General features: G+C 67.7%; 53 protein-coding genes, 3 pseudogenes and 2 riboswitches (1 of these 58 cut by a window edge). Of the genes and pseudogenes, 42 read left to right on the top strand and 14 right to left on the bottom strand.

What is annotated here, in order from left to right; translation table 11 throughout:
* From BM249_RS12045 to BM249_RS12015, 6 genes are all read left to right on the top strand, one after another.
* Nucleotides 1-114 carry the 3' end of a response regulator transcription factor gene (locus tag BM249_RS12045; RefSeq protein ID WP_091972178.1) on the top strand. It extends 636 nt beyond the left edge of the window, so 114 of the gene's 750 nt are visible here — the last part of the coding sequence; its start codon lies off the left edge, out of view; its stop codon occupies nt 112-114.
* Nucleotides 111-1,439, top strand: a complete 1,329-nt coding sequence (locus tag BM249_RS12040) for an ATP-binding protein (RefSeq protein ID WP_056355122.1) — start codon at nt 111-113, stop codon at nt 1,437-1,439. Before BM249_RS12045 ends, BM249_RS12040 begins: the two co-directional genes overlap by 4 nt.
* Nucleotides 1,440-1,538: 99 nt before the next feature.
* The gene (locus tag BM249_RS12035) at nt 1,539-1,796 is read left to right on the top strand and encodes a hypothetical protein (protein ID WP_056355125.1); all 258 of its coding nucleotides are present in this window, start codon (nt 1,539-1,541) and stop codon (nt 1,794-1,796) included.
* Nucleotides 1,797-2,538: 742 nt separating this feature from the next.
* Nucleotides 2,539-4,257: an efflux RND transporter periplasmic adaptor subunit gene (locus BM249_RS12025; protein ID WP_056355134.1), complete on the top strand. Its 1,719-nt coding sequence runs from the start codon at nt 2,539-2,541 to the stop codon at nt 4,255-4,257.
* A gap of 13 nt (nt 4,258-4,270) precedes the next feature.
* The gene (locus BM249_RS12020) at nt 4,271-7,411 is read left to right on the top strand and encodes an efflux RND transporter permease subunit (protein ID WP_056355137.1); all 3,141 of its coding nucleotides are present in this window, start codon (nt 4,271-4,273) and stop codon (nt 7,409-7,411) included.
* Nucleotides 7,412-7,447: 36 nt separating this feature from the next.
* Nucleotides 7,448-7,807, top strand: a complete 360-nt coding sequence (locus BM249_RS12015) for a hypothetical protein (protein WP_056355141.1) — start codon at nt 7,448-7,450, stop codon at nt 7,805-7,807.
* Between the two features lie 169 nt (nt 7,808-7,976).
* Here BM249_RS12015 and BM249_RS21690 read toward each other — a convergent pair whose 3' ends face one another.
* Nucleotides 7,977-8,216, bottom strand: coding sequence for a hypothetical protein (locus BM249_RS21690; protein ID WP_056355143.1), 240 nt, complete (start codon nt 8,214-8,216; stop codon nt 7,977-7,979).
* A gap of 196 nt (nt 8,217-8,412) precedes the next feature.
* Between BM249_RS21690 and BM249_RS21315 the strand changes: the two genes are divergently transcribed.
* Nucleotides 8,413-8,712, top strand: coding sequence for a hypothetical protein (locus BM249_RS21315; RefSeq protein ID WP_143103754.1), 300 nt, complete (start codon nt 8,413-8,415; stop codon nt 8,710-8,712).
* Nucleotides 8,713-8,959: 247 nt separating this feature from the next.
* On the opposite strand, the gene BM249_RS12005 is transcribed toward BM249_RS21315, so the two are convergent.
* The 3 genes from BM249_RS12005 to BM249_RS21305 all read right to left on the bottom strand — a co-directional run bounded on the left by BM249_RS12005 (nt 8,960) and on the right by BM249_RS21305 (nt 11,346).
* Nucleotides 8,960-9,682: a hypothetical protein gene (locus tag BM249_RS12005; RefSeq protein WP_056355145.1), complete on the bottom strand. Its 723-nt coding sequence runs from the start codon at nt 9,680-9,682 to the stop codon at nt 8,960-8,962.
* A 600-nt stretch (nt 9,683-10,282) separates the two neighbouring features.
* A complete protein-coding gene (locus tag BM249_RS21310; RefSeq protein ID WP_143103753.1) occupies nt 10,283-10,831 on the bottom strand; it encodes a hypothetical protein in 549 nt (182 codons plus the stop codon).
* 14 nt (nt 10,832-10,845) lie between these two features.
* Nucleotides 10,846-11,346 carry a hypothetical protein gene (locus BM249_RS21305; protein WP_143103752.1) on the bottom strand — a complete coding sequence of 167 codons (501 nt, stop codon included), beginning with the start codon at nt 11,344-11,346 and terminating at the stop codon, nt 10,846-10,848.
* 325 nt (nt 11,347-11,671) lie between these two features.
* Between BM249_RS21305 and BM249_RS21300 the strand changes: the two genes are divergently transcribed.
* The 4 genes from BM249_RS21300 (at nt 11,672) to BM249_RS11990 (ending at nt 17,013) form a co-directional block, all read left to right on the top strand.
* Entirely contained in the window at nt 11,672-12,082 is a 411-nt protein-coding gene (locus BM249_RS21300; protein WP_143103751.1) for a hypothetical protein, read from the top strand.
* 433 nt (nt 12,083-12,515) lie between these two features.
* On the top strand, nt 12,516-13,112 hold the full coding sequence (locus BM249_RS12000) for a hypothetical protein (RefSeq protein ID WP_244528723.1): 597 nt from the start codon (nt 12,516-12,518) through the stop codon (nt 13,110-13,112).
* A 272-nt stretch (nt 13,113-13,384) separates the two neighbouring features.
* A complete protein-coding gene (locus BM249_RS11995) occupies nt 13,385-15,076 on the top strand; it encodes a hypothetical protein (protein ID WP_244528722.1) in 1,692 nt (563 codons plus the stop codon).
* An 11-nt stretch (nt 15,077-15,087) separates the two neighbouring features.
* Nucleotides 15,088-17,013, top strand: coding sequence for a hypothetical protein (locus tag BM249_RS11990; protein WP_091972172.1), 1,926 nt, complete (start codon nt 15,088-15,090; stop codon nt 17,011-17,013).
* A 219-nt stretch (nt 17,014-17,232) separates the two neighbouring features.
* Here the strand turns inward: BM249_RS11990 and BM249_RS11985 are convergent, their stop codons facing one another.
* The gene (locus BM249_RS11985) at nt 17,233-17,967 is read right to left on the bottom strand and encodes an IS5 family transposase (protein WP_244528727.1); all 735 of its coding nucleotides are present in this window, start codon (nt 17,965-17,967) and stop codon (nt 17,233-17,235) included.
* A gap of 635 nt (nt 17,968-18,602) precedes the next feature.
* Here BM249_RS11985 and BM249_RS11980 point away from each other — a divergent pair.
* Complete coding sequence (locus BM249_RS11980) at nt 18,603-19,841, top strand: hypothetical protein (protein ID WP_143103750.1); 1,239 nt, start codon at nt 18,603-18,605, stop codon at nt 19,839-19,841.
* 606 nt (nt 19,842-20,447) lie between these two features.
* Here the strand turns inward: BM249_RS11980 and BM249_RS11975 are convergent.
* On the bottom strand, nt 20,448-20,804 hold the full coding sequence (locus BM249_RS11975; protein ID WP_091972165.1) for a hypothetical protein: 357 nt from the start codon (nt 20,802-20,804) through the stop codon (nt 20,448-20,450).
* A 163-nt stretch (nt 20,805-20,967) separates the two neighbouring features.
* On the opposite strand from BM249_RS11975, the gene BM249_RS11970 reads away from it, so the two are divergent.
* Nucleotides 20,968-21,351 carry a hypothetical protein gene (locus tag BM249_RS11970; RefSeq protein ID WP_143103749.1) on the top strand — a complete coding sequence of 128 codons (384 nt, stop codon included), beginning with the start codon at nt 20,968-20,970 and terminating at the stop codon, nt 21,349-21,351.
* Nucleotides 21,352-21,528: 177 nt separating this feature from the next.
* Complete coding sequence (locus BM249_RS11965) at nt 21,529-21,843, top strand: hypothetical protein (protein WP_091972161.1); 315 nt, start codon at nt 21,529-21,531, stop codon at nt 21,841-21,843.
* A 52-nt stretch (nt 21,844-21,895) separates the two neighbouring features.
* On the opposite strand, the gene BM249_RS11960 is transcribed toward BM249_RS11965, so the two are convergent.
* Nucleotides 21,896-22,429: a hypothetical protein gene (locus BM249_RS11960; RefSeq protein ID WP_091972159.1), complete on the bottom strand. Its 534-nt coding sequence runs from the start codon at nt 22,427-22,429 to the stop codon at nt 21,896-21,898.
* Nucleotides 22,430-22,494: 65 nt separating this feature from the next.
* Complete coding sequence (locus tag BM249_RS11955) at nt 22,495-23,307, bottom strand: hypothetical protein (protein ID WP_143103748.1); 813 nt, start codon at nt 23,305-23,307, stop codon at nt 22,495-22,497.
* Nucleotides 23,308-23,539: 232 nt separating this feature from the next.
* Between BM249_RS11955 and BM249_RS11950 the strand changes: the two genes are divergently transcribed.
* From BM249_RS11950 to BM249_RS11910, 9 genes are all read left to right on the top strand, one after another.
* Nucleotides 23,540-23,785, top strand: coding sequence for a hypothetical protein (locus BM249_RS11950; protein WP_091972155.1), 246 nt, complete (start codon nt 23,540-23,542; stop codon nt 23,783-23,785).
* Nucleotides 23,782-24,126: a hypothetical protein gene (locus tag BM249_RS11945; RefSeq protein WP_210348358.1), complete on the top strand. Its 345-nt coding sequence runs from the start codon at nt 23,782-23,784 to the stop codon at nt 24,124-24,126. The genes BM249_RS11950 and BM249_RS11945 overlap by 4 nt, the downstream gene beginning before the upstream one ends.
* An 11-nt stretch (nt 24,127-24,137) precedes the next feature.
* The gene (locus BM249_RS11940; protein ID WP_091972153.1) at nt 24,138-24,680 is read left to right on the top strand and encodes a hypothetical protein; all 543 of its coding nucleotides are present in this window, start codon (nt 24,138-24,140) and stop codon (nt 24,678-24,680) included.
* A gap of 11 nt (nt 24,681-24,691) precedes the next feature.
* Nucleotides 24,692-25,411 carry a hypothetical protein gene (locus tag BM249_RS11935; RefSeq protein WP_091972151.1) on the top strand — a complete coding sequence of 240 codons (720 nt, stop codon included), beginning with the start codon at nt 24,692-24,694 and terminating at the stop codon, nt 25,409-25,411.
* A 105-nt stretch (nt 25,412-25,516) separates the two neighbouring features.
* Nucleotides 25,517-26,413 carry a hypothetical protein gene (locus tag BM249_RS11930; RefSeq protein ID WP_091972149.1) on the top strand — a complete coding sequence of 299 codons (897 nt, stop codon included), beginning with the start codon at nt 25,517-25,519 and terminating at the stop codon, nt 26,411-26,413.
* A 93-nt stretch (nt 26,414-26,506) separates the two neighbouring features.
* Complete coding sequence (locus BM249_RS11925) at nt 26,507-26,833, top strand: hypothetical protein (RefSeq protein ID WP_091972148.1); 327 nt, start codon at nt 26,507-26,509, stop codon at nt 26,831-26,833.
* On the top strand, nt 26,833-27,126 hold the full coding sequence (locus BM249_RS11920; protein WP_244528721.1) for a hypothetical protein: 294 nt from the start codon (nt 26,833-26,835) through the stop codon (nt 27,124-27,126). The genes BM249_RS11925 and BM249_RS11920 overlap by 1 nt, the downstream gene beginning before the upstream one ends.
* A gap of 88 nt (nt 27,127-27,214) precedes the next feature.
* Complete coding sequence (locus BM249_RS11915; protein ID WP_143103747.1) at nt 27,215-27,622, top strand: hypothetical protein; 408 nt, start codon at nt 27,215-27,217, stop codon at nt 27,620-27,622.
* Nucleotides 27,623-27,672: 50 nt separating this feature from the next.
* Entirely contained in the window at nt 27,673-28,338 is a 666-nt protein-coding gene (locus BM249_RS11910; protein ID WP_091972144.1) for a hypothetical protein, read from the top strand.
* Between the two features lie 39 nt (nt 28,339-28,377).
* Here BM249_RS11910 and BM249_RS11905 read toward each other — a convergent pair whose 3' ends face one another.
* Nucleotides 28,378-28,956, bottom strand: coding sequence for a metallophosphoesterase (locus BM249_RS11905; protein WP_091972142.1), 579 nt, complete (start codon nt 28,954-28,956; stop codon nt 28,378-28,380).
* 179 nt (nt 28,957-29,135) lie between these two features.
* The gene (locus BM249_RS11900; protein ID WP_244528720.1) at nt 29,136-30,677 is read right to left on the bottom strand and encodes an integrase family protein; all 1,542 of its coding nucleotides are present in this window, start codon (nt 30,675-30,677) and stop codon (nt 29,136-29,138) included.
* A 315-nt stretch (nt 30,678-30,992) separates the two neighbouring features.
* On the opposite strand from BM249_RS11900, the pseudogene BM249_RS21980 reads away from it, so the two are divergent.
* Nucleotides 30,993-31,665, top strand: a pseudogene (locus BM249_RS21980) (integrase core domain-containing protein); the annotation flags it as partial.
* On the opposite strand, the gene BM249_RS11890 reads toward BM249_RS21980, so the two are convergent.
* The gene (locus BM249_RS11890) at nt 31,636-31,860 is read right to left on the bottom strand and encodes a hypothetical protein (RefSeq protein WP_091972138.1); all 225 of its coding nucleotides are present in this window, start codon (nt 31,858-31,860) and stop codon (nt 31,636-31,638) included. The pseudogene BM249_RS21980 and the gene BM249_RS11890 sit on opposite strands and share 30 nt — an antisense overlap.
* A gap of 523 nt (nt 31,861-32,383) precedes the next feature.
* Nucleotides 32,384-32,583, top strand: a riboswitch (cobalamin riboswitch).
* Between the two features lie 110 nt (nt 32,584-32,693).
* Between BM249_RS11890 and BM249_RS11885 the strand changes: the two genes are divergently transcribed.
* From BM249_RS11885 to BM249_RS11855, 7 genes are all read left to right on the top strand, one after another.
* Nucleotides 32,694-34,673, top strand: coding sequence for a TonB-dependent receptor plug domain-containing protein (locus BM249_RS11885; RefSeq protein WP_091972137.1), 1,980 nt, complete (start codon nt 32,694-32,696; stop codon nt 34,671-34,673).
* 41 nt (nt 34,674-34,714) lie between these two features.
* Nucleotides 34,715-35,533, top strand: coding sequence for an ABC transporter substrate-binding protein (locus tag BM249_RS11880; RefSeq protein WP_091972136.1), 819 nt, complete (start codon nt 34,715-34,717; stop codon nt 35,531-35,533).
* Nucleotides 35,530-36,546, top strand: a complete 1,017-nt coding sequence (locus tag BM249_RS11875; protein WP_091972135.1) for a FecCD family ABC transporter permease — start codon at nt 35,530-35,532, stop codon at nt 36,544-36,546. Before BM249_RS11880 ends, BM249_RS11875 begins: the two co-directional genes overlap by 4 nt.
* Nucleotides 36,543-37,358: an ABC transporter ATP-binding protein gene (locus tag BM249_RS11870; RefSeq protein WP_091972132.1), complete on the top strand. Its 816-nt coding sequence runs from the start codon at nt 36,543-36,545 to the stop codon at nt 37,356-37,358. The genes BM249_RS11875 and BM249_RS11870 overlap by 4 nt, the downstream gene beginning before the upstream one ends.
* Complete coding sequence (locus tag BM249_RS11865) at nt 37,333-38,295, top strand: DUF6925 family protein (protein ID WP_091972130.1); 963 nt, start codon at nt 37,333-37,335, stop codon at nt 38,293-38,295. The genes BM249_RS11870 and BM249_RS11865 overlap by 26 nt, the downstream gene beginning before the upstream one ends.
* A gap of 35 nt (nt 38,296-38,330) precedes the next feature.
* Nucleotides 38,331-38,852, top strand: coding sequence for an AAA family ATPase (locus BM249_RS11860; RefSeq protein WP_244528719.1), 522 nt, complete (start codon nt 38,331-38,333; stop codon nt 38,850-38,852).
* Nucleotides 38,853-38,936: 84 nt separating this feature from the next.
* A riboswitch (cobalamin riboswitch) is annotated at nt 38,937-39,136 on the top strand.
* 189 nt (nt 39,137-39,325) lie between these two features.
* On the top strand, nt 39,326-41,395 hold the full coding sequence (locus tag BM249_RS11855; protein ID WP_091972246.1) for a TonB-dependent receptor: 2,070 nt from the start codon (nt 39,326-39,328) through the stop codon (nt 41,393-41,395).
* A gap of 104 nt (nt 41,396-41,499) precedes the next feature.
* Here BM249_RS11855 and BM249_RS21975 read toward each other — a convergent pair.
* Nucleotides 41,500-41,691, bottom strand: a pseudogene (locus tag BM249_RS21975) (IS481 family transposase); the annotation flags it as partial.
* Nucleotides 41,692-42,207: 516 nt separating this feature from the next.
* Between BM249_RS21975 and BM249_RS11850 the strand changes: the two are divergent.
* From BM249_RS11850 to BM249_RS11820, 8 genes are all read left to right on the top strand, one after another.
* A complete protein-coding gene (locus BM249_RS11850) occupies nt 42,208-43,674 on the top strand; it encodes a helix-turn-helix transcriptional regulator (protein ID WP_091972128.1) in 1,467 nt (488 codons plus the stop codon).
* Between the two features lie 90 nt (nt 43,675-43,764).
* Complete coding sequence (locus BM249_RS21290) at nt 43,765-43,926, top strand: CsbD family protein (protein WP_143103745.1); 162 nt, start codon at nt 43,765-43,767, stop codon at nt 43,924-43,926.
* A 68-nt stretch (nt 43,927-43,994) separates the two neighbouring features.
* The gene (locus tag BM249_RS11845; protein ID WP_091972126.1) at nt 43,995-44,498 is read left to right on the top strand and encodes a CsbD family protein; all 504 of its coding nucleotides are present in this window, start codon (nt 43,995-43,997) and stop codon (nt 44,496-44,498) included.
* Between the two features lie 166 nt (nt 44,499-44,664).
* Entirely contained in the window at nt 44,665-45,573 is a 909-nt protein-coding gene (locus BM249_RS11840; RefSeq protein ID WP_091972123.1) for a PhnA-like protein, read from the top strand.
* A gap of 91 nt (nt 45,574-45,664) precedes the next feature.
* Nucleotides 45,665-45,868: a CsbD family protein gene (locus tag BM249_RS11835; protein ID WP_091972121.1), complete on the top strand. Its 204-nt coding sequence runs from the start codon at nt 45,665-45,667 to the stop codon at nt 45,866-45,868.
* Nucleotides 45,869-45,941: 73 nt separating this feature from the next.
* A complete protein-coding gene (locus BM249_RS11830) occupies nt 45,942-46,358 on the top strand; it encodes a CsbD family protein (RefSeq protein ID WP_091972119.1) in 417 nt (138 codons plus the stop codon).
* Between the two features lie 119 nt (nt 46,359-46,477).
* The gene (locus BM249_RS11825) at nt 46,478-47,887 is read left to right on the top strand and encodes a TAXI family TRAP transporter solute-binding subunit (protein ID WP_091972244.1); all 1,410 of its coding nucleotides are present in this window, start codon (nt 46,478-46,480) and stop codon (nt 47,885-47,887) included.
* Between the two features lie 63 nt (nt 47,888-47,950).
* Nucleotides 47,951-48,439: a YidB family protein gene (locus tag BM249_RS11820; RefSeq protein WP_091972117.1), complete on the top strand. Its 489-nt coding sequence runs from the start codon at nt 47,951-47,953 to the stop codon at nt 48,437-48,439.
* Nucleotides 48,440-48,472: 33 nt separating this feature from the next.
* Here the strand turns inward: BM249_RS11820 and BM249_RS11815 are convergent, their stop codons facing one another.
* Nucleotides 48,473-51,034 carry a hybrid sensor histidine kinase/response regulator gene (locus BM249_RS11815; protein ID WP_091972115.1) on the bottom strand — a complete coding sequence of 854 codons (2,562 nt, stop codon included), beginning with the start codon at nt 51,032-51,034 and terminating at the stop codon, nt 48,473-48,475.
* Nucleotides 51,035-51,363: 329 nt separating this feature from the next.
* Here BM249_RS11815 and BM249_RS11810 point away from each other — a divergent pair, with 329 nt between their 5' ends.
* Together BM249_RS11810 and BM249_RS11805 are read left to right on the top strand one after the other, a co-directional pair.
* Nucleotides 51,364-53,508, top strand: a complete 2,145-nt coding sequence (locus BM249_RS11810; RefSeq protein WP_091972113.1) for a TonB-dependent siderophore receptor — start codon at nt 51,364-51,366, stop codon at nt 53,506-53,508.
* Nucleotides 53,508-54,710 (top strand): acetyltransferase domain-containing protein, encoded by a 1,203-nt coding sequence (locus BM249_RS11805; RefSeq protein ID WP_091972112.1) that lies wholly within the window; start codon nt 53,508-53,510, stop codon nt 54,708-54,710. The genes BM249_RS11810 and BM249_RS11805 overlap by 1 nt, the downstream gene beginning before the upstream one ends.
* Nucleotides 54,711-54,818: 108 nt before the next feature.
* Here the strand turns inward: BM249_RS11805 and BM249_RS11800 are convergent, their stop codons facing one another.
* Nucleotides 54,819-55,298, bottom strand: coding sequence for a four-helix bundle copper-binding protein (locus tag BM249_RS11800; RefSeq protein ID WP_091972242.1), 480 nt, complete (start codon nt 55,296-55,298; stop codon nt 54,819-54,821).
* Nucleotides 55,299-55,535: 237 nt separating this feature from the next.
* Between BM249_RS11800 and BM249_RS11795 the strand changes: the two are divergent.
* Nucleotides 55,536-56,443: pseudogene (locus tag BM249_RS11795) on the top strand (undecaprenyl-phosphate glucose phosphotransferase); the annotation flags it as partial.

Genomic DNA, 56,443 nt, shown 5'->3' with positions numbered 1-56,443 from the left:
ACCCTTGTCAGCCGCCTGCGACGCAAGCTCGAACCGCCCGAGGGGCTGCCCGCGGTCATCAAGACCATCCGCGGTGCCGGCTACATGCTCGCCTCCAAGGTAGAGCGCGCGTGAGCCGCCTCGCTCTGCTGGCCCGTAGCCTCGAAGCCCGAACGGTCGCCGTCCTGCTCCTGGCCATACTCACCGTCCACGGCGGGGCCTTGCTGCTCTACCGCCAGTCCGCGGCGGCCGCGGCGGACGATGCGTTCGCGCGCCAGGTCGCCAACCAACTCACCCTGGCGCGCGAGGCGGTGCTGAGGCGTCCTTCGTCCGAACGTGACGCCGAAGCGAAGGCTCTCTCGTCCCCACATTTCGAGCTGGGCTGGTCCAAAACCTCGCCGCTGCGCCAGGACCAAGCCGGAGACCCGGCGATGTGGTCGCTGAGATCCCGGATGGTCGCATCGGAGCCGAGCCTCGGACCCGGGCTCGCCCTGGCCATGGGCGGCGGCGGCGAGGCCATCCACGAGGAGGATCTCGCTGGTGCGCTGGCGCTCGTTGACGGAAGCTTCCTGACCTTCCACTCGGCCCATGCACCGAGCCTCGCCAGGCTTGGATCGTGGGCCTATCTCGCGACGGCGATGGCCATCCTCGTCGGCGTCGCCGCCGTCGTCCTGATCCACCGGATCGCAGGACCACTGCGCGACCTAACCCGCGCCACGGGGGAGATCGGACATGGCAAAGTCGTCCCCGTCCGGGAGGCCGGCCCCGACGAGACCCGCGAGATCGCCCGGGCCCTCAACGCGATGCAGGAGCGCATCCATCGCTTGGTGACGGAACGGACCCAGGCCCTGGCGGCCGTCTCCCATGACCTTCGCACGCCGATCGCTCGGCTTCGCCTGCGCCTCGACGGACTGCCTGAGGGACAGGAATTCCGGGGGATGGGCTCGGACCTCGACGAGATGCAGGCCATGGTCGATTCGACCTTGGCGTACCTCCGGGGCGACGCAGATCCCGAGCCGCGCCAGGTCACCAACGTCGCGAGCATCCTGATGAGCATCGCCGACGCGTCCTCGGATGCCGGACGCGACGTTTCCTATACCGGGCCTGGTCGCGCCCTCGCGACCGTGCGCCCAGTCGCCTTGCGGCGCGCACTCGACAACGTCGTCGACAACGCGGTGCGTTACGGTACCCGTGCCTGCGTCTCGCTCGCGGTGGACGTGGGGGAACTCCTGCTGACCGTCGAGGACGACGGTCCTGGCATCGCGCCCGACGAGGTTGCGAAAGCCTTCGAGCCGTTCACACGGCTTGAGGCGTCCAGGAACCGCAATACCGGCGGCACGGGGCTCGGCCTCACCATCGCCCGCCGGATCGTCGAGGCGGAGGGAGGTCGCATCGTTCTGGGTAACCGGGCGGAGGGCGGGCTACGGGTGCAGATCTCCCTACCGCGCAGCAATCGCTGACACACTTCGTCACGAACCAGGCGACCGGCAGACAAACGGGGTCGCTATCTCAAGTCTCGAAGCGGCCCGTTCGGCCGTCGGACCCCGGAGACAAGCACCATGAAGCGTACCGTCGTCGCCATTCTCACCGCTGGCCTGCTGGCAGGCCTCTCGGCTCCCGCCTTTGCCGCCGAGGACGGACATGGGAATGCGTCCAATCCCGAACGCGCCGTTCCGAACACCGGCGGCGTCTCAGGAGGGCCCGCCCATCGGGACGATCCGCGCGTGAGCGAGGCCCGCGAGATCGGCAAGGACGGCAAGCCGGTCCACTCCGACAAGGACGGGCACGCCCACGGTCATTCCCACGACAAGAAATAACAACGGCGGCAAGCCAGAGCGACCGTGAGGACGCGCCAATGCGAATGTTACCCCTCCTGGTCGTGTTCGCGTTGTTGGCCACCGGTATCGGCTGTGCCCTTGCGGCGAACGGCCGATCCGTTCCCGCCCACAACCTTCGCGGTGCGATAGTGCCCCCTCTCGTACCGTGAAGCGCCCGTCCCGATGGAACCGTCGGGGCGGGCACCGCCAACCTTCGGATGCCGGCCGGATCCCGAGGAGGCGATGACACGCTGCGCCCGAACCCAAGATGTGGTATCGACTTCAAGCCATGGCCTTCACCTCGCTTCCTTCGCGGCTGCTCACCATGATCCTCCGGATCATGGTTCTCGTCGCCTTGGCGCCGGTCGTGGGCCTCGGGCACTCCGGGCACGACCACTCAACCGAGCGAAGCGCTCCCGCGGAATACGCCGCGGTTCCGGACCACGCTGCGACCGAGATGCCGGCCGGTAAGGCGCACGACGACCAAGCCGCCGCTACGGATGCATGTTCGGGCTGCGGCTCCTGCCAAGCCTTCGTGACGCAAGCCTCCGACACTGCGCGCGGCGTCTGGGGAAAAGCCGGGTGCGTGGCGTCGGGACCGGATCTGGCCCTTCCGAGCGTGGTCCCGGAGACGCTACCCGAGCCTCCTCGATCCTTCGCATGAGACGCGCGCGCCGACGCGCCTGACGCCGCCTCCCACTCGGATGCGGCGAATGTCCCATACGAGAAGGCTTGCATCGCGATGAAGACCCGGCTTCCGGCTGCCCTTGCGGCGGCGGTCCTTACGTTCGGTTTGTGGTCGGTGGCGCCCCGGGCGCACGAAGGCCACGACCATGGCGACGAGGCCAAGTCCGCCCCCGCCGCCAACGCCCCAAGAGGCACGTCGTCGACGGATACGCTCGAATTGGTCGCCGTCGCCCGCAACGGCACCGTGTCGGTGTTCGTCGACCGGGTTGGCACCAATGAACCGGTGACGGACGCGGCCGTGACCGCGGAAACGCCAGAGGGGACCACGGAGGTCGCGGTGGCGCCCGACGGCAGCTACCGTCTCGACGCCCATTGGAGCGAGAAGCCGGGCGAGTACGACGTCCTGTTCACCGTCAAGACGGGCGGAACCTCCGACGTTTTCCCAGTCACACTGAACGTTCCCGACCTGCCCGCGCCCGAGGCCAGCGGAGGGGCCTCGGCATGGGCGACCGGGCTGGCCGTCGCCCATGACTTCCGGCAGCACCTCGGACAGGCCGACCCGCTCCCGATGATCATCGGCGGCGTCGGCTTCCTGCTGGGAGTGGCGGTGACGCTGCTGATCCGAGGTCGGCGGCTCGTTCCCGCCCTCGGAATCCTGGTCCTCGCCGCCGCGCTGCTGTTCGGGCCGCCCGCCTTCGCCCATGAAGGGCACGACCACGGCGGCGAGGGCTCACAGAAGGGAGCGGGCACGCCGATGGCGACAATGGGCGCCCAGGATTTGGCCCAGCGCATGCCGGATGGCTCGGTGTTCGTGCCTAAGCCGACCCAACGCATTCTGACCGTCCGGACCATCGTCACGGCGTCCGACGTGCTGGCCCGCACCACGGAGTTGCCGGGCCGGATCATCGCCGACCCCAACGGAAGCGGAGTGGTCCAGTCCTCCGTCGGCGGGCGCCTCTCGCCGCCGCCGTCCAACGCATTTCCGCGTCTTGGGACGCGGGTGAAGAAGGGTGAGGTGCTAGCGACCGTAACCCCGCCCGTCCAGGCGGTGGACGTCTCCGACATGCGACAGCGCCAGGGGGAGCTGGACCAGCAGATCACCATCATGGAACGCCGCGTCGAACGCTTCCGGAAGCTGGCGCCGGGCGGCTCGGTCTCGCAGGTCCAGCTGGACGACGCGCAGGCCGAGCTGAAGGGTCTGATGGACCGTCGTGCCGCCCTGGATGGCGTCCGCCAGCAGCCCGAGGCCCTGGTCGCGCCCGTCTCCGGCGTCGTCGCCGAGGCCAACGCGGTGGCCGGGCAGATGGCGAACCCGGGTGCGATGGTCTTCCACATCGTCGACCCCGCCCGGCTCTGGATCGAGGCGCTGAGCTTCGACGCACTCGCGAGCACCCAGGACGCCACGGCCCGCCTCGCCGACGGCCGGATGCTGACGCTGAAGTACATGGGTGCGGGCCTCGCCGACCGAAGCCAGGCGGTTCCGATGCACTTCGCCGTGCAGAACGCACCGGCCGAACTGCGCACGGGTCAGTTCGTCACGGTGCTGGCGGCGACCGACACCCAGCAGAAGGGCTTGGCCCTGCCGCGCGTCAGCGTGGTCCGCGGCTCGAACGGGCAGAACATCGTCTACGAGCACACGCAGCCCGAGCGCTTCGAACCGCGCGAGGTGCAGGTCGAGCCCCTCGATGCCGCCCGCGTGCTGGTCGTGTCGGGGGTTGGCCCAGGCAAGCGCATCGTGACCCAGGGCGCCGAACTCCTCAACCAGGTCCGCTGAGGGAACCGGCGCCATGTTCACCTTCCTCGTCACGCAATCCCTGCGGAACCGCCTCGTCGTCCTCGCCATCGCCGCCGTGCTTGTCGTCTACGGAGCGTTCACCGCGGTCCGGCTACCTGTCGACGTCTTCCCGGACCTAAACCGGCCCACCGTCACCATCATGACCGAGGCGGAAGGCCTCGCCCCGCAGGAAGTCGAGCAGCTCGTCACCTTCCCGCTGGAGACGCAGATGAACGGGCTGCCGGGCGTGGCCCGTGTCCGCTCCGTCTCCGGGGTCGGCTTGTCGGTCATCTACGTCGAGTTCGATTGGAACACGGAGATCTACCGCAACCGCCAGCAGGTCTCCGAACGCCTCGCGATGGCCCGCTCGCAGCTGCCCCCCACGGTCAGCCCGATGATGGGCCCGATCTCCTCAATCATGGGGCAGATCGTGATGGTGGCGGTGACTGGCGACACCGTGTCGGCCATGCAACTGCGCGAGATCGCGGACTTCACGATCCGGCCGCGCATCCTCTCCATCCCCGGCGTCGCCCAGGTCATCCCCATGGGCGGCGAGGTGCGCCAGTTCCGGGTGGCGCCCCAGCCGACGGCCCTGCGTGCACTTGGGGTCACCCATGGCCAGCTGGAGACGGCGTTGGCGCAGTTCGGCGTCAACACCGGCGGCGGCTTCACGGACCAGTACGCCCGGGAGTACCTCATCCGGAACCTCAGCCGGACGATGAACCTCGACGATTTACGCAACATGGTCGTGGCGACGGTCGAGAAGAAGCCGGTCTTCCTCCGCCAGGTCGCCGAGGTGTCGTTCGCGGCCAAGGTCAAGCGCGGCGACGCCGGTTACATGGGCGCGCCCGCCGTCGTGGTCTCGGTCGAGAAGCAGCCGGGCGTCGACACCGTGCAGCTCACCGCCGCGGTGGAGAGCGCGCTCAAGGACATCACCGCCTCCCTGCCGAAGGGCGTACGGGCCGACCGGCTGATCTTCCGGCAGGCGAACTTCATCGAGACCTCGATCCGCAACGTGGAGACGGTCCTGATGGAGGCTATCGTCGTGGTGGCGGTGGTGCTGTTCGCCTTCCTGCTCAACGTCCGGACCACCGCCATATCGCTCACCGCGATCCCCGTCTCGATCCTTGCCACCGCCGTAATCTTCCACTTCGCCGGGCTGTCAATCAACACGATGACCCTGGGCGGCCTCGCCATCGCCATCGGCGAGCTCGTCGACGATGCCGTGGTCGACGTCGAGAACATCTTCCGGCGGCTTCGGGAGAACCGGGCCGAGGGCAACCCGCGCTCGGTCTTCGACGTGGTGGTCGCGGCCTCCCAGGAGGTGCGCTCGGGCATCGTCTACGCGACCATGGTCATCGTTCTGGTGTTCGTGCCGCTGTTCGCCCTGTCGGGCATCGAGGGGCGCCTCTTCGCGCCGCTCGGCCAAGCCTACATCATCTCGATCCTGGCGAGCCTCGTCGTCTCGATCACCCTGACCCCCGTGATGGCCTACTATCTCCTCCCGGGCCTCAAGCGCCTCGACGAGCACGAGAGCGGCCTGATCCGGGTGCTCAAGCGGGGCGTGGCCGCGATGCTGCGCCCGGCCCTACGCCACGGTCGCCCGATCATGTTTCTGGCCGCCCTGGCAGTGGCCTGCGCCGGCCTGGCGGCGACGTTCCTCCCGCGGGCGTTCCTGCCCCCGTTCAACGAGGGCTCGTTCACGGTCAACATGACCTTCAATCCGGGCATCTCGCTCAGCGAAAGCAACCGGGTCGGGCTGGCGGCGGAGCGGATGCTGCTGGACATCCCCGACGTGCTCTCCATCGGACGCCGCACCGGCCGGGCCGAGCTCGACGAGCATGCCGAGGGCGTCCATTCCTCGGACCTGGAGATCGACCTGAAGGCGGGTGCTCGTTCGAAGGCTGAGCTCGTCGCCGATATCCGGAGCCGGCTGGCGGTGCTGCCTGTCAACGTCAACGTGGGCCAGCCGATCTCGCACCGCCTCGACCACATGCTCTCGGGCGTTCGGGCCGAGATCGCCCTCAAGGTCTTCGGGGAGGACCTCGACACCCTGCGCACCATTGCCGAGGACCTGCGCCGGCGCATGGCCGGCATCCCCGGGATCGCCGACCTGCAGGTCGAGAAGCAGGTGCTGATCCCGCAGCTGGAGATCCGGGTCGACTACGCCCGGGCCGCCCTTTACGGGGTGCAGCCCGCGGCCTTGGTGGAGCAGCTGAGCCGCCTCTCGAACGGCCAGGTCGTCTCTCGGGTCGTCGACGGCTATCGTCGCTTCGACGTCGTCATGCGACTGTCCGATGCGCAGCGAACCACCCAGCGCCTTGGCGACCTTCTCATCGAGACACCGTCCGGCTGGGTTCCGGCGCGGCAGATCGCCGACATCCGGGAGACGGACGGACCGAACCAAATCCTGCGCGAGAACGCGCGGCGCCGGATCGTTGTGCAGGCCAACACCGCGGCGGGCGCCGACATGGGCAAGGTCGTGGCCGGCATCAGGGAGCAACTCGCTGCCGCCAACCTGCCAAACGGCTACGTCGCGAGCCTGGAAGGCTCGTTCCAGGCCCAGGCCGAGGCCGGCCGCACCATCGGGTTGCTCTCGCTGCTGTCGCTGGCGCTGGTGTTCACGCTCCTGTTCAGCCGCTACCGCTCGGTGGTCCTCACCCTGATCATCCTGGGCAGCATCCCGCTCGCCCTGATCGGCTCCGTGGCGGCGCTCTGGATCGCCGGGCAGCCCCTTTCGGTCGCCTCGATGATCGGGTTCATCACCCTGACCGGCATCGCGACGCGCAACGGCATCCTAAAGATCAGCCACTGGCTCAACCTCGCCATCCAGGAAGGGCTGCCCTTCGGACCCGAACTTGTCATCCGCGGCAGCCTTGAGCGGCTGACACCGGTCCTGATGACCGCACTTTCAGCCGGGGTCGCGCTCGCACCGCTGCTGATCGGCGCGGACGCGCCGGGCAAGGAGATCCTGCACCCGGTCGCGGTGACGATCTTCGGCGGCCTGATCAGCGCCACCCTGCTCGATACGGTCCTTACGCCGATCCTGTTCCTGACCTTCGGCCACAAGCCCCTGGAGCGCCTGCGCGCCGAGGCCATCGCAGCTCCTCCCTCCGAAGGCATCCGCCGCACCACCCCGGTGGAAGCTTTCTGAGCCCGAACCCTCAACCCGAAGGAAAGGATTTTTCCGATGCGTACGATTCCCGCCATAGTCCTCGCCGCGTTCCTGGCCGTCTCCCATCCCGCGCAGGCCGCCGGGCCGAACGGGGGCTTGACCACCGTCGCGGACGGTCATCCCATTGAGCTGGTCAGCACCGATAAGGACCTGACGTTCTTCGTCATCGGCGAGGACGGCAAGCCCGTGGACACCGCGGGCATGACGGCCAAGGCCTTCGTGCAGGTGGGCGGCAAGACCGAGACGGTGGCGCTGAAAGGCGCCGCGCCGAACAAGCTCTCGGGAACGCTGCCGGCTCCGCTCGCCGCCGGTGCGAAGGTGGTCCTGTCCACAAAGATGCACGGTCACAACATCCAGGCACGGTTCGAGAAATAGCCGGGGGTCGGACCTTGATGCGGTCCGGCCGAGCCCAGGCTGTCGGCCTCCTCTAGGGGGCCGTAACCGGCGGGACCAAACCGCCATGTCACAAAGGATACCGACAATGATCAATTCGACCGGGATCAAGGCGGCCCTCGGGGCCGTCGCACTTGCCGCCAGCCTCATCCTAGGCGCGGGTTCTGCTATCGCCCAGCATCACGACGGCGGCCACGGTGGCAGCCGCGGAGGGTATGGCCATGGCGGCGGCTACCGTGAGGGCCATGGCGGCGGGCATGGCTACGGCCACGGCGGTGGTTACCGGAGAAGCCACGGCGGCGGGCATGGCTACGGCCACGGTGGGGGGCACCGTCGTGGTCACGGCGGCTACGGGCACGGTGGTGGCCATGGCGGTCACCGCGGTGGCCATTACTAAGGCCCGTACTCTCGGTCGTCCGGCGGAGCCTGCTTAGGCGCAGGATCTGCCGGAGGACATAGCGAGCCTCGATAAAACTTCGCGGTCTTGGCCTCGCCGGGAAGGCGCGCTCTGCTCCGCCCCCGGGAAGGCTGGTCGGCCGATGCGGATATCAGTCGTTCCAACCGTAGCAAGCGAAGTGCCCTCGGCCGTGACCATGGTGCTCGCAATCATGGCTGTGGCGGATCGAGTGATGGTCGAGGTGATTGTCCTCGTGCGCGATGTGGTCGCATTCGGCGTCGGACCGAACACATCCGAGGTACCTTCGATGAACGTGATGGTGATGATGCTGGATCAGAGTCAATCCCGGCATCATTTGCTTCTGATTTCCTGCTCCGTGCGTTCGGAAATCAGTCCTTCCAAACTCGCTGGAAAGGGCGGGACCCATGAAGCCAATTGCGATGAGACACCCAAGGACAGAATAACGAAGCTTCATTGCGTAACCTCGTGATGGCAGCGCCAGAATGAGACTATGGTTTAGATGCCACAAGGGGTTTTTCTTGTAAATTGCTTCGAGCTATGCTGGCTCGTAGGGACCGAACCCAAAAGGTCGAACCGGGTAACGGACCGTGGGAACAGCCCCCCCGGAGCGATGGGGAGTTACCATATATCACCTTCTGTGCTGCCACATATCCATCGCCTACTAACAACCTTTGAGGTGCCCAGCGCGTCCACTACCGGGGACAAATCCTGCACACTTACGGGGCTAAGCTCACAAGGATGGCTTCATCGTTGTCGAGGGGCACTGCCTCTAAGACAGGATTGCCAAGGCTCAAAAGGGTATCTCGCAGCAGAACCATCCACATGATGTGCCCCTCGATAACGGGCATGCGCTCGTGCCCCGAGGCGATGATGTCGAACGACTCCTGGATCGTCCGGTCCCTCAGGGATTCCGGGATGCAGCCCGAGCGCATCCACATGGGCGGGATGCGATCGGGGCAGCCGGGGTGCTTACAAATCGCCCGCAGGATACCCTGGATTACAGGCCGGGCAGCTTCAGCGTGCTGTTCAAGCACGAGCCGGCGCCGCGCGCCCTTTGCCGGGATCGGCAGCATCAGGCGGCCATTGTTGTGCTCCTCGTAGATCCTGTCTGTCGTGGGGATCCAGAAGCGCCGATCTTTTCCCCTGCCGGCCGTGCCGAGACATCCGTACAAAAGAGCACCGCGCGCATGACAGGCTGCCTGGAGAGCCTTGCTGGCGTCTCGGACGCTGTAGCCCACGCTCCGCAAGGCCCGCCAGGACATCCACCCGTCTATAAATTCGGGGATGTCCATCTGCCCCTGCCGGCGTCCTTGGCCTCCGAAGATCTCGCGCACGTCGAGTTCGATTAGAAACGGCGACGTCAGGCGGGGCTCGATCTTCGTCCACCCGTACTCGAAGATCTCGATTGCCTCGTCACTGTTGATGCGCCTGCGTGCCATAGCAGCCTCGGGCCTTGGGTTGGGACAGAGCGACGGTGGGGACGACGCTTGCGAGCGTCGGAATGCCGTACGCTGTCCAGATGGCTAAGCCGCGCAGAATGCTCGACATCGAGCGCGCATCGAGAACATAGCGGCGGGGCGATCGAGCCCGTCCTGCAGGGCATGGACACAAGGTCGTCCTCAACAGCGTGGAGGTTCTTAACGAAGCCAGACGGTGGGGTCCTAAGCAGAGCCATGCTTTCGAGGATTCAAGTGGCTTCAGGCGAACAGGCGTCCTCAAGCAGTCCGCGGCTTTGTGAGGCGTTCGATTGGTGAGACAAGCAAAGCAGGCTCGGCAGTCGTAGTAAATTCTTGATCGCTTTGCCCGAGAGGACGCCCGGAACTAGGAGAAGGCGAACTTACGGCCGTATGGTCAACTTACAGTTGAGGAAGGAGAGCCATTGCGAGAGGCCAACTGGATGACGAATGAGCATGTCAGGCACCGAACCATTTTGACGAACTCTATTTGAACCGAGTGGTGCGTGGGCATGCCCCTGGGCCCGGCGTGGGTCTCGTTCGAGGGCGACATCTCGCATAGAATACAAAAGTACGGCTTAAGATCTAGAACATGAGCGATTGCAGGGCCTCAGCATCGTCGTCACGCACTGGTTCGACGCGAAAACCGACGCCCACAACCATTTCTCGAAGAGCCTTAAATAGAGACGGCTTTTTCTCAAAAAAGCAGCCTTTATTTCCAGCTAGGATTGAAACTTGTTGAGCACAAGCCCAGTCACCACCTCGCCACTTTAACGTTGGCAAATAAACACCGCCGACCGTCAAAACTAAGCCAACGCTCTCTCCCTCGGGCGTCACTCCGGGAATTCGACAATCCCATGCCATTTCGATTTTTTTCAATATGAATCGCTTTGAATCGATCGAAAATCTAGAATTGATAAAGAGCGGATGGCGCTCGACTCGCTCGACCCCGTGCTGCCAATACGACAATCTACCGCCTAGCCTGGGTTCAACGTTGTAGATCAGATGGCCAGACTCAATGCAGACTTTTGGGAGTGGGATACCAGTGATTTGATCAGGGTCTTCCAGGTCTGTCTGCTCAACTCTGTATTTTCTATAATTAATAGGTCGGAGTGCAGGCGCGCGTTTAATCATGAATATCGCATCATTCAGTGCACTACGGAACGAACATGCTGCGGATTCGCGGCAATGTACGCTCGTCCATAAGGAGTTGCTGCCTGCCGCATGTTTTCGACAGCTTGTTTCCCACCATCATTCTGCTGTTCCCTCCTGTGATGTCGGGATGCGGCCGAGTCCCCGAAAGCGATATCTAAGAAGCGCGCATCCATGTATGAAGCAACGAAGAAAGCAGTTAATCTTAGTGTTCTCTGCAGTACCACCGGCTTCTCATTTTTGGAGCTGCCATCCGTCTCCACAACCTTCAAATCAAACCCCGATCCATCAAGGACAGGAGCTCCTGTAATGACATACAGAGCGCCTTGATGTGGTGCATCATCAGAAGGAACGATCGCAAAAACAGCATCGTTGTGTCTAATCTTACTATTGATAAACTTAACTTGCTGAGCAGGACCCAAAGCAGACAAAGCTACCTCGTTCTCACGAGCCTTTTCTATCATGTCTAAGGTGAAATCTTCGATCTTATTGGCCATTGGGTCCGTGGGAGGCTGAGTCAAAGCTGATGCTAAAAAAGTTTTTAGCACAAATGCCGGCTCGCGATAGGGGCCAAAAAAATATATCCACAGGCTTGCGTGTCTGCCTGTCCATGCCAGTCGCATGCGATTAAGACCTTGGAGAAGCTACAACACTCACCCAAAGCATCCTAAATAGGCCTGCCACTGAAAAACGTCTTACTGTTTATAACCGATCAGATTACCCGTAGAATATTATATCATTAGATAACATTTAACAGTTTATACACTAGGTATGCGATATAAAAACTCAAAAGCTAGCTGCATGAATTGGATACTAATATAAATGAAATCAAATCGCCCTTTACCCGGCAGTGCCGAAGCAAAGACCCGCCGAACTCCTAAAGTTAATACATCAAATCTTAGCGACGAGCAGTGCGTACTTCGAGAGCACGTACTCAATCTTGGGAAGCAAGCTTTTGGAGAGCGTTGGCTCTCACCAATGGCTGCTGCCTTGTCTGAAAAAACTGGTCGCCGTATCTCGGTGTCTCAAGTTGCTCAGTGGCAAAGTGGCGAAAGGCCAGTGCCGATTGCTCTGGTTCCCGTTTTAAACGTCATCGCACGCAATGCTGTAGAACATTTGTTGCATCGAGTTGATGAAATACAAACTCGCTGGTTTGATGCAAATATGTCGGATAGCAATCTTGACATAAGATCACTTGTTGCTCATCTTCAGAGGGAGAGTAGTATTAAGTAGATTACGAATTACTAAAATATATTTATAAATCCATGGCCTATCCGCTACATAGTAATAACTTACCTAATTTTAGCAGCTGCGCATTTACAAGTTATCCAAATTCTTCTTACATCATAATGCAAATTATCCCGGTAGTCCGGCCCTGTCAGGCGAGCTGACTCATGAGGAACCGTTGCACCTGGGAAAGACGGCGTTCCGCGTCTCCGCGCGGGGCTTGGCTAAGACTTGTAGGCGCTTTCCGGCAGGGCGGATAAGGTTCGAACCGAACAAAGAACCTTAACGGGATGCAGGCGGTTTATCCGATCGTCCACATGCGCGTTTCAGGCACGAACGGGCGGACCATATGACGTCTGGCATTGCGGCCGATGAGGCCCCAGCCATTTTGCGGGCCAAGCGGTCCTCCGCAGACACGGGCCTCCATCACCGGGACGCCGTGCGGCTCCTCTTCATACTGGCGCTGGGCAGCGAGGCGGACGAGACCGTTGGAGACGCCGGACCCGTACGGATATTCAGGGGCGAGAAGCGCGCGATGGCGATCGACTTCCTCGTTCGATACCCCGACTACCTCGCGCACGAACTCCTGAACCGTTACGAGCACGAGCGTCGGCCCGAGCAGCTGGCGGAGGTCGAGACCATCTTTGCCGCCGACGAGCCGGACGTTCGCTTAGTGAAGATGATCAGGTGGCATCGCGGGGCCTTCCAGAACATCGAGACGCCCCTTGCCATCCTGCGCTTCCATGGCTTGGTCAGGGCCCTGCGTAAGTCCGGCGGGCAGCGCCGGCATGATTTCGTCGTCGAGCCCGCTGCCTTCGCGTTCATGGACGACGCCATCCGGAGGCAGCCCGCCCTGGCCTGGTATCGGGACCGGGCCGCCCTCGTCATGAGCCTCGCCGGCTTCCGCAGCGGGTCGAGCCTGAAGGACGACCAGTACCTCCACGAGGAGTACCGGGACGCCCCGCTTGGAACCGAGATCCCGTCGATCCGCGATCGGGTGCTGGATCGGCTGAAACGGCTGAGGGGAACGCCATGACCGACACTGCGGCGACCGTCGGGGATTGGGTTGCGACCATCGCGGGCCGCGCCGGCGTCTCAACGGACGAGGTACGCGAGGTCCTGGAGCGGCACGGCATCGAGCCGCAGGCGTCGCTTCCACGCCGGCGCCGGCTCTGCCTGACCAACCTGCACCTTAAGGGCATGAAGCGCGGGACCGACGACGATCGGCCCATCGATTTCCATTGGGGACCCTTGTCCTCCGGCCTGTGGGCGGTCCTGTCCGAGGACAACTTCAGGGGAAAGTCGAGTTTGCTCAACATCGCCCAGGCGGCGTTGCGCGGCAGTTTCTCGACCGAGGTCAAGCCGGACGTCTGGGGCTGGCTCAGTCTCGTTCAGCTCGACTTCCGGGTGGACGCCTCGTCCTACCGCATAACGCTTGAGAAAGCCGCGGGAGAGAAGGACCCACGGCTCGCCCAGGCGACGCTCGCGCGTCTCGACGGCGACGAATGGTTCCGGATCCGGACGGGACCGGCCGACAAGGGCTTCGAGGATGCCGTCGCCGACAACATGATGGAGGAGTTCGGTTTCGCGAAGTTCCATGCCTTCAACAAGGATCAGGGTTCCCACACCCATGGCTGGAATTCCATCGCGGCCTCCATGTTCGTGAACGGCCCCGGCAAGGCGGTCTTCGCGGAAGTCCACCACGACGGCGTCAGCCTGCGCCTGCTGCAGCTGTTCATGGGCCTTCCGTGGGTCACCACCTACACGGCTGCGACGACGGCCTTGAAAAAGGTGACGGCGGACCGCGCGCCCGAAAAGGCCGCGGCTCCCGGCGCGGACCGCCTTTCGGCGCGCCTGGCCAGATTGGAAGCCGAGCTGGTCGAGGCGAGGAAGACGAACGACCGGCGGATCGACCGGGTCGAGCTCCGGCGGAGGCTCGTCGATGCGGACGTAAGACTCGTCACCTTGCAAACCCGGGTATCCGACGGGCGCGACGCCGAGGCCGCGCTGACGCGCCAGGTCTCCATGGCCAGCTCGTCGCTGGGGTCTTCGCGCGGGATGCTCCAGCAGCTCCTCGACGAGAAGGCGGCGGGCCTCGTCTTTCGCACGCTCCGTCCCGTGTGCTGCCCGTCCTGCGACGCCGGCCTTGATGCCCGGGCCTTCGTGGCCGCGGAGTTGAGCGGCAGCTGCGCCCTTTGCGGGACGGAGCACGTCGACGGATCCGACGAGGACATCCGCATCGAGGACCTCAAGGCCGACGTGGCCGATGCGGAGGCCACGCTCGCCAGCCTGCGAGCCCAAGCCGAGGCCGCGTCCCAGCATCAGAGGTCGACGGAGACAGCGCGGGACGGTGTTCGTAACGAGATCGACGAGATCTCCGAAGAGCTCGCATCCACCGAGGTGGCCGATGCAGAGATCAAGGTCCGGACATTGGAAGCGCAGGTCTCGCAGTTGAGGGAGATCCTAGCCGAGGCCCCGGTGGCGGCACCGGTTGCGACGGGTATCGGGGATGCGGAGATCCTGCGCCGCGTCGTCAAGGCGACGAAGGAGCTTTACGACGACCTGCAGCGTGACCTCCTCGGGGAGGTGTCCCAGGAGCTGACGGACCTTTGCCGCCGCTTCGGCATGAAGAACGTGGAGCGGATGGAGTGGTCCGCGAATAACGTCCTCAGGATCCGTCAGGGCGACGCCGACACGAACTTCTCAAGCCTCGCCGCCGGCGAGAAGCTTCGGGTTCGCATCGCGGCGGCGCTCGCGGTGATCGAGGTCGCCAGGCGCCGGCATTTCGGCAGGCACCCGGGCTTGCTTGTGCTCGACAGCCCGGCCGCCCAGGAAATGTCACCCGAACATTTCGCGGCCCTGATGCTGAGTGTGCGGGAGGTGGTGTCCCAGGCCGACGACGTGCAGGTCATCATCGGCGCCGTCGCCCGACCCGAGCTCCTCGACGTTGTGGAAGGCAGCAGAACCTTGCACCCTGGGGACGATCGATTCCTTTTCTAACGGGACAATCCGTGGCCCTGGACGTGGTGCAATGCCTGCTGGACGCCGCCGATCCCGCGGACGTCGACCTGTCGGGGACGACGGCCGATGCGCTACGCGACGCCGTCCGGGACAGGTCGACCGAGGTGGAGGGCGCGGACCTTTTCGTCGCGCTCGTCACACATCCACGGGTCGACCTGACCCAGCGCGCTGCCGAGGAAATCGTCCGCCGTTCGGCCGACGTCACCGCGATGATCGAGATCTCCGCATGGCTCGGCCGAGGCGGTCGCCTGCAAGCAACGGCGCGTTCGCTGCTCGGACGCGCCTTCCTGGCGCGCGCGGTTGAGGCAGGTCAGGACTACGGCGTCCGTTCGCATGCCCTCAAGGGGGCCATGGTCCTCGGTCAGTCCGACCGTGCCCTGCTCAAGCGCCTCCAGGCCGAACTCATCGACCTCGACGTCGAGGACGACGGCGATTTCCTTCGCCATGCCGCGCGGGTCGCGGGGGCGATACTCGCACAGGAACCCGACGACGACCTTCGGGCTGCGCTCGAACGGTTGCTGCAGGTCGGGGAAGCCGAGGACGAGGCGTCCATGGAGCTAGGGCTCGATGCCCTGCGGAATGGATTGGACGCGTCGGGACCGGAAGCGGCCCTGGGTGCCTTCGAACGGGCCCGTTCATGGTTCGCGAGGGCCGAGGAGGTCGGCGGGGACCGCGAGGACGCCCGGCTTTACGGCCAATGCGTCGATACGCTCGTGGCGTTTCAATCCGGTCGGACGCCGGCGGATCTCGCAGCCCGCATCGACGGCATCAAGGCGTCGGCCTTCGCCTATACAGCATACCTCACCGTTTCGGACCGGCCGGAGGAGATCGTTTCCTGGCTTGGCCTGAGGAACGAGGAGCGGGTGCATTGGTCGCTTCTAGGACACCGGCTTGCGTCCCTCGACCTGAGCCTGTCGAAGCAGGCATGGCTGAACGCCGCCGCGGTGATCCAGGAGGAATTGCTGACCGTCTACGCGGCGAGCCGAAGCCTCGTCGGCCGGGCGGCCGACGGCGGGCTGGAGGTCGTCCTCCGCCCGCGCATTGTGGGCGCCCTCCAGCGGGAAACCCATTCACTGGCGCTCCTCGACGAATGGATCGTGGAAAACGCCTCCTCGGGCCAGCTTCCGACCGCCACCGATCTCAGGGCGCGCGTCGCGGAGGCAAGGGAGGACGCGGTCCTCCACCGCCCTACGTCGGCGGCGGCCGGGTGCTCTCCGACCGCCGCCCTCATTGAGCTAATCCCCGAGGATCTCCGCGGATCGGCCCTTGGACGCATCGCCGCGGCCATGGCGTATCTCACCGACGCGACCACGGCGACCGTGATCGGAGACCTCTTCGACACTGTGATCCGGGATCTGCAACGGAACGCGGATTACCTACGGGACCCCGACGGCCGAACCCTCTTCGACATCGTCCTCTGGACGACCGTGCTGTTCGTCGTGATGCGCAGCAACGTCGGCGTGAGCTCCCTCGGGCGGACCCGGTACATGTTCGAGCGCGACTTGGCGAAAACCCCCTTGGAGGCGGAACTCCACGCAGATTACTTCGAATTCCTGATGGGCTCGTCCCTCGCTTCGGTTTGCCAAGCCGAGGCGAGGGACATAGGCGGCGGGCGCGTCGACATCCTGTTCTCGTTCATGCGCACGAAGATGGTGGCGGAGATCAAGCGCACCCGTCAGAAGCTCACCAACGACGGTGTTGTCCGTCGCTTCGGCCTTCAGAAAGCATCGTACGACGTCACGAACGTCCGCTACGGCATCCTGATGGTCCTGGATCTACGCGAGATCGGCGGCGGGCAGCCCGTCGTATCGGAACGCGTCTCCGTGCATCACCTTGTGCCGCGATGGGGTACCTCGGAGCACGTCATCGTGCTGTTCCGCGTGCAGGGCCGCCGCGCGACTCCTTCCAAGGTTTGAGAGCCTGTCTAAGATCATTTTGTTAGACTGTATTATTGAAACCCCATACTGGAGGATGATACCCAGTCGTTGGTTTGTACTCCGATATTGACACAGCTGGACTGCCTTCGAGTCCCCCCCGTAATCTGTTGCGTTGGCCAACTGCAACAAAGGGCCGGAGGGATGCGTCGCCGGTGACCAGGGGCAGCGTGCCGTAAGAGCCTGTTTGAGCGCGATCGCTTAGGCTGGATTGTTGAGGGCGTTGGCGGCCATGAGGCAAGCCACGCAGATGAGGCGTCCGGTTGCGACGTCGAGGCGTCCGGCCCGCTCGCGGAGAAGCCCACCCCAGTGGCTCAGCCAGCCGAAGGTGCGCTCGACGATCCAGCGCCGTTCTAGAACGACGAAGCCCTTCTGGTCCGGGTCTTTTTCGACGACCCGTCGGCGCATGCCGTGAAGGTTGCACCATTCCTCGCAGCGCTTGGCCCGGAAGACGCTGTCGAAGAGGCCCAGACGCAGGCTCGGCCAGTACGGCTTGCCCTCGTCCAGAGCCGACAGCGTGTCACAGTCCTGCACGTTGGCCGGCACGATAGCCATGGCCAGGATGTGCCCCTCGGCATCGACCATCATCACGCGTTTGCGGCCGACCATCCTCTTGGCGGCATCGTAACCGCGTGGCCCGCGCACGCCGATGCACTTGACGCTCTGGGTGTCGATGATCGCCAGCCGCGGCGTGGGACGCCGCCCGCAGCGGCGGCGCTGTCGGCGCGCGAGCGTCCGCATCAGAACCGCGAACAGGCCCTTGTCCACCCAGCGCCGGAACCATCCATAGACGGTGCGCCAGGGCAGGAAGCCATCGGGCAAGGCCCGCCATCCGCCGCCCGTCCGCAGATGCCAAGCAACGGCCGCCATCACGCGGCGCGCCGACCTGGCGTTCGGTCGGGCCGGCGGGTCAGCCCGCTCCAGGAAGCGGGCCACCTCGTCCAAGCCCGCCTCCATCACCATGTTCTTCAGACGCGCTTCATGGCGCGTCCGATGCCGGTCCGTCCACATCTGCTCTCCACGCCGCCCCGCCAGGCGGAATTCGTGTTGCTACACGAGACAGATGGGGACGGCCGGTGGAGGTCCTCAAACAGGCTCTAAGGCCTAGCCCGTCACTGCGACCGGAAAAAGGGAGCAGTCAGTTCAGAGCGGCCTGCCGATTTGGCGAAGAGGGCGAAAGGTCGTTCCGTTCGGGTCGGGAACCTCCGCAGAGCGGCCCCCCGGTTCCCGGGTCCGGGCCCGCCGCGCCCCTAAGCCTCCATACCCCCTGCGGCATTTTGTCAATCCGCATTTCACTTCCGAGGCCAGACAATGCCCTGTGGCCCTTTTTGAGATGGAGTTGGGGGATTCTTCCAGTGACCTCCATTCGGCCGGCGTAGCCCCCGAAATTATGCCCCCTAGCCCCATCAGCACAGCTTCCCCAGCGGTGATGTATTCTTCCAAGTAGTTCTCAGAGTTGACGCGGTGGCGCACCGTATATTGCCCTAGACGTAGGCCAGACTCGCAAGCACCCTTTGGTATTCGTGTCGGTGTGGTGCCCGGCTCGACCCCCTGTGAGTGAGCTGGCAGACATGAGTAACGACTGGACTGGGGAGCGGGATCGCGCCCTCGATTTCCACTGGCGAGTGCCTGAAGGCATCCTCGCCTCCGCTGGCGTCCCCGCCTGCCCCGACCGAAAGCATGACGCCGCCCGGCGCTCGATCCTGGCCGCCGTCTGCATCGCGGCTGACACTGCGCCCGGGGAGGGGGCCTGGATCAGCTACTCGCGCCGCCGCGCGTTCTACGCGAACCAAAGCCGCTACCAGGGTCTCGCCTACAGCTACGACCGGGTCCTGCGCGTCGTCGACGAGCTCCTCGACCTTGGTCTCATTGAGGAGATGCGCGCCTCCCCCGGCGCCCATCTGCTCCCCAACGCGCGTCAGTCCAGGATCCGCGCGACGCCGGACTTGATCCACGCCTACCGCGACGCGCCCTTCGAGTACGAGACGAAACGCTCCCGCCTCATCCTGAAGGACGAGGCCGGCGACGTCATCGGCTACGATCCGACCCGTCAGACCCGGCGCCTCGAAGCGGAGCTCGACCGCATCAACGCCTACCTCGGCACCGTCTCGGTAACGATGCCGACGGGCGACGGATGGGAACACGCCACGCGCGTCGTCCGCGCCCGCAACGACAAGCGGGGGACCTGGGCCTGCGTGGTGCCGACCCCATTGCCCGAGGCCTACCGCGTGTTCGGGCGGGGGCGCTGGGATCGCCACGGCCGGCTCTACGGCTGGTGGCAGAGCCTCCCCAAGGGCGCCCGCAAGGACCTCCTCATCAACGGTGAGGTCTGCGTCGAGCCGGACTTCGCCACGCTCCACCCAAGGATCCTCTACGCGGCACGGGGGCACGTCCTGCGTCACGATCCCTACGAGACAGGGACGTTCCCCCGTGCCGAGGGCAAGCTCGCCTTGAACGTCGCCCTGAACGCCAAGACCATGAACGCGGCCGCGGCGGCCCTCATGGACAAGGACACCTGGGGGCACGGCTGGGACTACACCCGCGGCCTGCTCAAGGCCGTCGTAGCGCGGAACGCTCCCATCGCCAAGGACATCGGAGCCGACCGTGGGATCCGCTGCATGGCCGTGGACAGCGCCATGGCCGTGGACGTTCTGAATGCCTGCGAGAAGGCGTCCGTCCCCTGCCTCCCTGTCCACGACTCCTTCATCGTCCCAGCGTCCCACGGAGCCTGGATGGAGGCGAAAATGGACGAAATCCTGACGGGTGTTCTCGGCGCCGTAACCCGTTCTCCTGCAACAATAATCGGTTGACCCATTCCTCATATGGGCCTTTTGGGCCCGGCGGGCCCGTCTCGGGCCCGCCTCTCATCTCTCCTTCTCTTCTCCCTCCGCCCTCCCTGGATAGGTCTCAGGAGGTCGGGTGTCCCGCCGCCTCCCAGGATGTGTCTCAGGGGGTCGGGTGTCCCGCCGCCCTCCCAGGATGTGTCTCAGGGGGTCGGGTGTCCCGCCGCCCTCCCAGGATGTATCTTGGGGGGTACGGTATCCCGCCCGTCTTAGGATGGGTCTCAGACCCGCAAACCTTCCAGGATGAGGCTCAGCTATCCTACTCTCAGGCCGTCGGTTTCTCGGTTCTGTGCTTGTGGGTCTCTGCCCTGTCCGGTACAGTCAGAGGGCTCGCACAGGGTCTTGATGCACCACATCATGCGGAACCCCTCGCCACAGGTTGGCGGGGGGTTCTACGTTTCAGGGGGGCTAGCCCCGGCATGTGTTGGCGGGTGCACGGCCTGATCCGAGCCTGACCATGCCGGGCCTTCCGCTCCCTTTCCGCCCGGTCACCTAGACGCGGGCGCCCTCGTGGCAGCCTGCGTCCCTTTGGGATCAGGGTCATGCCGAGCCACCGCGACGTCCCCACCATCGTCACCCGCTTCGACCTGCGGTGGGACCGGTAGACGTGCTGCCGGGATCTCCGGGGCCGCGCGTTCCCCCGAGTATTTGGTACTGGAGGTACTGCGCCCGGTCCGGCTGGATCCGCAGGTAGGCGGCCGCGTCCTTGCCCCCGGCGTTGTCGAGAGATGCCTCGAACAGCCCGATGTCTCCCGTCGTGAACGGGGTCGGTCGATCGAGCACGGCCGGCATGGCCTCGATCACGGCCAACCTCGCGCGCCGCCCCGCGACGTTCAAGGCGTCGACGATGGCGGGCGCGAAGGAGCGCTCGACGAAGACGTCGACCTCAGAGGCGTAGGCGGAGACGTCGAACTCGATCTGGATCTTCATGGGGGCAGCCTCCCCCCGGCCGGTGCACCCGGCAACACACGGGCCGACGTCGGGCGCACGGCGGCCCGGTTCGGGCGCACGTCAGCCTACAGTATGAACAACCCGTTCAGGTTGGCGTAACAAGTGACGCGTTCCTTGCATGCCCCGGGGGTATGCTGCCTTCATGAGAGAGCCCAGCTACCACCCCGTCCACAGCTACATGGAAACAGGCGCCCGCCGGATCGGGAGGATCCGTCGCCAGACGGCCAACCGCATGCGCGACCTGCGGCAGCGCTGGCGCGACGTCGGCCGTCCGGATCCGGCGACGCTCGATCGGGCCGTGGTCGACGCCCTTCGCGACGCCGTCCACGCCCTCGTCGTGGACGGGGTCGTAGTGGGCACGCTCGATCCCGCGGACATCATCCGGCGGACGGCCCATCAGCTCGTGGAGCGGACGCAGCGCGCCAAAGAAGCAGGCAAGGAGGGCGTTGTCTACGACCGGAACGAAGTCGCGGACGCGCTTCGCCTGCGCCTGCTCTCGCCCCCGAAAGCCGGCGTCATCGTGTGACGGCAATTTCCGTTTCTCCCGATAGGAGTAACGGGAGGACAGCCCTCGACGTCTCAAAACGACCGCTCGTAACTGTTCGGTAACCACGGCCTGTGGAAATCCGAAAAACGGCTTGCCACCGATTCGCGCCCAGGTGCCTCATAGGGTGGTGAGATCGCCCAGCCCCAGAGACGCCCGATGAGCCACTTCGCCCAACTTTCCATGGAAGCCGGCTCCCGCGTATTCCAGACGGCAGCCCTTGGGGCATACGCCGTCGACACGTTCTTTTCGGAGATCGACAGGCAGCGTCAGGCCGGCGTCTCCTCCGTCGAGTGCCTCGTCGCCGAGCTCGCCCGCACGCGCCAGTCCGCTGCCGCCGCCCATGCCGAGGTCGTCCGTCTCCGTGCAGAGCTCGCATCCTGTGCGGGCGCCCTCGGGGCGGAGCGGGCCCGGGCCGAGGTGGCCGAGCGCGACCGGGACAAGGTCTTCAAGGCAATCGGCTACCGCCCATAAGAAAAGCCCGCCGGAGCGATCCGGCGGGCTTGATGCGGGGAGGGCGGGTTGATCAGCGTCGGTAGGAGTACTGCGGCGTGAACCCCAACTCCGCCAGCGCCTCCGTAAGATCCGTCGTGCGGCTCGGACCGCCTGTTCCGCCCGTAGCGCCCTTGCTCGCGACGTGGCGGACCGGCTCGGCGGGGACGGCGGGGAGGTGGAAGGGACCGTCCGCCGAAGAGCCCCCGAGGCCCGCGTTGATGTGCTTCTGCAGGCGCTCGCTAGGGCAGCCGATCACGTGCCCGAGCTGCGTCGAGGACAGGCCGGCGATCCACGAAGCCAGGGGAGCCGGAAGGGGAACCGGCAGGTCGTGCCTTTGATGAGTGAAGAGCCGCGCGCGGGCATGCTGCCGGACAAGCTCAGCGACGGGGTGGAGATCCGCCCTGACCTCGGAAGCGGGGGCGACGGGATGGGCCTGCGCAACGTCGAGCGCGGCCGCCGCGACGCTCTCCGCCGTGGGGCGGGGGCGGAAGCCGAGGATCTCGAAGGGGAGCCGCAGGACCCCGAGGATGGCGGCGATTAGAGCGGCGAAGAAACGGGCGAACATGGGGGGCTCCTGAAGGCAGGGATGCTCCCCGCCGGTCATGGGATGATGCCTCACGGCGCGGAAAGTTAGAGGGAGAGGACGCCCGGCTGGATCGCGGCATCGAAGGCACGGGACCTGATGACCGCCGGCAGCTGCCGCCGGTGGTGGTGCAGCAGCCTGAGGGCATGAGCCGCTTCCCGCTCCGTGAGCTCCTCCCTCTCGGCGAGGAGGTGCCCGACACCCGTGTCGTCTTGGCCCCAGCCGAGGTCGTTCCTCTTGGATGCGCGGTCTTGGTCAAGGGCTGAGAGCAGGCGGCATCCCTCCAGGGCGGCGGCCCGGACATCAGGATCCGCCGCTAGCTTCAGCCACGCTTCTGGGGCGAGTTGACGCAGGCGCGTCTCAGCCCGCGCCCGGGTCGCCTCAGCCCTCGAAACGAGCTCGCAGACCCGCCAAGCTGACGAATCGGGGAGCGGCGAAAAAGCGACGAGTTCGGTCGCTTCGGGCAGGGATCGCCCCAGCTGCCAGGCCCCTTTTGACACGAGCTCGGCGAGCGTGGGGAGGAGCCTGGCAGCCTTCGCCCGCGTGCCGGCCGCGAGTTTGGCGAGGGCAACCTCTCGCGCGGCGGCCGCCTCGATGACGGCGGCGGCCTCGGCTGCGACGAGGGCGTCGACGTCGGCCTGGAGCGCGGCGATCTCGGCGTCGTCAAGCTTGCAGTTCTCCGGCCACCAGACCGCGGTCATGCCCCGGTCCCCCACGATGAAGTGGACGTACCCGGCCGCGCGCATGCGCGCGGGCTCGCGCGCGAGCGCCAGGATGAATGCCGGGGAAGTCGTGCGGGACGTCCAGAGGAGGGCGGTCCCTCGGCGGTACGTGTGCTCGTAGTCCTGAGCGAACGTCATGCCGAGAGCGAGCGGGGGTACGGGGAAGGGGGGCAAACGACGGTCTCCTGGAATTTTCCGGCGAAAAAACGTTTCAGCCCTTGTGAGTTGGAAATCCTGTACTTGTTTAAGTTGGCGTTCGTTGAACAACGTTCAGAGATTTTCTTCGCTCATCTTACATTTGGCCGTTGCAAAGTGCAAAGCCTCGCATTACCCTTCCCTTAGACGCCGACTACACCTTCCCGAGGATCTGATGGCTTCCACGAGCGCACCCGAGCGCGCGGTCGACCCCCCGCGCCTAGTCACCGACGACGACGTCCTAGATCTCCTCCGCGCGGCGGTCGCCCAGGCCGGATCCCAGCGCGCTTTCGCCCTCGCGGCAGGCGTGAACGAGGGTGACCTCTCCTCCGCCCTGTCGGGTCGCCGCCCGCCCTCGACGCCCCTGCGCCGGGCCGTCAGCGTCGAGCATGCCCTCGTGCACGTGGGGGGCTGCCTGTGACGTCGTGGTGCAGCGTCCTCGCCGAGGAGCAGAACCGGCTAGGCGAGGACGGGGGTCCCGACCGGATCGAGCCCTCTTTCACCGAGGGCGGCGTCGTCCGCCGACACACTGCCCGCCGCCCCGTCGTGTGCGACGACTGCCCCATCGGTCGGGGCGTCCGCGTCGGGGAGCGGTACTCCGTCCATGTCGGCCTCGACCTCGACCGCAGGGACTTCTTCAGGGAGTGGCACTGCGAGACCATGGCGGACGAGTGCCGCGCGGCGCTGCCACCGCCGCCGCCGGTTGAGCGCACCCCGCCCCCTACCGGCGTGCCGATCGATCCGGACAACCTTCCGTTCTGAGGAGACACATCATGGGCCGGGTATTCGACGAGGCGCATTTCGCGATGAGTGCGGCCGAGCAGTATGCGTGCTGCACGGACCCGCACGAGGAGCCGGAGGACGTCGCCTACAGCCATGACCTCGCCATCCTGCGAGAGGGGGGCCTTCCGGTGCCGTCGGTTACGGCACCGGTGATCTCGGCGCAGCGCCTCGACCTGGCCTCGATTTGGCGCGCTCTGCCGGACGAAGATCGGGACCGGATCGGCGAACTCGCCCTTGGCGTGATCACTGGCGCATTCGTCTCCGCGGCCGCCGGGAGGACTGCAGAGAGTGCCGCCCGCGCCTGTGCTGCGCACGGCCGTGCATCCCTGGATGCTTTGTCCGACGAGATGCCCGACATCCTCTACGCCGCGCTCCAGGGGCCGTCGTGGAGGATCCCAGCGAGCCTTGGGCCGATCTGCACCGGCTGCGGGTGCAGCGAGCACGACGCCTGTCACGGCGAGTGCCGGTGGACGGACGAGCGCCGGATCCGCTGCACGGCGTGTGACGACCCGTCCGCGCACATCCCCTTCTAAGGAGCGAGCCCATGCCCATCGACCCCCACCGCATCGCCTGCCGCGACGGCGTTGTCTTCTTCGTCCGGGAACGCGCGACCGGAACGATTGTCGTCTCCGCGCTCCACGACGACGCCGTCTCCCTCTCCTGCGGCCTCTCCCGGTACCGCGCGCCCCATCGCCCCGGAGAGGCCTACGCCGAGCACACGAGGATGCCAGTCGAGCGTGTGCGCGCCTACGCTATCGGCCATGGCGGCGTCGCGGAGGGCGGGCCCGTGGCGATCGCCCTGCTGAAGAAGCTTCGCTCCGAGGCGAACAAGGGCACCGAGGGAGTCGCCTCCACCGCCGGCTTTCGCGCCGCTGCGGGGGGATCCGGTGTGGCCGGGCGGCCCGAGGCCTCGGCTGTCCCCGGGGCACCTGATCAACGCCTCGGCGCAGGACTTCCGCAGGTGGAGGTCGACGTCCTGACGCCGGAGATCATCGACGCGCGGCGGTTCCTCGCCGTGCTCGACGGGCCGCATCTCCTCGACGGCCGGGAGCCTGCGACGGACGCCGAGGCTCTGCGCGTCTGGCAGAACCGCGGCTCGATCGCCCTACGAGCGTACACGAGCCTCGCCGTCCGGCTCGGGCCTGGGTCCGAGCGGCACCCTCTCTACCGCGAGGCGGTCGCCCTGAGGGACAGGGCGCTGTCCCACGTGCGGGACACGATCCCACACACCAATACCTACACCCCGCACCGACAGGCCGGCTGAATTTCCAGCCGCCCCCCGCCCCGAGCTTGACTTCGCTAACGTTGTCCATAGATTGATGGACATGAGCTGGCCATGCCGGCTCATTCACGAAGGGAAACCTCGATCATGACGAAATCTTACAACCGCGGCGCCATCCTCTGCGCTGCCTGGTCCCAGGCCAAGTGGATCGCCAATCTCGTCGGCAAGCCCGTGCACCAGTTCATCGCCGCCATGCGGAAGGCTTGGGCGCTGGCGAAGGGGGCCGATGCCCCGGCCGCCGTCGAGATGGTCCCGCAGCCGGTCCAGCAGCAGCAGGCCTGTGCGGCCGAGGCGCCCGCCGCCGAGCCCGCAACTGTCGAGCTCCATCTCGGCCGCGGCCTGGTCACAAGGATCGGCGACCGGATCAGGTTCTACGGGCAAGTCACGGGCGGCGGCGCGAACGGCCCCGGCAATGTCGAAGTCTCTCTTGGGTACGCCAAAAGCAACCGGGTGCGCTTCGCCGAGGACCACCGCTCCGGCTCCAAGCGCTCGGGTTCGGTCGAGTGGCACCTGCAGGCCGACCGCCTCTACGCGCTCTCGAACGTCGCCCTGAATTCCTCGCGCAGCAGCGGCTTCTACGTCTCCACTTTCAAGGGCACCTTGACCGAACTCGATCGCGACGAGTTTGAGGTCGAGCGTCGCCGGGTGTGGCCCCTCCAGGCCGAGGAGCACGACGCGGCGGCCGAACGCCGGCGTCAGGACGAGCTCGTCCGGATGGAGCGCGAGCAGGCTCAGGCTGAGGAGCGTCGCATTGCCCGCGAGGCCCTGACGGAGAAAAACGCCGAGGAGGCTGAGCGCCTGAGAAAGGAGGGGCAGCCCCGGGTCGCGGGCCTGCCGAAGCTCACTGGAACGGCGAAGCAAGTCGCCTACGCAATTTCGATCCGGAACGCCGTGATGGCCCGGCAGCCGGATCTGCCCGCGCTCAGGACGGAGCGGGCCTCGAAATTCTGGATCGAGACGCATCGGGGCGCCCTCTATCGCTGACGGCCGCCCCTCGCCGGGTCCGACCCCCGCCCCCCGTCCTCATCTGAAGTCCGGGCAGGCCGAGGCCGCCCATCCGCAAAGGAACCCAGCCCCATGAACATGCATACCCCGCCCGAGGATGTCCGCCGCGAGGTCATCGAGACGATCCTCGACGAGCTCGTCCAGGGCAGCGCCGATGAGGCTGCGATCGAGGCGATCGGAGATCTCGGTGACGAGCGCTACGTCGTACCCGGACAAGACGGCCTCGACGTCTACGGCCACCGCGACAGCCGCCGCCCGTACATGACGCTCCCCCGCGGGCTGAAGCCGGAGACGGCCCGCCTGCTCATCGACGTGTGGGAGACGGGCTACCGCCAGGGCGTCAAGAATGGCGCCGGCGAGATCCAGCAAGGCCTCAAGCGCCTGCTCGCGATCGTGTGATGGCCATGGACAAGGTCGTTCTGGCGGAGGCCGCGCGCCTCCTCCTCGGGCCCGAGTGGAAAAGACCTCTCGCGAAGCTCCTCGGACCGCATCACCCGGCTGGCCCGAGGGACAGCCTGGATCCCCGCCTCGCATTCCGCTGGGCGAGCGGCGAGCGGCCCGTGCCTGACTGGGTACCGGGGGTCCTGGCCGACATGCTGATCCACCGTGCCGAATTGCTCGTGCATCAGTCCGAGCAGGCCCTCGCCCTCTCAGCACGCCTTATGAAAGAGGAACGCGATGCCCTGGGTTGAGCGCCCCATCACGCCCCGGTTCCCGCCGTTCCACCCTGAGAGGGGGGGCACGTACGACCCCGGTCTCCGCGTCGAAACTGAGAAATTCGTGGACAGTCTGGAGCTCCTGACGAGCCCGATCTGGCAGCTGGCCCCGCTCACGAAGCGCGGCCGTGAGGCTGTCCTCCGACCGGCGGGAGACACGCTACGGGCCGCTCTCGTCGCCGGTTGGCGCGTCCGCCAGCTCGGCGAGGCGGATCCGTTCGCGCTCGTGCTGCGGCTGAAAGACCACCTTATGCACGGCCGCCTCGTATCCGCCTCGCCTGAGCGCATGCCCCTTGAGTTCATGGACCGGTGCCTCGTCGTGACGGCCACCCAGGTCATCGCCGTCCACGGCTCCGACGAGACATGGGCTCTTAGCCAGCTGGGGGATGTGATCGTGGGGACGTATCCCGCCCCGCGCCGGCGTGCGCGTCCGCTCCCCGAGGGGGACGCTGAAGCCCTCTCCTGGCTCTAGGCAGAGCCGCTCCGATCCCCCGTAGCTAGCCCCATCCAGGAGTGAGCCCGATGTCCATTGTCACCGACGCCCACAGGGAATGGATCGCCGAAGCCCTCGCGGCCCCCTTTGAGACCCCGCGCCGCATCCCGACCCTGGGCCGGAGTAGGCCCCGCGCGGAGCCGCTGCCCGATCTTTTCCGGGACATCCTCGACGCGCTGGACGCCCCGCTCGAGCCGGAGGCCCCGGCCCCTTTCGGGATGTCCCCAGGCGATCTCCTGAGGTCGCATTTCGGGGATGCGCTTCCCGGCCAGTCAGCGCTCACGGTCAGGCGCCGGGAGCTCAAGCGCCAGCGCGAGGAGGCGGCCGACGTTGAGGTCGCGGAGGCCGCGGAGAAGGCGCGCCGGGACCGAGAGCTCCCCCCGCTGGATCAGGGCGTCGTCATGCAGGAGCCTGAGCTCGCCGATCAGGTGGAGGTCAAGGAGGCCCTCTACGACGTCGTCCCGCGTGGGGTCCCTCACTTTCAAAAGGCTACCCTCGCCGTGCATCGATCGCCCGGAAGGATCATCGCCGACGTGCGCCTCTTCGACGACGAGATAGGGCGCGTTGAGATCACCGGGCCCGAGGGCGCCAGGGGCTATCGGTGGCATCACAGCGGCGTCGCCGGGACTGACTTTAACTGGAACGAGGGAGCTCGGTGCTGGGAGCGGATCCCGTATCTGTACAAGACGGCGTAACCCCAAGGGCCTCCTCAGATCTGAGGAGGCCGCCGCCCTTCACGCTGCCTGCGCCATCGAGGCGGACGCGGCGTCCCCGGCCCCTCGGGCGGCCACGTCGGCGAGGAGCTCCACGATCTCGGGGATCGTCACCGGGCGAAAGTCCCAGCTGTCCACGCCGACATCGCATGCCCTCGCCGTCGGGGGGATCGAGCCGTGCGAGTGCCCGAAGAGATGGATGCGGCCCCTGTGGATGTCCCTCCATGTGAGATGCGCGTAATGCGAGAGCCAGACGTCCACGCCCTTGGGCATGCCTCTGTCCTGCACCGTGAGCGCCATGACGTCATGGATCCCGCCCTCCCACGGGAGGCGCTCGCCCCGCGCCTCATGATTGCCCCGGATGAGAGTGCGGTGCCCTGCGAGGCGCGAGAAGATCCCCTCGGCGTGCTTCATCGAGCAGCCGTAGGCGAAATCGCCGACATGGAAGACGCGGTCGGTCGGGCGCACGCGGTTGTTCCAGGCAGCCACGAGATGTTCGTCGTGCTCCTCGCGGGAGGAGAATGGACGGGGCCGCCCCATGCGGGGGCTGAGCATGCCGGCATGCCCGAAGTGCGTGTCCGAAGTGAAATACGTCGTCATGGGGAGATCCCCCTCTCGGCATAGGAACGCAGGCGTCCGGGCGGCCCGGACGGGGTGGCTGGCTTCAGGCCGGCAAGCGTTTCGCTAGGCAGAGGAGGGCGGTGTTCATGAAGGCAGACTCGACGATCTAGGCGGTCCCGGCAAGTGGATCCCCGGGGTTCGAGCAGGTTATCCCTGGGCTATGCTGCCAACGGTTTGACTTCCTCGGCCGCCTTGGCCTCGGCCGCCTTTTTCGCGGCGGTCTTCGCCTTGCCGTCCCTCTCGCGAGCGCGGCGCCGGGCGGCGATCTCGGCCGCGAGCTCGGGCAGGGGAGGGAACCCGGCCGCCGCCGTCGCTGCCTGATCCTCGCACCAGGCGAGCCAGCGTGACATCACGGGTTGCTTGAGGTCGAGGCGGTCGTCGATCGTGTAGTGCCCTTCGAGGACATCGTCGGCCGCGATGCCCTCGTTGTGATCCATGATGAGCTTCACGGCGTCGCGGGGCAGGCGCAGCGTCTTCTGGCTGTGCGTCGAGAACCCGCGCCGGATGTCGTGCGGGGAAGCGCGCAGGCCCATGTCGAGAAGCCGGTGGTTGAGGGCCGCTTCGTTCATGTGCCCGGCAACGACGTCGCCGAGCTTCCACGGACGGATCTGCGGGAACAGGTGCTCCCTCCCGGCCGCCGCGCATGCTTGCAGTTGCGGGACGATCCGCTGCCAAAGGGCAGGGGGGAGCGGCAGGGCATGGCGGCTCTGGTCGTCCCGGCTGTCGGCGGTCTTGCGATGGGCGGGGCCCATACTCCAGACGCCCCAGCCGGGCTCCTCCGCCCACGGCACGAAGTCCTCGACGCGCGCATCCACGATCGGGCGCCGGCGCTGTGCCGTCAGGACGAGGAGCTCAAGGGCGAGCGACACGGTCGGGTCGATGACGCCGGCGCGGGCGACGGCGAGGACCGTGCCGATCTCGACTGGGGTCGCGACGTAGCGCCCGGCGATCTTCCCGTTGGCCCTCATCTTTCGGGACTTGGACTTCGGCGGCGCCGCCAGCTTCGCCATGTCGGTTCCGACGCCCTCGATGCCGAGGCCGCTCCGGATCCTGACATGCGCCTGCCACATCCACCGCCACATGGGCCGAAGGGCCGACGCCAGGTTGACGGCGTGCGTCTCCCGGCCGGAGCGGTGGACGTCGTAGACGACGCCCGCGAGATCCTCCAGCGACACGCGGCGCACCTTGACGCCGGCGAGGCACGCGAGCTCGGGCGCGTGGAGCTTGGCGGAGTAGTCCTTCCACGTCGCCTCGCGGAGGGTCCGCTCCACCTCGGCGAGGTACTCCGTTCGGGCGGCTTCCCAGGTCCAATAGGGGATGTCTGCGCCGTACTGCATGGACGCCTCGACGAGCCGCTCGTCGCGGGGAGGGGCGGGCTTGGCGGGTGCGACCTTGCCAAGGCGGATGAACTCGCGCTCAAGGAAGGCGTCGTCCGGGATCTCGGTCCGGTTGGCGACGTGCTTCTGCGCCTCAGCCACGATGCTCCGGGCTTCATCGAGGGTGAGGCCGGGCGGGGATCCGAGCGTGAGCCGGTACGTCGTGCCCTGCCGGATCACCTTGTAGCCCCAACGCGCGCCGCGCGGTCCGACGCGGAGGAGGAGGCCGGGCTGCTGGCTGTCGATGAGATCGTACGCCCGCGCGCCATCGCGCACATCCTTGAGGGCCTTCTCGACGTGGGTCTTGGACAGGCGGACGGCCATCGGAGCAACTCGGGCTGGTCTCGGGCTGCGCAGCCCGGGATCTCCATGCCCCTCTACGACGGCGTGCGTTGCCCTGTCGTTAACGCAATCCCCTGGACTTGCTGGCATTTCGGTGATCCCACCCGGGATCATTCCGGGCTCAAACTCGGGCTGCGGGGATGGAACAATAGAAATCATAATCCTTGTGTCGGGAGTTCAAATCTCTCCCTCGCTACCAAAGTTTCAGCCTGCTAGGTCAATGACCTAGCGGGCTTTTTCTTGGCCCTTCGAGATCTGCAACATCGGCCTTGTCCGCGATCTCGGTGCTAGCTGTTGCTCGTGCCACTGGACGACTGTCTCTACGAGCTCCAGGCGACGATCCCGCACCTGATCCGCTCGTCGCTGCATCGTTGCTTGCAGCGATTGGGATCGTCGATTGCCCGAGGTCGATGGCGACAGGCCGAAGCGGTCGCGCTTCAAGGTCTACCCGCCCGGCTATTTCCCCATCGATCTGGCCGAGGCTCACACGGCGGAAGGGCGACTTTACCTCCTTGTCGCCATCGACCGCACAACCAAGGTCGCCTTCGTCGAGTTGCACGGACGAGCGACTCGACGGGTCGCGGGCGACGTCATCCTCCATCTGATCGAGGCCGAAGAGACTTTCCGAGCCCACAGCTTGGAGTCCGCTTGCGCCCGAAACGATATCGATCATCGCCCGACCAAGCCGCGCCCCCCCCTGGACCAACGCTCAGGTCGAGCGGATGAACCGCACGATCAAGGACGCGACGGTCAAGCGCCACGACTGCGACAACTCCGAGCAACTCCACGCTCATCTGGCCGACGTCGTCAGCGCCGACAACTTTGGCCGCCGTCTCAAGACTCTACGAGGTCTGCCCCCTACGAGGCCGTCTGCAAAGCATGGTCCGCCGAGCCAGGCACATTCAGGACAAATCCTCTCCCCAAATGCCAGGACAAACTCCTAATTCTGGACGGTCAAAGACGCTTGTGAGACAGGCAGTGCCAACGGGGTGGCTTTGGCGATCTGTCCGGCCGTCTTGTGTACCGGTGCGGCCTCCACCCGATCCTTCGTGATCTGACCCAGCAGCCCTCCAAGGATCATGGTCGCCAGAACGCCCGTGGCGATCTGAAACGGACGCGCGGCACGGCGCACGGAGGTCAGCACCGCATCGGTCGTGTCGACCATGGGAAGGGGAGCGTCGGAGATCGGGAGCAGCCACGGCTCACACGGCAGACCGCAGGCACCGCCCATTTCGTAAGCGCCGGGCGGGTTCTGGAAAGGTCCGTTAGACATTCCAATCTCCTCAAGGGTGTGCGGCAGCCCAGCTTAAGGGCCGTTCGTTCATGAGCCCTTAATCTAACGTATGTGTTCATTTTTAGTTCAGTGAGGGATTGTGGTGGCCCGGTGCACCGTCGCGCGGCCGATGCGGGCAGTGGGACCGAAGGGCGGCGTTCTCGCGCACCACGGCGACCGGGGTTCACGATACCTTGCCCCGCGCTACACCAAGGGGCTCGCCCGGGCCGATGTCGAGGCATCCGGAGACAGCGGCCGAAGCGCGCGACTCTGCCCAAACCGACGTGCAAACCTTGGCCCCCTGGCTCAAACCAGATGGCCTCCGGGAAACCCGGTGCGGTTCACCGACTTGTAACCTTCGAAGCACAGACGGCTGGAAAGCCTTCGCGCGCCATTGACGACGCATCCGTCGGTCGGGTTTCTGGTGCGCGACGGTTCCTCCCCGGAGGATCAAAAGGGAACGCGGTGAGGGGTGAAACCCGAGGCCGTGGCTGCCCCCGCAACTGTGAGCGGCGAGCCCATCATCACCACGTCACTGGATCTTCGGGATCTGGGAAGACGATGAGAGGGCGGTGACCCGCGAGCCAGGAGACCTGCCGTCAGTCGTGGTCACACGCGAAACGCATCGGGCGGGGTGTCCTGATGGGTGTCGGGGCGTTCGCGTGTGCGGACGGATCGACCCTGTTCGCGGTGACGTGCCACAGACGTCGCCCAAGGCTTGTTCCGTGTCCTCTTTCTCCCGAACCGCGTGCCTGCGCTCCCTCGCGCTCGCGAGCGTCGCCCTGCCGGCTCCCGTCCTCGCGCAACAGGCCGCCGCGCCTTTCGCGAACGTGCCCCGGGCCGCCCCGGCGGCGATCACCCTGTCCGAACTCTCCGTCTCAGCCACGGGCGTGCCGACGCCGATCGACCGAATCGGTTCGAGCGTCACCGTGCTCACCGCCGCGACCCTCGAAGCCCAGCAGCGCCGCACCGTGCCGGATGCCCTGCAGCAGGTGCCGGGCCTCAACGTCGTCCAGACCGGCGGACCGGGCGGACAGACCTCGGTGTTCATCCGCGGCTCGAACGCGAACCACGTGAAGGTTCTCATCGACGGCATCGACGCCACCGATCCGTCGAATCCGAACGGCGCCTTCGATTTCGGCCAACTCCTCACCGACGATCTCTCGCGGATCGAGGTGCTGCGCGGTCCCCAGAGCGGCCTCTACGGCTCCGACGCCATTGGGGGTGCCATCTCGTTCACGACGAAGCGCGGCGAGGGGCCGGCCCGGGCGAGCGCGCGCCTCGAGGGCGGCTCGTTCGGGACCTTCAACCAGAGCGGCCGGATCAGCGGCTCGGAGGGGCCGTTCGACTATGCGGTGTCGATCCAGCACCTGCGCGCCGCCGCGACGCCCGTGACTCCACCGAGCCTCGTCCCATTCGGACGCCCGATCCATCCCAATTTCTACGATAACGAGACCGTCTCGGCGAAGTTCGGCTACCAGCTCACCGACACGGTCCGGGTCAACTCGGTGACGCGCTTCATCAATTCGCGGCTCCTGTTCACCGGCACCGACTACGGCACTTTCCCGGCCCTCCCGGCGGCGTTCCGGAGTGCCGCCGACGTGCAGCAGGTCTTCACCCGCAACGAGGCGGAATGGACGCCGACGCCCGGCTTCCACAACCTCTTCGCCGTCAACTATTCGAACCTGTTCAACCGGCAGCAGGGCCCCCTCGACCCGCTGACGACGCCGGATGCGACGACGGGCCTGGGCGAGCGGACGCGCTACGAGTATCGCGGCGACTACCAGCTCTCGCCGGGCAACCACGTGCTGTTCGGGGCGCAGCGTGACGACGAAAGCCTGCTCACCCGCGACCCCAGCCCATTCGGCGCCGGCAACCTGCGGGCGAGGAACGGCAACACCGCCGGCTATGCCGAGGCACAGCTGACGCCGTTCGACGGGGCCTCCCTCGTCGCCAACATCCGCCACGACGCCAACGACGCCTTCGGGCCGGCCACCACCTTCCGGGTCGCGCCGAGCTACGTCCTGCCGTTCACCGGGACACGGATCAAGGGCAGCGTCGGCACCGGCTTCAAGGCGCCGACCCTGAGCCAGCTGTTCCAGAGCTTCCCGGCCTTCAACTTCTTCGCCAATCCGAACCTGCGGCCGGAGGAGAGCCTCGGCTACGACGCCGGCTTCGAGCAGCCCCTGGGGGAGCGCATCCTCGTCGGCGCGACCTATTACGGCAATGATTTCAAGAACCTCATCGCGGCGAACGCCACCTTCACCACCAACGAGAATGTCGGCCGGGCGGAGTCGTACGGGGCGGAAGCCTTCGTGGCGGTCCGGTTCTCCGACACCCTCTCGGGCCGGATCGACTACACCAACACGGTGACCAAGAACGAGATCACCAATCAGGAGCTCCTGCGCCGCCCCCGCCACAAGGGCAGCGCGACGGCGTTCTGGACCCCGCTTCCCGGCCTGACCTTCAGCGGCACCGTGATCGTGCTCGGCCATTTCGTCGACGGCAACCGCGACTTCTCCGTGGCGCGCCTGAAGAACCCGGGCTTCACCCTCGTCAACCTCGCGGTGAACTACGACGTCAACGAGACCGTGAGCGTGTTCGGGCGGGTCGATAACCTGTTCGATCGCCGCTACGAGAACCCGACCGGGTTTCTCGGACCGGGCCTCGCCGTCTATGGCGGCGTCCGCATGACCACCTTCTGAGGCTCGCGATGGCGAGGCGACGCGCGTGCCCCGCGCTGGCGATGGCGGCCTGGCTCGGTTTCCCGGCCGCCGGATGGGCGGCCGAAGCCCCGGCGCACCCGGTCCGTGTCGTCTCCATGAACCTCTGCGCCGACGAACTCGTTCTGCGCCTCGCCGACCGCGAACAGGTCGCCGCCGTCACCGCCCTCGCCGATGATCCACGCGGCTCGACCGTGGCGCGGGAGGCCACGGGCCTCACGGTGACCCGCGGCCTGTCGGAAGAGATCGTTGCCCTACGGCCCGACCTCGTCGTGGCCGGCGCCTTCACGACCCGGACGACGGTCGGCCTGCTCAAGCGGATCGGGTTCCCGCTCCTCGAACTCGGCGTGCCGAACGATTTCGATGGGGTGCGCGCCCAGATCCGGACGGTGGCCGCCGCCCTCGGGCAGGACGCGCGGGGCGCGGCGATGGTCGCGGCGTTCGACGCACGGCTGGCCGAGGTGGTGGCGGCGGGAAAACCCTTACGCGCCCTCGTCATGCGGCCGAACGCCTTCACGGTCGCGCCGGGCAGCCTCGGCGACGCGATCCTGCGCGCCGCCGGCCTCGTCAACGTCGCGGCCGAACTCGGTCGCGACCGGTTCGGACAGGTTCCGCTGGAAGCGGCGGCCTTCGCCGAAGCCGACCTCCTCATCCTCGACGAGGGCGAGCCCGGCCACCCGTCGCTCGCCGACGCCCTGCTGCATCACCCCGTCTTCGACGCCCTGCGCCGCCGGGGACGCACCGTTTCGATTCCGAACCGGCTCTGGACCTGTCCGGGGCCGCAGGTCGCCGACGTCGTGGCCCGGCTCGCCGCCGCCGCACGCGGGAGGAACGCGCCATGAACGCGCGCTTCCCGCCGCGCGACCGGATCGAACGACGGGTCGTCGGAATCCTCGGCCTACTGGTGCTGGTTCTCACCCTCGCCTCCGTCGCGGTCGGGTACGCCCCCTTCGACATTCCGGCCGCAGCCGGTGATCTCCTGGCCGGACGTGCGACCCTGCCGGCCCTCGTCCTGTGGGAGTTGCGCCTGCCCCGCGCCCTGCTCGGCGGCCTCGTCGGCTTCAGCCTCGGGCTGACCGGGGCGGCGATGCAGGGGTATCTGCGCAATCCCCTCGCCGATCCCGGCATCCTCGGCCTCTCCTCGGCCGCCGCCCTCGGGGCCGTCCTGGTGTTCTACGGCGGGTTCGCGGCCTCGTTCAGCCTCGCCCTCCCGCTCGGCGGGATCGCCGGGGCCGCCCTGGCTGCGCTGGCCCTCAACCTCGTCGCCGCCCGCGGCGGCACCACCCTCGGGCTGATCCTGGCCGGTGTCGCCCTGTCGAGTCTCGCGGGAGCCCTGACGGCGCTGGCCCTCAATCTGTCGCCGAACCCCTACGCGGCCCTGGAAATCGTGTTCTGGCTGATGGGATCGCTGGCCGACCGCAGCATGAACCATGTCTGGCTGTGCCTGCCGTTGATGGCCGCCGGCTGGGCTCTGATGCTGTCCACGGGCCGGGCCCTCGATGCCCTGACGCTCGGCGAGGACACGGCCGCGAGCCTCGGCTTTCACCTCGTCTCGGTCCGCCTGCGCCTCGTGACGGGGGCGGCCCTGGCCGTCGGCAGCGGCGTCGCCGTGAGCGGCGCCATCGGCTTCGTCGGCCTCGTGGTCCCGCACCTTGTGCGGCCGCTCGTCGGCGCCCGCCCCGGGGCCGGCCTGTGGCCGAGCGGGCTCGCGGGCGCGGCCCTCGTGCTCGCGGCCGATCTCGGCGTGCGCCTCCTGGCGACGCGGCCCGAACTCAAGCTCGGGGTGGTGACCGCCCTCGTCGGGGCACCGTTCCTGATCGTGCTCCTCCTGCGCCAGCGGGGTCGCGGCGCATGAGCCTCGCGGCCGAATCCGTCGACATCCGCCTCGGCGGGCGCGCGGTCCTCACCGATGTCACCCTCGCCCTGGAGCCGGGACGCTTCGTCGGCCTCGTCGGTCCGAACGGCGCCGGCAAGACCACCCTCCTGCGCACCCTCGCGGGCCTCGTTCCACCGAGGCGGGGCCGGGTGATCCTCGACGGGACGCCGCTCCTCGACCTCTCCCGTGACGCCCGCGCCAAACGCATCGCGGTCCTGTTCCAGGGGGCGGGCGCCGGCTGGCCGATGCGGGTGCGGGACCTCGTCGCCCTCGGCCGCCTGCCGCACCGGCGCGCGTTCGGCGGTCTCGACGCGTCCGACCACGCCGCCATCGCGCGGGCCATGGCCCGGACCGACACGGCCCACTTCGCCGAACGCCTCGAACCGACCCTGTCCTCGGGCGAGCGGATGCGGGTGCTTCTCGCCCGCGCCCTCGCCGTCGAGGCGGCGTGGCTCTTGGCCGACGAACCCATCACCGCCCTCGATCCGGCCCACCAGCTCGACGCCATGACCCTGCTGCGGCGCGTGGCCCTGGCCGGCACCGGCGTCGTCGCCATCCTGCACGACCTCGCCCTCGCGGCCCGGTTCTGCGACCGGATCGTGGTCCTGGGCGCAGGCAGGCTCGTCGACGATGGCGACCCGGACATCCTGACGGACCGGCGGCTCGCCGAAACCTTCGGCATCACAGTCCGGCGCGGCGTCGCGCCCGACGGAACGCCCTACATCCTACCCTGGCACCGCTCAGATCCCCCACCGGAGGACATCGATGCAGCCTTACCCCAACGGTCCTGACGCCATCGTCGCCCTCCTGCGCGCGGCGCTGGCGGATCCGGGCACGGCCTGGAGCCTCGGCAGCTTCGGCGCCATCGCGGAGTTCATGCGCGATCCGGACGAGGTCGTCCTGGCCCTACCGGACGACCGCCTCGGCCTGGCGACGGCACGCGGCGCCATCGCCCTGACTCCGAGTTCCGACCTGCGGCCCGTCGCCTACGAAACCCCGGTGGCTTCGGGCTGGAACCACGCCGTCGCCCTTTGCCTGCCCGAGGCGACCTGCGCAATGAACCGCAGGACCGTGGTGACGGAGCTCGGACCCGACCGGAATGCCGCCCGGCCGCAGGACCGCGACGGCATCCTGTTCGACCTCGGCCTCGGCCTCCTCGCCGTCGATGCCTGCGTGCGCGTGCGCGATCCGGAGGCCGTCGCGCGATTGCGGGCCGGTACCGGGCTGCCGCTGTTCGACCACGCCAATCCCATCGGTCGATACCTCGTCGCCCTGAGCCCGCACCGGGTGTTCCTGGCGCGGATCGGGCGCGTCGAGGTCTATGCCCCAATTCCCGGCCCCGGTGGCACCAGTCCGGAGGGGCCGCACACGCACGTCCTGCCCAAGCTCTTGCGCAGCGGCCGGACCCATGCGGCGACGACCCCGATCCCGGCGGGCTGGGTCCCGTGCGCCGGGCTTCATCCGGCCCATCCCTACAAGGACATGATGGGCGCCCGCATCCCCTTCGACGTTGGACGCTACGCGGCGTTTCAGGCGCTCCTCGACCGCTGGGGCGATCCCGACCTCGTGGCGATCAAGGGCGGTGGCTCCGGATCGCCCGGCGGCACGGTGTCGAGCCGGCACGCGCAAGGCGCACGCCGCGTCGCCGAGGCCCAGGCGCGCTACCTGCGCGGCGAGATCATCGAAGCCGCCGCCGGCGACGACGAGGACGCGGAGGCGACGGCCTGACCGTGACGGCACCGATTCCTGTCGGCGAGCGAAGCGTGAGGCGCCAGAGGGTAGTCGGGCTCATCGGCTGTCCGGGCGCGGGGAAAACGACCTATGCCCGCCGCTTCGACCCCCGCGCGGGTTGGGTTCACCTCACCCTCGACGACCTCCGCCAGGCCCTCTGGCCCCCGGACCGGCAGGTCTATTGGGAACTCAGGCAGGGTCCCCATGACGATGGGGCCCGGCAGGTCTTGCACCGGGTCAAGGAAGCCGCCCTGGACGCCGCATTGCGCAACGGCTTCAGCGTCGTGATGGCCGATACCCATCTCACCCGGTCCGTGTTCGAGGGCGAGCTTGAAATCGTCGCCCGGCACGGGCTCACGGTGGAGTGGAAGGTGTTCGACGTACCCTGGGACGTCCTGGAGGCGCGCAACGCGGCACGCGGCCGGGTCGACCCTTCGCATCGCCAGTCGGAGGCGGTCCTGCGGATGACCCACGCGGCGTTCACGGCTCCCGACGCCTGGTGGCGCACCCTGCCGCCGGAGCAGGTCGAGATCGTGCCCTGTCGGACTCCCTGAGCGACTGAACCGTCCGGGTGTCACCGGCGGGGTACAACCTCTCATCCCTTGCACGCCCTCCGTTGACGCGTAGGGGCGTGCACGTGCTACTTCGACCCCGACGGTTCCTCCCCGGAGGATCAAAAGGGAACGCGGTGAGGGATGAAACCCGAGGCCGTGGCTGCCCCCGCAACTGTGAGCGGCGAGCCCATCATCACCACGTCACTGGATCTTGAAGATCTGGGAAGACGATGAGAGGGCGGTGACCCGCGAGCCAGGAGACCTGCCGTCAGTCGTGGTCACACGCGAAACGCATCGGGCGGGGTGTCCTGGTGGGTGTCGGGGCGGATGCCGTTCGGTATCCGGGTCGGCCTCGTTCGCGGTGACGTGCCACAGACGTCGCCCGAGGTCTCATGTCACCCGCCCGTTCACAACCCACCTATCGAACCCTCCTCCTCGCATCCTGCGCCACCCTCGTGCCCTACGGCGCCCAGATGCGGCGCGCCGCCGCCCAGGAAGCGCAGGCCAATCTCGCCGAACTGTCGGTGACGGCCGAGGCTCCTCCCGCCGCCGTGACAGGACCGGCCGCAAGCGCCGGATATATCGGCGGCATCACCGGCATCGGCGGCAGTTTGAGGACCGTGGAGGCCGCGAGCGCCGGCGTGATCTCGGGCGCCGCCCTCAACAGCCGCCCCATCACCCGGCCGGGCGAGGTGCTGGAGAGCGTGCCTGGCCTCATCGTCACCCAACATTCCGGCGAGGGGAAGGCCAACCAGTTCTTCCTGCGCGGGTTCAACCTCGACCACGGCACCGACATCGCCATCTCCGTCGACGGCATGCCGGTGAACATGCGCACCCATGCCCATGGCCAGGGCTACGCCGATCTCAACTTCCTCATCCCCGAGCTCGTGGGCGCGGTGGAGTTCCACAAGGGACCGTACTTCGTCCGCGACGGAGACTTCGCCTCGGCCGGCTCCGTGCGGATCGACTATCTCGACAAGACCGACCGCAACGTCGCCCTGACCGCGTTCGGCGCCTTCGGCTTCAAGCGGGCGCTCACCATCGCCTCGGCGCCGCTGGGCCAAGGGACCCTCCTGGTCGCCGGCGAGGCCCAGACCTATGACGGTCCCTGGGACGTGCCGGATCGCTTGGCCAAACTCAACGGCGTCGTCCGCTACAGCCAGGGCACGGCGCTCGACGGCTTCGCCCTGACGGGCATGGCCTACTGGGCGAAATGGAACGCCACCAACCAGATCCCCGAACGCGCGGTCGCGGACGGCATCATCGGCCGCTACGGCACCCTGAACCCCACGGATGGCGGCGACACCGGTCGCTTCTCGCTCTCCGGGCGCTGGAGCCGGACGGGCGAGGCCGGGATCACGCGGGCGAACGCCTATATCATCCGCTACGGGATGAACCTGTTCAACGACTTCACCTACTTCCTCAACGATCCCGTCGACGGCGACCAGTTCCGCCAGCGCGACAACCGCGTGCTCGGCGGCGGCGAGGTCGGCCACACCTTCCAGGGCGACCTATTCGGGATGCCGATGGAGAACGAGATCGGCGTCCAGACCCGCACGGACTCGATCCGGGTCGGTCTGTTCAACACCACGAACCGTCGCTATCGCTCCACCGTCCTGGACGACCGCGTCCTGGAGGCGAGCGGGGCGTTCTATTACGAGAACCGCCTGCGCTGGACCGACTGGCTTCGCACCAGCGTCGGCTTCCGGGCGGATACGTATTACGCCGACGTCGTGGCCGATACGGCGGCGAATTCCGGCAAGGCGCGGGACAGCATCGTCAACCCGAAGCTCGGCCTCGTTCTCGGACCCTGGTTCGACACCGAACTGTTCGTCAATTACGGCGGCGGTTTCCACTCGAACGATGCCCGCGGCGTCACCGCCACCGTCGACCCGGCGAGCCCGCTGTTCAACATCTCCCGCTCGCCCTTCCTGGTGCCGTCGACGGGCTCGGAAATCGGCCTGCGCAACCGCAGCCTCCGCGGTTTGGAGACGGCCGTGACGCTGTTCCAACTCGATTTCGCCTCCGAGAACCTGTTCCAGGGGGACAGCGGCACCACCGAGCCGAGCCGTCCCACGCGGCGCTTCGGCGTCGAGTGGACCAACCGCTACGCGGTGACGCCCTGGCTCTCCCTGGAAGGGGACCTCACGGTCACCAACGCCCGGTTCGCGGACCGCGACCCCGCCGGCAGCCGCGTGCCCGAGGCGCCGACCACCATCGCGTCGGCCGGGATTACCTTCGGCGAAGGGCTCGGTTGGTTCGGCTCCATGCGCTTTCGCTACTTCGGACCACGCCCGCTGATCGAGGACAACTCGGTGCGCTCGAAGCCCACCGCGCTGCTCAACGGCCGCGTCGGCTACAATTTCGACAACGGAATCAGCCTGTCCCTCGACATCCTCAACCTCACCAACGCCAAGGCCGACCAGATCACCTACTTCTACACCTCCCGTCTCCCCGGCGAGGCGGCGGACGGCGTCGCGGACCGGCATTTCCATCCGGTGGAACCGACAGCGGTCAGACTGACCCTGGCGGGTCGGTTCTAGTGCATCGATCCAGACGGAGGCTTCAGCCGTGTCTGGGAAACTTGATGCAAAAACAAAAGCCTCGTGCTCTGGCGCAGGAACGAAGTGATTGCGTCACAGCACGAGGTACAGGGTTCCGGAACGCGGTGTGACGGGGCGGGTCCGAAACGTTCGGGCTTCTTGGTCCGGGTCCGACAGATGAACTCGTAGGGTGTCAGGCCACGCACGATCCTGAGGCGGCGGGCGTGGTTGTCGGCATCCACGAAGAGTTGGAGGTGGTCCCTAAGCTGGTCGGGGCCGTCGTCGTGGTCGCGTTTCGCCTCCTCCTCCGGCGTCGGAACGGCCGCGCGTGGTTCCTGCGGACCCATGCGACATCGGGCGTCGTCTTCCGATCACGCCCCTTCCGGATCGTCCGCGGGAGGACGCCGTCGCGTTTGGCAGCCGCTCTCACGCTTTCTTGCCGTCGCTGGATCGCGCGCGGGGGACCACCTCCGTCGTGCGGGCGCTTTCGTGAAGGACTTGGCCCAGAGCGCATCCCTCGCAGAATGGTGCTCGAACGTGCCACCATGGTGCAGGATCAAACACATGGGGCTTGGTCAAAGAGGCCCCCGTCGAATCCGATCGCGTCGGACAGAGCGCCCCCTCGCGAAAGAAGCGCCGGCCGATTTCCAGTGCGGCGTCATCCTCGGCGGATTCGAGACGAAGACTCTCCTAGTTCATCACGTTCACGTCATTAATCCGGATATACCAAGTTCCGCGCAAATCCGACCGGAACTGTCCCCCGACGCTCAGGTTACCGCCCTGTCAAGACGGGGGTGGGAGGCGGTTCGACAGTGACGGCGAGCGTCGACAGGCATGAACTTCGGCAGATCATCGCCGGCCTCAGCGAGGGCGTGATCCTCGTCGAGCCCGATCAGACCATCGCGTACGCCAACGCGGCGGCGCTTGCCATGCACGGCGCCGAGGATCTCGACGAACTCGGGCAGACCGTCGACGCCTATCGCGAGCGCTTCGCCCTGCGCTACCGCAACAACCGCACACCGAACCAGTATCCCATCGAGCGGGTGGTCTCGGGCGAGCGCTTCCACGACGTCATCGTCGAGGTCACACGCACCGACAGGCCGGACGTCGCCTTCGTGCATTCCCTGCGCAGCCTCGTCGCCACGGACCGGGACGGCAGCCCGAGCTGCCTCGCCCTCATCCTCAAGGATGTCTCCGAGCAGTTCGAGGCCGAGGAGCGCTTCGAGAAGACCTTCAACGCCAATCCGGCCCCGGCCGTGATCAGCCGGCTGTCCGACCTGCGCCACGTCAAGGTCAATCTCGGCTTCCTCGAGATGACCGGCTACACCCGCGACGCCGTGATCGGCCGCAGCGTCTACGAGATCGACGTGCTGGCGGGCGCCCGCAGCCGCGATCTCGCCATCGCCCGGCTCAACGCGGGCGAGACCATTCCGCAGATGGAGGCCTGCCTCGACCTCCCCAACGGCGACACCCGCTTCGTCATCGTCGCCGGGCAGCCGATGGCGCTCGGCGACGAGCCCTGCATGCTCTTCACCTTCGCGGACCTCGAACTGCGCCGCAAGGCCGAGACCGCCCTGCGCCAGAGCGAGGAACGCTTCGCCAAGGCCTTCCGGCTGACCCCCGTGCCGACCATGCTCGCCAGGGCCGAGGGCTTCGCGATCACCGCCGTCAACGAGGCGTTCGGCCGGGTCTTCGGCTATTCCGCCGACACGATCGTGGGACGCACGCCCGACGAGGTCGACCTTTGGGTCCACGAGGCGGCCCGGACCCGGTTCGAGACGGCCGTGGCGCGTACGGGCTACGTGCTCGGCCTGGAGGTGTGCCTGCGCCACGAGGACGGCACCAACCTCGACTGCCTCGTCTCGGCCGAACGGGTCGAGATCGGGGATGAGACCTTCGCGCTCCTCGTCCTGCAAGACATCACCGAGCGCAAGCGGTCGGAGCGGGACCTGTTCGAGGCCATCGAGACCGTGATGGCCGACACCTCCTGGTTCAGCCGGGGGCTCATCGAGAAGCTCGCCAACCTGCGTCAGCCGGGAAGCGATCACGCCGAGAGCCACGCGCCCAGCATGACGGTGCGCGAGCGTCAGATCCTCGACCTCATCTGCTCCGGCCTCGGTGACGAGCCCATCGCCCAGCGGCTTGGCCTGTCGCGCAACACCGTCCGGAACCATGCCGCGGCCCTCTACCGCAAGCTCGGCGTCCACAAGCGCTCGGACGCCATCGTCTGGGGCCGCGACAACGGCTTCCCCCTCTCGAAGCCGGGCGAAAAAAACTAACTTACCGGTTCTTTTTTACCATTGACCCCTCGACCATCTCCACCATTTGACGAGACACCCAAGGTCAAAGTCTGCGCCTAGGAAGCTCTCATGACCGCGAAGAAGACTTCGTCCGAGGCCGACAAGCTTAAGGGCTCCGTGAAGGAGGCCATCGGCAAGCTCATCGGCGACGGAAAAGTCGAGGCCGAGGGCCGGGCACAGCAGGAATTACCGAAGTCCGACAGAACGCCGAAGCTCAAGAGCAGATCTTAACGCAAGATCAAATCTCAACTTCGGCGATCCGTCGCACCACCAAACTCAGTTCGAAAAGGAAACACAGCATGGTCGATACGGACCGCATCACGGGTGCCGCCAAGGAGATCGGCGGCAAGGTGCAGGGCGCGCTGGGCGACCTCACGGGCTCGAAGCGCGACTCGGTCGAGGGCCGGGCGCGGGAGGCGCAGGGGACCGCCGAGAACCTCTACGGCCAGGCGAAGGACACGATCCGGGACGCCGCCGACACCGTGGCGCAGACCGCCCGCGACATCGGCGGACGGGTTCGCGACGCCGTGGACGATTTCGGCGGATCGCACGAGGCCGGCGAGCGTGCCCGTCAGGGCCGGGAGACGGCCGAGCAATACTACACCCGGGCCGAACGCTCCGTGCGCCACGCCGCCGACGAAGCCTACGACTATGCCGAGGACGCCTACGAGAACGGCAGCCGCTCCCTTCGCCGGGGGAGCCGCGAGGTGTCCCACCAGGTCGGCGAGCACCCCATCGCCGCCCTGTTGATCGCCGGCCTCCTCGGCTACGGCGTCGGCCTGCTCATCCACGGCCGCGACTGATCGTTCGCGTCACGGATCCGGCCTCCGCCCCTTCGCGGCGGTCGCCGGATCGGCGAACGCGCGCGGCGTTCGACGCAAGCGAACCGCGCCTCTTTTTTCCGACGTCTCGAACTTTCCGCCTTCCGGCCGATCAGACGTCTCGGCCGACGACCAGGAGTACCGTCACGTGTCCACGTCCCCCCTCATCGCCCCGGCCTCGGCCGACACCCGCGCCGTCCTGCTGAACCAGGTGTCCTGGGGTGCCATCTCGGCCGGCGCCGTCACGGCCCTCGTGACCCAGGTGATCCTGAACATGGTCGGCGTCGGCGTCGGCCTGTCCAGCGTCGGCACGACGGCCGCCGACAACCCGGCCGCCTCGACCCTGTCCCTCAGCGCGGGCGTGTGGTTCGTCGCCTCCGGCGTCGTCGCGTCCCTCGCGGGCGGCTTCGTCGCCGGTCGCCTCTCGGGCAAGCCCGTGACGGGGGCCGCCGGCCTGCACGGCCTCGTCTCCTGGGCGGTCACCACCCTCGTGGTGCTCTACCTCCTCACCTCCGCCGCCGGCGGCCTCATCGGCGGCGCCTTTTCGGGCGTGACCAGCACCCTCGGCGGCGCCGGCTCCCTCGTCGGCGGCACCGTGCAGACGGCGGCCCAGGCGGCGGCCCCGTCCCTCGCCAAGGTCTCGAACCCCCTCGACGGCATCGAGCAGTCGGTCCGCAACCAGGCCGCCGGCCAGGACCCGCAGGCCGCCAAGGACGCCGCCGTCGCCGCCATCCGCGCCCTGTTCACGGGTGATCCGGCCCAGAAGGCCGAAGCCGAGAACCGCGCCGCCGAGGCCCTGGCGAAGGCCCAGAACATCCCCGTCGACCAGGCCAAGACCCAGATCCAGGACTACAAGAAGCAGTACGACGCCGCCGTCGCCACGGCCAAGCAGAAGGCCGAGGCCGCCGCCGTGACGGCAAAGTCCGCCGCCACCCAGGGCGCGTTCTACGGAGCCCTCGCCCTCGTCCTCGGCGCGCTGGCCGGCTTCTTCGGCGGTCGCCTCGGAGCCCCGAAGCCCGTCACCCTGGCCGATCAGTACGACGCCCGCCGCATCTGATCCCCGGCCGGTCATGGTGATGACCGGCCAACCATTACACCCGCGCCGGTCATGATGACCGGCCCTCATCCCCCGACAACAGGAGCGTCCCATGAGCAGCACCACGGACAAGCTGAAGGGTCTGGCCAACGAGGCCGTCGGCAACATCAAGCAGGCCGCCGGCAAGGCCACGGGCAACGACAACCTCGTGGTCGAAGGCAAGGCCCAGGAACTCAAAGGCGAGGCCCAGCGCACCGTCGGAGAGGCCAAGGACGGCATCGCCTCCGTGGCCGACAAGGTCGCCGGCAAGCACTGAGCGCCATCCACCCACGCTGAACGGTGGCCCGGCTCAGGCCGGTTCACCGCCTCAGAACCAAACGGAGATTTCCATGAATCGCGACGAGATCCGCGGCGCATCCCGTCATCTCAAGGGCCGGGTCCAGACCGCGCTGGGCGGCCTGACCGGCGATCCCGCCCGTCAGGTGCGCGGCGCCGTGAACCAAGTGGCGGGGGGCGCGCAATACGCCTACGGCCGCGCCCGCGACCGGGCCGAGGATTGGGCCGAGGACGGCCGCGACCTCGCGCACGAGGTCCGGGATCGGGCCGGGTCCCTCATCGAGGAGGGCCGCAACCGGGCCGAACGGTTCGCCGCCGATGGCCGCGACTTCGCCCGCCACGCCCGCACGCGCGGCACAGCCTACGGTGGCCGCGCCATGCGCCACGCCGACGACAACCGCGCCGCCACCCTGCTCGGCCTGGCCGCCATCGCGTTCGCGGTGGGCTGGCTCTCGCGCCCCGGCCGCTGAACCCCACCCCGTCGCCGCGTCCCTCGCGGCGCGGCGCCCGGGCGGGTCACCCGAGACCGAAGGACGGAGGCGCCGCCGTGATGGCGGCCTCGCAGCACAAGGGAGGTTGGACGGAGGGGATGAAGTTCGCGAGACTGCTCCTGCGTCCTGAAATCGTGTTCCTCCTCCTCACCGTCCTGTTGGTCGTGGCGGCGGGGGCCGCCTACTGGGTCTCCCGCGCCACGGTCCTCACCATCGCCGTCGCCCCGCGCGACGGTACGGAGCCGGCCCTGATCCGGGCCTATGCCGACGCCCTCGCCAAACGCCACAAGGAGATCCGGCTGAAGGTGCTGGATCTCGACGACGTGCGCGACAGCGCCGCCGCCCTGCAGGAGGGGCGCGCCGACCTCGCCGTGGTCCGGCCGGACGTCTCCCTGCCCGACAACGGCCTGACCCTCGCGATCCTGCGTGACCAGGCCATGATCATCGCCTCGCCCGAGGCGTCGGGCCTGACCCGCTTTCCCGACCTCGACCGCAAGCGCCTCGCCATCCTGGCGCACCGCGACGCCGACCAGACCCTGATCAAGGCCATGGTGGAGCATTACGGCCTGACGCTCCTCGAAAAGGACGTGCCGGGGCCGGTGCCGCCTCGGCACGTCGCCCTGGTGGAGATGGCGGAGGCCGACCTCGCGGCGGCCTTTGCGGCCAAGCGCGTCGACGCCGTGGTGTCGGTGATCGCCCCGACCTCACCCACCGCCCAGCGGATCGTCGGCATCGTCCAGGGCCTCAGCCGCAACCGCAAGGTCGCCTTCGTCGATGTCGAGAACGCCGACGCCATCGTGGCGCGCCTGCCGCGTCTCCAATCCGTGACCATGCCGGCCGAGACCTTCGGGGGAAGCCCGAAGGTGCCGGCCGAGGACGTCCACACGGTGGGCGCCTCCTATCGACTGATGGCCCGGACCACCCTCGCGCGCTCCGTCGCGGCGGACGTGACCCAGCACCTGTTCGAATTGCGCAGCGGCATGGCCAACGTCACGCCCGCCGCCGATTACATGCAGGCGCCGAAATACGAGAGCACGGCCGAGGCGACGAGCGCGCGGCTGCCCATCCATCCCGGCGCCGTCGACTTCTTCGAGCGCGAGCAACTCGGCTTCGTCGAGCGCTACGAGACCTGGATCTACCTCGTGGCCTTCCTCGGCGGCGGCATCGGTTCGGCCGTGGCCTGGGTCGGCCAGCGCCTGTCCCGCCTGCGCCGCGAGCGGGTCGAGGAAGCGACCGATCGCCTCCTGGAGATCCGCCGGGAGGCCCAGGACACCACCGACGCGGCCCGCCTCGAACGGCTCGCCCGGGAGATCGACGATCTGGCGGGCGACATCGCCCGTCATGCCCTGGAGCGGCCGACGGAGGCCCGGACCATGTCGGCCGCGGCCATCGCCATCGACGCCGCCCGCTCCACGGTGAAGCGAACCATCGCGGCCAGCCATTACGCGTCGGAGACCTCCGACCTGGCCGGACGCATGACATCGACGGAAGCCGCCACGGCGGGCTGACGGCGAAACCCCGGGCGATCACCGCCCGGATCGAGCAATACGATCGCGCATGGAGAACGAACGATGAGCAAGGGTTACCCCTCGATGACGGCGCTCCTGGGCCTGCTGGCCGTGGCCGGCTACCAGAACCGCGACAAGCTCGCGGAATTGCTGAAGGGCCATGGACCGGAGACCCGGTCCCCGGTTCCGCCCATCCCGAACACGACGTCGACGGCTTCGGGGACCGGCGGCGGCCTCGGCAACCTCAATCTCGGTTCGCTCCTCGGCGGCGTCGGCACGGCCGGCATCGGCGGCCTCATCGCCAGCGGTCTCAGCGAGCTCGTCGATCACTTCACCCAGGGCGGCCACGGCGAGACGGCGAAGTCCTGGGTCAACCAAGGCCCCAACCGCGACATCGCCGAGGCGGACCTCGAGCGGGCCATCGGCTCCGACACCCTCGATCATCTCACCCAACAGACGGGCCTGAGCCGCGCGGCGCTCCTGTCGCGCCTGTCGCGCGAACTGCCCTCGGCCATCGACCTCTACGCCACGGACGGCCGACGTCCGGCCTGATCCTCCTTCGGGCCGGCGCCCCGTGCGCCGGCCTCACGCCGCCTCGATCAGGCCGCGGATACGGGTCGCGAGGGCTTCCAGGGCGAACGGCTTGACCAGGACCTCCATGCCGGGGGCGAGATGCCCATGGTTGAGAGCGGCATTCTCGGCGTAGCCGGTGATGAACAGCACCTTGAGGTCGGGCCGGGACACCAGGGCCGCCTCCGCCATCTGCCGCCCGTTCATGCCGCCCGGCAGACCCACATCGGTGACGAGGAGATCGATGCGGGTGTCCGATTGGAGCACCGCCAGGCCGGACGCGCCGTCCGCCGCCTCGATGGCGGCATAGCCGAGGTCTTCCAGCACTTCGGTGACGAGCATCCGCACCGTCGGCTCGTCGTCGACCACCAGCACCGTCTCGCCCATCCTGGCGCGGGCCGCCTCCGAGAGGTCGGGCACCGGTTCGACGCCCTCCGCCTGGCCGAGGTGACGCGGCAGGTAGAGGCACACCATCGTGCCCCTGCCGGGCTCCGACGTGATCCGGGCCTGGCCGCCCGACTGCTTGGCGAAACCGTAGATCATGCTGAGACCGAGGCCCGTGCCTTCGCCCATGGGCTTCGTGGTGAAGAACGGATCGAAGGCCTTGGCGGCCACGTCCGGCGTCATGCCGGTGCCGTTGTCCGAGACGCAGAGCGAGATGTACTGCCCCGGCTCCAGATCCCGCTCGCGGGCGGCCTGAGGATCGAGCCAGCGATTGCCCGTCTCGACCACGATGCGACCGCCCTCCGGCATGGCGTCGCGGGCGTTGATGCAGAGGTTGAGCAGCGCGTTCTCCAACTGGCTCGGGTCGACGAGGGTCGGCCAGAGACCGGCCGCGCCGACCACCTCCACGGACACCGCCGGCCCGACGGTGCGGCGCACCAGTTCCTCCATGCCCTCGATGAGCCGGTTCACGTCCGTGGGCTTCGGCGCGAGGGTCTGCCGGCGGGAGAAGGCGAGGAGGCGATGGGTCAGGGCCGCCGCGCGCCGGGCCGCCCCCTGCGCGGCGGTGATGTAGCGATCGAGGGAATCCGTCCGGCCCTGGAGCATCCGGCTCTGCATCAGTTCCAGGGAGCCCACGATACCCGCCAGCATGTTGTTGAAGTCGTGGGCGAGGCCGCCGGTGAGTTGGCCGACGGCCTCCATCTTCTGCGACTGGCGCAGGGCTTCCTCGGCGCGCATGAGTTCGGCCGTGCGCTCGGCGACGCGCTGCTCCAGGGTCTCGTTGAGGCTGCGCAGCTGCTCGGTGACGCGCTCCCGCTCGGCCGCGCTCGCCCGGCGCTCCTCCACGTCGATGAGGACGCCGGGAAAGCGCAGGGGCGTGCCGTCCGGCGCATGGTCCACACGCCCGTTGGCCTCCAGCCAGTAGTAGCGCCCATCCGCCCGCCGCGTCCGGTACTGGTGCGCGTAGGCGCCGCCCCGTTCGATCACCGCCGCGATCGCCTCCGTCAGACTGGCGCGGTCGTCGGGATGCACGGTCTCGATCACCTGGGCGAGGCTCAGTCCCTCGCGCCCGACGGCGGGGTCGAGGCCGAAGCTCAGGGCGAAGGCCTCGTCGACGCTGAACCGGTCCGTGGGGAGGTCCCAGCACCAGGTGCCGATGATCGCTCCGGCGGCCAGGGCGAGTTGCACCCGCTCGATGTTCTCGCGGGCCACGGCCTCGCTGGCCCGCAGGGCATCCTCCGCGCGCCGACGCGCCGAGATGTCCCGGAACAGCACGGAGACCTGGCGCCGGCTCGCCGGCTCGATCCGGGCCGCCGACACCTCGATGTGGCGCCCGGCGGCTGGAAACGCCCGCTCGAACCGGATCGGCTCGCCCGTGCGCAGGACGCGGCCGTAGAGTTCGAGCCAGCCCTCGGCTTCGGCGGGCGCGATGTCGCGCAGGGTCCGCCCGACGATGCCGGCGATGCCCGTGTGCCGCTCGTAGCCCGGATTGGCCTCGACGTGGACGTAGTCGCTCAAGGGACCGTGCGGCCCGTCGAAGAACTCGATGATGCAGAAGCCGTCGTCGACGGCCTCGAACAGGGCGCGGTAACGGGCCTCGCTATGGGCCAGGGCGTCGCTGGCCGCGCGCTGCTCGGTGATGTCCCGCGCCACCCCGGCGAAACGCACCGGACGGCCCTCGGCATCGCGCTCGATCTCACCCCGGCGGGCGATCCAGCGCAGCTCGCCCGTATCGGGCCGGCGGATGCGATACTCGACGTCCCGGGGCGGCTCGCCCCGCCTGCGGCTCTCCGCCGTCGAGACGAGGTGGGCATCCTCCGGAATGATCAGGGTCTCGAAGGCCGTCGCCGGATAGCTCTCGCGCTCGGGAAGACCGTAGAGGCGGCAGAATTCCGGCGTCGAGGAGAGGATGCCGTCGTTGATACCGACGGAGAACACGCCGATGCCGCCGGCCTCCTGGGCGCGACGCAGGCGCGCTTCGGCACCATCGCCCATAGCCGTGACGGCCCCGCCGGGATCGGCCGACGCGTCGCCCGGGGGCGTCGTCTCGGACTCCTGGCCGGCCCGCAGGCGCAACCGGGCGGCTTCCTCCTCCAGGGCGGCGGCACGGCGGAGAAGGGCGCGCGCGCTCATGTCCGCGCGACCCCGCCGGGGCGCGTCGGCGCGGCGACCGGGGCCCGGCCTCGTGGAAGGGCGCTGACGGGAGAAGGGGAGGGCCGGTCCATCGGCGCCTTCTGCCCCAAGACGCGGCCAGGCTCCAGCGTCGTTCGGGTCTCATCGGGGTCGAGGCCGCGCCGCCGAAGCCGCATCCCACAATCCCTGGGGGTCGTCGCCACGACACGGGCGCCCCGGGGTTGCTCGTCAGCAAGCCTGAACGTAATAACATTTCACCCCATTCCGCTATAGACTCCGCTTCGGCGCCCGGCCCCGTGCCGGATGCCCCTTCCCCGAGACGCGATACGATGCTCCTCGAACATGGACTGCGCTTCGGCGCCGCCCTCACGGCCCTCTCCCTCGCGACCGGCGCCCAGGCCGAAGAGGTGGCGGTGACCCTCGACACCCTGACGGTGGAGGGCACGGGCATCGGTCTGAACGTCCCGCAGGGGGGCATCGGTCTCATCGGGGCGACGCCGGGCTTCAGCGCGGCGCGGGCCGTGAGCAGCACCAAGACCGACGTGCCACAGCGCGACGTGCCCCAGGTCGTCACCGTTGCCCCGCGCGAGGTCATCACCGACCTCGCGGCGACCCGCGTCGACCGGGTCCTGAACTACACGCCGGGCGTCGCGCAGCAGAACAACTTCGGCGGCCTGACCCTGTTCAGCTACGCCATCCGGGGCGTGACCACGTCTGAGGTCTACAAGAACGGGTTTCCGCTCAACCGCGGCTTCCCATCCCAGCCCGACGCGCAGAACGTCGAGCGCATCGAGGTGCTGAAAGGCCCCGGCGGCGGCCTGTTCGGGCGCAGCGACCCGGGTGGCCTTGCCAACATCATCACCAAGCAGCCTACGCGCGAGCGTTTCGTCGAGATGGGCGGACTGTGGGGATCCTTCGAGGAATTTCGCGGCACCGTCGATTCCGGCGGCGCGCTCAACGAGGACGGCACGCTCCTCTATCGCTTCAATTTCGCGGCCGGACGCCAGAACAGCTTTCGCGATTTCGTCGATGGCGACCGGCTGTTCGTCGCCCCGGTCGTGAGTTGGCAGATCACGCCCGACACCAAGGTCACCGTCGAGACCGAGTTCCTGCGGAACCGCACGGTGTTCGACCGCGGCGTCGTGGCGATCAACCGCCAGCTTGGAGCCCTGCCGATCTCGCGCTTCCTCGGCGAGCCCGGCCTGAGCATCAATCAGTCCAGCGATTCGATGCAGATCCGCGTCGACCACCGCTTCGATGCCGACTGGCAGATGCGGCTGGCCACCTATTTCAATTCCAACTCCCTCACCGGGGAGGCGGTCGAGGTGCGGCGCCTCGCGGCCGACAACCGCACGGCGTTACGGGACCGCAACTTCCGCGACTACACCGCCGACGTGGCGATCGGCCAAGCGGAGTTGGTCGGGCGCTTCGACACCGCCGGAATCGGCCACACCCTCCTGCTCGGCTTCGAGCGCGAGAGCACGGACGGCCGCTACCAGCAGATCCGTTCCAGCCTGCAGCGGAATCCCTATACCCTCAACATCTACGCCCCGGTCTACGGCCGGGCTCTGCCGCCCTATGCCTTCCAGACCAACGGTTTCGAGCGGGTGACCAACACGGCGCTCTACGCCCAGGACCAGATCGCGCTCTCGTCCGAATGGAAGGCGCTGCTCGGCACGCGCTTCGACTTCTTCGAACAGTCGTTCCGGGAGCGCACCACCGCCGTCCGGTCCGATCAGACTTACTTCGCCGCGACGCCGCGGGCCGGCCTCGTCTACCAGCCGCTGCCGGAACTCTCGTTCTACACCAATGTCGGCACCAGCTTCCGGCCGAATATCGGCCCCGACGCCGCCGCCTCGTCGGCCGGACGACCGTTCGCGCCGGAGACGGGGCTCGGCTACGAGGTCGGCACCAAGCTCGACCTGTTCGGCGGGCTCTTGAGCCTCACGGGCGCCGCCTTCCGGGTCGAGCGCCAGAACGTGCTCACCCCCGATCCGAACAACACCGCGCTCTCCATCGCCGCCGGCGCGGTGCGCAGCCAGGGCTTCGAGTTCACGGCTGCGGGCCAGCTTTCGCCGGACGTGAAGATCCTGGCCGGCTACGTCTTCGCCGACGCCGTCGTCACCAAGGACAACGTGCTGCCGGTCGGGGCCCCCCTCATCAACGTGCCGCGCCACTCGGGCAGCCTGCTCGCCATCCACGAGGCGCAGGAGGGACCCTGGAAGGGGTTCGGCCTCGGCGGCGGCGTGCGGGCCGTCGGCGAACGGGCGGGCGACGCGAATGGCGGCGCCTTCCAGCTCCCGGGCTACATCGCCATCGACGCCCTGGCCTATTACCGCTGGGACAACGTTCGCTTCGGCCTGAACATCGAGAACGTGTTCGACACCACCTACTACGCCTCGTCCCTGAACACCCTGCGAGTCTATCCCGGCTCGCCGCGCCGCTTCACCGGCACCGTTTCGGTGCGGTTCTGATGGTGGCGACGACCGCTCCGACCCCGGCGCTCCGGGGGGCCGGCGAGACCTTCGAGACCGGCGCCGGCGCGGCGCGGTCACGCATCGCGTCCATCGACGCCCTGCGCGGCCTCGTGATGCTGCTCATGCTCGTCGACCACGTGCGGGACTTCTTCTACGTCCACGCCCAGGTTTCCGATCCCATGGATCTGACGACGACGGATCCGCGCCTGTTCTGGACCCGGACGGCGGCGCATCTCTGCGCGCCGATCTTCGTCCTGCTCACGGGCCTGTCGGCCAGTCTCTACGCGGCCCGGCACGGGGACCGGGCCCAAACCTCCCTGTTCCTGCTCCAGCGCGGCCTGATCCTGGTGCTGCTCGAACTCACCGTGGTGAACATCGCCTGGACCGCGAACCCGTTGCCGCCGATCCTGTACCTCCAGGTGATCTGGGCCATCGGCCTCGGCATGATCGCCCTGGCGGGGCTCCTGTGGCTGCCGCGTCCGGCCCTGATCGGCGTCGCCCTGGCGATCATGCTCGGACACAACGGGCTGACCCCCATCGTGCTCACGCCGGAGGAGGGCGGCTACACCCTCTGGGCGATCCTGCATCAGCGCGGCCTCATCGACCTACCTTGGGGGGTGGCGCGCACCTCCTATCCGGTCTTGCCCTGGATCGGCGTGATGGCGGCCGGCTACGCCCTGGGGCCGTGGTTCGTCGGCGCGGCGTCGGCGCAGACCCGGCGGCGCCGGCTCCTCGGCCTCGGCGCGGCGGCGCTGGCGGGTTTCCTCATCCTGCGGGGCCTCAACGGCTACGGCGATCCGGTGCCGTGGCAGGCCGGCACCACCTGGGACACCAGCCTGATGGCGTTCCTGAACCTCACGAAATACCCGCCCTCGGCCGATTTCCTCCTGGCGACCCTCGGGGTCGGCCTCGTGCTGCTCGCAGCCCTCGAAACGGTGCCGCCGCACAGGCTCGCTTGGCTCCGCACCTACGGGGGCGTGCCGCTGTTCTTCTACGTCGCGCACCTCTACGTCCTGCGGCTCCTCGACGAGGGACTGAAGGCGACGGGCTTCGCCGCGCCGTCCGGGCGGATCGAGGCGTCCGGCCCGGTCGACCTCTGGCTCGGCGCCTTCGCCCTGGGGCTCGTGCTCTATCCCGCCTGCCGCTGGGCCGTCCGCTTCAAGCGCCGGAGCACCGCGCGCTGGGTCAGCTATTTCTGAGCAGGTCTTCGACGCAAAATCGGACGGCCCTTGTGCGAAACCCGCTCGGACGTGACCGGCCCGTCGCGGGGACGGGCCGACCGGTGCCTCATGCGAGCACCGGCACGATCAGGCGGCGACCTTCTTGCACTCCGCGGCGCAGGCGAGGCACGAGTCCTGGCAGGCCCGACACGCCGCGATGGCCGGGAACTTGCCGCATTCCGCCGCGCAGGCCGTGCAGATCTCGCCCACCGCCTTCGCGAGGATTCGGGTATGGGGCGAGTTGACGGCGGCGAGGGATTCCAGGGCGGCGCAGGCCGCGACGAGGTCGTGGATCGACCGCATGCACGCGACCATGCTCGTATCGTTCATGGCGAGCATGCCGAAGCAGTGCCGCAGACAATCGTTCCCGGTGGAGACGCAATGCGCGCTCGCCGCCGCCAAGGCGGCGAATTGCGGCGGGTGATCGTGCGCGCCGCCGGCCTGATCGTGACCATGGGTATGGGCGTGATCCGCCTGCTGCGCCAGGGCCGGTGCGGCGGCCGCGAGCGCCGTCGTAACCAGCGCGGTGGCGCCCCCCAATGCGGTGATGAAGTCCCGACGTTCCATTTCGAAGTCCCCCATGTCTCGCGGCACGGGCCGCGTCCGGCCGGGGCGCGATCCATCGCACCGCCGGGCGGGCGATCCTTACGCGGAAACGGCCCGGTTTTCGATGGCGACCGCCGGTTCGGGGCAGGGGGGCACCCGCCCGGTGCGTTAAATGTTCCGTGAGGCGAGCGTGAAAGGGTGCCGGGCATCGATGCCGTTCCGCGACGGCAGACTCCGCCCTCGAGCCTGGAGGTTCCGATGTCCGCCTTCGATGTCCGCGATCTCCTGCAAGCGGCGAGCAGGACGGATGGGCAGGCCGTCGCCCCGCCGACGCCGCAGCGGGTCTCCGCCCGCCGGAACGAGACGATCTCCCCCGTGGTGCTCGCCGATAGTGTCCGGATCGGCGAGTTCGTCCTCATCCTCGGCCTCGGCGTGGCGGTCCGGTCCCTGTTTCCCGCCTGCGCCGCCGCTGTCTCGTTCTCCCACCTGGTCGCCGCCGCCAGCGTCGCGGTCCTGGCCGTCGTGCTGTTCCAGATGGCGGACGCCTACCGGATCGACGCCGTGCGCAGCTTTCCGCGCACGGGCCTGCGGGTCGGCCTGGCCTGGACCGCGACGCTCCTTACGGCGGGGGCCTATCGTGCCCTGTCCGGGGCCGCCGATCCATGCGGCCTGTCCTGGCTCGTGACCCTGTACGGCCTCGGCCTCGGCCTCCTGCTGGCCGGGCGCTTCGCCCTGTCGCGAATCATCGCGGCCCAGACGCGGGAAGGCCGCTTCGATCGGCGCACCGCCATCGTGGGCGGCGGCGCGATCGCCGAGGACCTCATCCGCGCCCTCGACGCCCAACCGGATTCGGGCATCCGCATCGTCGGCGTGTTCGACGATCGCGGCGACCAGCGCTCCGACGCCGTGGTGGCCGGATACCCCAAGCTCGGAACCGTCGACGACCTCGTCGCCTATGCCCGGGCCACGCGCCTCGACCTCATCGTGTTCACCATTCCCGTCACCGCCGAGGATCGCATCCTCCAGATGCTCGCCAAGCTCTGGGTGCTGCCCATCGACATCCGCCTCTCGGCCCAGGCCTCGAAGCTGCGCCTGCGCCCGCGCGCCTATTCCTACCTCGGCTCCGTGCCGGTGCTCGACGTGTTCGACCGCCCCATGGCCGACTG

It is taken from the genome of Methylobacterium gossipiicola (assembly GCF_900113485.1).
GTDB classification, from domain to species: domain Bacteria; phylum Pseudomonadota; class Alphaproteobacteria; order Rhizobiales; family Beijerinckiaceae; genus Methylobacterium; species Methylobacterium gossipiicola.
This window is presented reverse-complemented; position numbering and strand designations above follow the sequence as displayed.

Coding starts and splice junctions, on each gene's coding strand:
- BM249_RS12035 (WP_056355125.1), top strand. CDS start 1,539: ATGAAGCGTACCGTCGTCGCCATTCTCACCGCTGGCCTGCTGGCAGGC.
- BM249_RS11905 (WP_091972142.1), bottom strand. CDS start 28,956: ATGACGACGTATTTCACTTCGGACACGCACTTCGGGCATGCCGGCATG.
- BM249_RS11820 (WP_091972117.1), top strand. CDS start 47,951: ATGAGCAAGGGTTACCCCTCGATGACGGCGCTCCTGGGCCTGCTGGCC.
- BM249_RS12025 (WP_056355134.1), top strand. CDS start 2,539: ATGAAGACCCGGCTTCCGGCTGCCCTTGCGGCGGCGGTCCTTACGTTC.
- BM249_RS11865 (WP_091972130.1), top strand. CDS start 37,333: ATGCAGCCTTACCCCAACGGTCCTGACGCCATCGTCGCCCTCCTGCGC.
- BM249_RS11935 (WP_091972151.1), top strand. CDS start 24,692: ATGCCCATCGACCCCCACCGCATCGCCTGCCGCGACGGCGTTGTCTTC.
- BM249_RS11805 (WP_091972112.1), top strand. CDS start 53,508: ATGGTGGCGACGACCGCTCCGACCCCGGCGCTCCGGGGGGCCGGCGAG.
- BM249_RS11965 (WP_091972161.1), top strand. CDS start 21,529: ATGAGCCACTTCGCCCAACTTTCCATGGAAGCCGGCTCCCGCGTATTC.
- BM249_RS11890 (WP_091972138.1), bottom strand. CDS start 31,860: ATGGTCGACACGACCGATGCGGTGCTGACCTCCGTGCGCCGTGCCGCG.
- BM249_RS12005 (WP_056355145.1), bottom strand. CDS start 9,682: ATGGCACGCAGGCGCATCAACAGTGACGAGGCAATCGAGATCTTCGAG.
- BM249_RS11870 (WP_091972132.1), top strand. CDS start 36,543: ATGAGCCTCGCGGCCGAATCCGTCGACATCCGCCTCGGCGGGCGCGCG.
- BM249_RS11970 (WP_143103749.1), top strand. CDS start 20,968: ATGAGAGAGCCCAGCTACCACCCCGTCCACAGCTACATGGAAACAGGC.
- BM249_RS11800 (WP_091972242.1), bottom strand. CDS start 55,298: ATGGAACGTCGGGACTTCATCACCGCATTGGGGGGCGCCACCGCGCTG.
- BM249_RS11920 (WP_244528721.1), top strand. CDS start 26,833: ATGGCCATGGACAAGGTCGTTCTGGCGGAGGCCGCGCGCCTCCTCCTC.
- BM249_RS21290 (WP_143103745.1), top strand. CDS start 43,765: ATGACCGCGAAGAAGACTTCGTCCGAGGCCGACAAGCTTAAGGGCTCC.
- BM249_RS11910 (WP_091972144.1), top strand. CDS start 27,673: ATGTCCATTGTCACCGACGCCCACAGGGAATGGATCGCCGAAGCCCTC.
- BM249_RS11825 (WP_091972244.1), top strand. CDS start 46,478: ATGAAGTTCGCGAGACTGCTCCTGCGTCCTGAAATCGTGTTCCTCCTC.
- BM249_RS12015 (WP_056355141.1), top strand. CDS start 7,448: ATGCGTACGATTCCCGCCATAGTCCTCGCCGCGTTCCTGGCCGTCTCC.
- BM249_RS12020 (WP_056355137.1), top strand. CDS start 4,271: ATGTTCACCTTCCTCGTCACGCAATCCCTGCGGAACCGCCTCGTCGTC.
- BM249_RS11830 (WP_091972119.1), top strand. CDS start 45,942: ATGAATCGCGACGAGATCCGCGGCGCATCCCGTCATCTCAAGGGCCGG.
- BM249_RS11940 (WP_091972153.1), top strand. CDS start 24,138: ATGGGCCGGGTATTCGACGAGGCGCATTTCGCGATGAGTGCGGCCGAG.
- BM249_RS21305 (WP_143103752.1), bottom strand. CDS start 11,346: ATGGCCAATAAGATCGAAGATTTCACCTTAGACATGATAGAAAAGGCT.
- BM249_RS11975 (WP_091972165.1), bottom strand. CDS start 20,804: ATGAAGATCCAGATCGAGTTCGACGTCTCCGCCTACGCCTCTGAGGTC.
- BM249_RS11960 (WP_091972159.1), bottom strand. CDS start 22,429: ATGTTCGCCCGTTTCTTCGCCGCTCTAATCGCCGCCATCCTCGGGGTC.
- BM249_RS11845 (WP_091972126.1), top strand. CDS start 43,995: ATGGTCGATACGGACCGCATCACGGGTGCCGCCAAGGAGATCGGCGGC.
- BM249_RS11930 (WP_091972149.1), top strand. CDS start 25,517: ATGACGAAATCTTACAACCGCGGCGCCATCCTCTGCGCTGCCTGGTCC.
- BM249_RS11955 (WP_143103748.1), bottom strand. CDS start 23,307: ATGACGTTCGCTCAGGACTACGAGCACACGTACCGCCGAGGGACCGCC.
- BM249_RS11835 (WP_091972121.1), top strand. CDS start 45,665: ATGAGCAGCACCACGGACAAGCTGAAGGGTCTGGCCAACGAGGCCGTC.
- BM249_RS11810 (WP_091972113.1), top strand. CDS start 51,364: ATGCTCCTCGAACATGGACTGCGCTTCGGCGCCGCCCTCACGGCCCTC.
- BM249_RS11815 (WP_091972115.1), bottom strand. CDS start 51,034: ATGAGCGCGCGCGCCCTTCTCCGCCGTGCCGCCGCCCTGGAGGAGGAA.
- BM249_RS11925 (WP_091972148.1), top strand. CDS start 26,507: ATGAACATGCATACCCCGCCCGAGGATGTCCGCCGCGAGGTCATCGAG.
- BM249_RS21310 (WP_143103753.1), bottom strand. CDS start 10,831: ATGATTAAACGCGCGCCTGCACTCCGACCTATTAATTATAGAAAATAC.
- BM249_RS21300 (WP_143103751.1), top strand. CDS start 11,672: ATGAAATCAAATCGCCCTTTACCCGGCAGTGCCGAAGCAAAGACCCGC.
- BM249_RS11855 (WP_091972246.1), top strand. CDS start 39,326: ATGCGGCGCGCCGCCGCCCAGGAAGCGCAGGCCAATCTCGCCGAACTG.
- BM249_RS11875 (WP_091972135.1), top strand. CDS start 35,530: ATGAACGCGCGCTTCCCGCCGCGCGACCGGATCGAACGACGGGTCGTC.
- BM249_RS11950 (WP_091972155.1), top strand. CDS start 23,540: ATGGCTTCCACGAGCGCACCCGAGCGCGCGGTCGACCCCCCGCGCCTA.
- BM249_RS11880 (WP_091972136.1), top strand. CDS start 34,715: ATGGCGGCCTGGCTCGGTTTCCCGGCCGCCGGATGGGCGGCCGAAGCC.
- BM249_RS11900 (WP_244528720.1), bottom strand. CDS start 30,677: ATGGCCGTCCGCCTGTCCAAGACCCACGTCGAGAAGGCCCTCAAGGAT.
- BM249_RS21690 (WP_056355143.1), bottom strand. CDS start 8,216: ATGGCCACCGCGGTGACCGCCATGGCCACCACCGTGCCCGTAGCCGCC.
- BM249_RS11980 (WP_143103750.1), top strand. CDS start 18,603: ATGAGTAACGACTGGACTGGGGAGCGGGATCGCGCCCTCGATTTCCAC.